General features: G+C 33.4%; 60 protein-coding genes and 1 tRNA gene (1 of these 61 cut by a window edge). 37 read left to right on the forward strand and 24 right to left on the reverse strand.

Going from position 1 to position 57,355, the window contains the following annotated elements:
* The 14 genes from AC6CH4_RS22750 to AC6CH4_RS22815 all read left to right on the forward strand — a co-directional run.
* A partial coding sequence (locus tag AC6CH4_RS22750; protein WP_498107085.1) for a hypothetical protein occupies positions 1-907 on the forward strand: 907 nt, incomplete at its 5' end.
* A gap of 3 nt (positions 908-910) precedes the next feature.
* The gene (locus AC6CH4_RS22755; RefSeq protein ID WP_498107087.1) at positions 911-1,360 is read left to right on the forward strand and encodes an Imm44 family immunity protein; all 450 of its coding nucleotides are present in this window, start codon (positions 911-913) and stop codon (positions 1,358-1,360) included.
* Positions 1,361-1,749: 389 nt separating this feature from the next.
* Positions 1,750-2,232, forward strand: a complete 483-nt coding sequence (locus AC6CH4_RS22760; protein WP_498107089.1) for a hypothetical protein — start codon at positions 1,750-1,752, stop codon at positions 2,230-2,232.
* 315 nt (positions 2,233-2,547) lie between these two features.
* Positions 2,548-3,021, forward strand: a complete 474-nt coding sequence (locus AC6CH4_RS22765) for a DUF695 domain-containing protein (protein WP_498107091.1) — start codon at positions 2,548-2,550, stop codon at positions 3,019-3,021.
* A 244-nt stretch (positions 3,022-3,265) separates the two neighbouring features.
* Positions 3,266-3,484: a hypothetical protein gene (locus AC6CH4_RS22770; protein WP_498107093.1), complete on the forward strand. Its 219-nt coding sequence runs from the start codon at positions 3,266-3,268 to the stop codon at positions 3,482-3,484.
* A 167-nt stretch (positions 3,485-3,651) separates the two neighbouring features.
* The gene (locus AC6CH4_RS22775) at positions 3,652-3,798 is read left to right on the forward strand and encodes a hypothetical protein (protein WP_498107095.1); all 147 of its coding nucleotides are present in this window, start codon (positions 3,652-3,654) and stop codon (positions 3,796-3,798) included.
* Positions 3,799-3,904: 106 nt separating this feature from the next.
* Positions 3,905-4,264 (forward strand): hypothetical protein, encoded by a 360-nt coding sequence (locus tag AC6CH4_RS22780; RefSeq protein WP_498107097.1) that lies wholly within the window; start codon positions 3,905-3,907, stop codon positions 4,262-4,264.
* A gap of 435 nt (positions 4,265-4,699) precedes the next feature.
* Positions 4,700-5,170, forward strand: a complete 471-nt coding sequence (locus AC6CH4_RS22785; protein WP_498107099.1) for an Imm44 family immunity protein — start codon at positions 4,700-4,702, stop codon at positions 5,168-5,170.
* Positions 5,167-5,424, forward strand: a complete 258-nt coding sequence (locus tag AC6CH4_RS22790) for a hypothetical protein (protein WP_498107101.1) — start codon at positions 5,167-5,169, stop codon at positions 5,422-5,424. Before AC6CH4_RS22785 ends, AC6CH4_RS22790 begins: the two co-directional genes overlap by 4 nt.
* Positions 5,425-5,813: 389 nt before the next feature.
* Positions 5,814-5,987: a hypothetical protein gene (locus AC6CH4_RS22795; RefSeq protein WP_498107103.1), complete on the forward strand. Its 174-nt coding sequence runs from the start codon at positions 5,814-5,816 to the stop codon at positions 5,985-5,987.
* A 200-nt stretch (positions 5,988-6,187) separates the two neighbouring features.
* On the forward strand, positions 6,188-7,708 hold the full coding sequence (locus AC6CH4_RS22800) for a putative toxin (protein WP_498107105.1): 1,521 nt from the start codon (positions 6,188-6,190) through the stop codon (positions 7,706-7,708).
* 10 nt (positions 7,709-7,718) lie between these two features.
* A complete protein-coding gene (locus tag AC6CH4_RS22805) occupies positions 7,719-8,417 on the forward strand; it encodes a HEAT repeat domain-containing protein (protein ID WP_498107107.1) in 699 nt (232 codons plus the stop codon).
* A 340-nt stretch (positions 8,418-8,757) separates the two neighbouring features.
* Positions 8,758-9,159 carry an SMI1/KNR4 family protein gene (locus AC6CH4_RS22810; protein WP_498107109.1) on the forward strand — a complete coding sequence of 134 codons (402 nt, stop codon included), beginning with the start codon at positions 8,758-8,760 and terminating at the stop codon, positions 9,157-9,159.
* 60 nt (positions 9,160-9,219) lie between these two features.
* Positions 9,220-9,366, forward strand: coding sequence for a hypothetical protein (locus tag AC6CH4_RS22815; RefSeq protein ID WP_498107111.1), 147 nt, complete (start codon positions 9,220-9,222; stop codon positions 9,364-9,366).
* 299 nt (positions 9,367-9,665) lie between these two features.
* Here the strand turns inward: AC6CH4_RS22815 and AC6CH4_RS22820 are convergent, their stop codons facing one another.
* Positions 9,666-10,052: a helix-turn-helix domain-containing protein gene (locus tag AC6CH4_RS22820; RefSeq protein WP_498107113.1), complete on the reverse strand. Its 387-nt coding sequence runs from the start codon at positions 10,050-10,052 to the stop codon at positions 9,666-9,668.
* A 170-nt stretch (positions 10,053-10,222) separates the two neighbouring features.
* Between AC6CH4_RS22820 and AC6CH4_RS22825 the strand changes: the two genes are divergently transcribed.
* The 4 genes from AC6CH4_RS22825 (at position 10,223) to AC6CH4_RS22840 (ending at position 13,319) form a co-directional block, all read left to right on the forward strand.
* The gene (locus AC6CH4_RS22825) at positions 10,223-11,059 is read left to right on the forward strand and encodes a hypothetical protein (RefSeq protein ID WP_498107115.1); all 837 of its coding nucleotides are present in this window, start codon (positions 10,223-10,225) and stop codon (positions 11,057-11,059) included.
* 16 nt (positions 11,060-11,075) lie between these two features.
* Positions 11,076-11,429 carry a hypothetical protein gene (locus AC6CH4_RS22830; RefSeq protein WP_498107117.1) on the forward strand — a complete coding sequence of 118 codons (354 nt, stop codon included), beginning with the start codon at positions 11,076-11,078 and terminating at the stop codon, positions 11,427-11,429.
* A 167-nt stretch (positions 11,430-11,596) separates the two neighbouring features.
* The gene (locus AC6CH4_RS22835; RefSeq protein WP_498107119.1) at positions 11,597-11,875 is read left to right on the forward strand and encodes a hypothetical protein; all 279 of its coding nucleotides are present in this window, start codon (positions 11,597-11,599) and stop codon (positions 11,873-11,875) included.
* Entirely contained in the window at positions 11,763-13,319 is a 1,557-nt protein-coding gene (locus AC6CH4_RS22840; protein WP_498107303.1) for a recombinase family protein, read from the forward strand. The genes AC6CH4_RS22835 and AC6CH4_RS22840 overlap by 113 nt, the downstream gene beginning before the upstream one ends.
* Here AC6CH4_RS22840 and AC6CH4_RS22845 read toward each other — a convergent pair.
* Positions 13,279-13,352: transfer RNA gene (locus AC6CH4_RS22845), tRNA-Met, on the reverse strand. The two genes, AC6CH4_RS22840 and AC6CH4_RS22845, sit on opposite strands and share 41 nt — an antisense overlap.
* A 153-nt stretch (positions 13,353-13,505) precedes the next feature.
* Between AC6CH4_RS22845 and AC6CH4_RS22850 the strand changes: the two genes are divergently transcribed.
* Both AC6CH4_RS22850 and AC6CH4_RS22855 read left to right on the forward strand, forming a co-directional pair.
* Positions 13,506-13,898: an START-like domain-containing protein gene (locus tag AC6CH4_RS22850; protein ID WP_026984135.1), complete on the forward strand. Its 393-nt coding sequence runs from the start codon at positions 13,506-13,508 to the stop codon at positions 13,896-13,898.
* Between the two features lie 55 nt (positions 13,899-13,953).
* On the forward strand, positions 13,954-14,793 hold the full coding sequence (locus AC6CH4_RS22855) for an aminotransferase class IV (protein WP_498107121.1): 840 nt from the start codon (positions 13,954-13,956) through the stop codon (positions 14,791-14,793).
* Here AC6CH4_RS22855 and AC6CH4_RS22860 read toward each other — a convergent pair.
* The 7 genes from AC6CH4_RS22860 to AC6CH4_RS22890 form a co-directional block, all read right to left on the reverse strand.
* A complete protein-coding gene (locus tag AC6CH4_RS22860) occupies positions 14,790-15,350 on the reverse strand; it encodes a YqgE/AlgH family protein (protein ID WP_026984133.1) in 561 nt (186 codons plus the stop codon). The two genes, AC6CH4_RS22855 and AC6CH4_RS22860, sit on opposite strands and share 4 nt — an antisense overlap.
* 128 nt (positions 15,351-15,478) lie before the next feature.
* Positions 15,479-15,751, reverse strand: a complete 273-nt coding sequence (locus tag AC6CH4_RS22865; protein WP_017498096.1) for an HU family DNA-binding protein — start codon at positions 15,749-15,751, stop codon at positions 15,479-15,481.
* 180 nt (positions 15,752-15,931) lie between these two features.
* Positions 15,932-16,879, reverse strand: coding sequence for a methionyl-tRNA formyltransferase (fmt, locus tag AC6CH4_RS22870; RefSeq protein WP_498107123.1), 948 nt, complete (start codon positions 16,877-16,879; stop codon positions 15,932-15,934).
* Positions 16,879-18,774: a RecQ family ATP-dependent DNA helicase gene (locus tag AC6CH4_RS22875; RefSeq protein ID WP_498107125.1), complete on the reverse strand. Its 1,896-nt coding sequence runs from the start codon at positions 18,772-18,774 to the stop codon at positions 16,879-16,881. The genes fmt and AC6CH4_RS22875 overlap by 1 nt, the downstream gene beginning before the upstream one ends.
* Positions 18,775-18,839: 65 nt before the next feature.
* Positions 18,840-19,373, reverse strand: a complete 534-nt coding sequence (locus AC6CH4_RS22880; RefSeq protein WP_498107127.1) for an AAA family ATPase — start codon at positions 19,371-19,373, stop codon at positions 18,840-18,842.
* A 619-nt stretch (positions 19,374-19,992) separates the two neighbouring features.
* Positions 19,993-20,658: a hypothetical protein gene (locus tag AC6CH4_RS22885; protein ID WP_498107129.1), complete on the reverse strand. Its 666-nt coding sequence runs from the start codon at positions 20,656-20,658 to the stop codon at positions 19,993-19,995.
* Positions 20,659-20,673: 15 nt separating this feature from the next.
* Complete coding sequence (locus AC6CH4_RS22890) at positions 20,674-21,591, reverse strand: alpha/beta hydrolase family protein (RefSeq protein ID WP_498107131.1); 918 nt, start codon at positions 21,589-21,591, stop codon at positions 20,674-20,676.
* A gap of 282 nt (positions 21,592-21,873) precedes the next feature.
* On the opposite strand from AC6CH4_RS22890, the gene AC6CH4_RS22895 reads away from it, so the two are divergent.
* From AC6CH4_RS22895 to AC6CH4_RS22910, 4 genes are all read left to right on the forward strand, one after another.
* On the forward strand, positions 21,874-22,170 hold the full coding sequence (locus AC6CH4_RS22895; RefSeq protein WP_498107133.1) for a DUF493 family protein: 297 nt from the start codon (positions 21,874-21,876) through the stop codon (positions 22,168-22,170).
* A 3-nt stretch (positions 22,171-22,173) separates the two neighbouring features.
* Positions 22,174-22,896 carry a DUF4290 domain-containing protein gene (locus AC6CH4_RS22900; protein ID WP_056195845.1) on the forward strand — a complete coding sequence of 241 codons (723 nt, stop codon included), beginning with the start codon at positions 22,174-22,176 and terminating at the stop codon, positions 22,894-22,896.
* A 93-nt stretch (positions 22,897-22,989) separates the two neighbouring features.
* Entirely contained in the window at positions 22,990-24,303 is a 1,314-nt protein-coding gene (gene murA, locus AC6CH4_RS22905) for a UDP-N-acetylglucosamine 1-carboxyvinyltransferase (RefSeq protein WP_498107135.1), read from the forward strand.
* Positions 24,304-24,316: 13 nt separating this feature from the next.
* Positions 24,317-25,192 carry a cation diffusion facilitator family transporter gene (locus AC6CH4_RS22910; RefSeq protein ID WP_498107137.1) on the forward strand — a complete coding sequence of 292 codons (876 nt, stop codon included), beginning with the start codon at positions 24,317-24,319 and terminating at the stop codon, positions 25,190-25,192.
* A gap of 147 nt (positions 25,193-25,339) precedes the next feature.
* On the opposite strand, the gene AC6CH4_RS22915 is transcribed toward AC6CH4_RS22910, so the two are convergent.
* The 3 genes from AC6CH4_RS22915 to AC6CH4_RS22925 all read right to left on the reverse strand — a co-directional run bounded on the left by AC6CH4_RS22915 (position 25,340) and on the right by AC6CH4_RS22925 (position 29,048).
* Entirely contained in the window at positions 25,340-27,829 is a 2,490-nt protein-coding gene (locus tag AC6CH4_RS22915) for a DUF5686 and carboxypeptidase regulatory-like domain-containing protein (protein ID WP_498107139.1), read from the reverse strand.
* A 112-nt stretch (positions 27,830-27,941) separates the two neighbouring features.
* Positions 27,942-28,355 carry a type II 3-dehydroquinate dehydratase gene (gene aroQ, locus AC6CH4_RS22920; protein ID WP_498107141.1) on the reverse strand — a complete coding sequence of 138 codons (414 nt, stop codon included), beginning with the start codon at positions 28,353-28,355 and terminating at the stop codon, positions 27,942-27,944.
* Between the two features lie 132 nt (positions 28,356-28,487).
* The gene (locus AC6CH4_RS22925; RefSeq protein ID WP_498107143.1) at positions 28,488-29,048 is read right to left on the reverse strand and encodes a porin family protein; all 561 of its coding nucleotides are present in this window, start codon (positions 29,046-29,048) and stop codon (positions 28,488-28,490) included.
* Between the two features lie 512 nt (positions 29,049-29,560).
* On the opposite strand from AC6CH4_RS22925, the gene AC6CH4_RS22930 reads away from it, so the two are divergent.
* The 4 genes from AC6CH4_RS22930 to AC6CH4_RS22945 all read left to right on the forward strand — a co-directional run bounded on the left by AC6CH4_RS22930 (position 29,561) and on the right by AC6CH4_RS22945 (position 33,492).
* Positions 29,561-30,070 carry a hypothetical protein gene (locus AC6CH4_RS22930; protein WP_498107145.1) on the forward strand — a complete coding sequence of 170 codons (510 nt, stop codon included), beginning with the start codon at positions 29,561-29,563 and terminating at the stop codon, positions 30,068-30,070.
* Between the two features lie 195 nt (positions 30,071-30,265).
* The gene (locus AC6CH4_RS22935) at positions 30,266-30,847 is read left to right on the forward strand and encodes a porin family protein (RefSeq protein WP_498107147.1); all 582 of its coding nucleotides are present in this window, start codon (positions 30,266-30,268) and stop codon (positions 30,845-30,847) included.
* 79 nt (positions 30,848-30,926) lie between these two features.
* Positions 30,927-31,823, forward strand: coding sequence for a site-specific tyrosine recombinase XerD (gene xerD, locus AC6CH4_RS22940; protein ID WP_498107149.1), 897 nt, complete (start codon positions 30,927-30,929; stop codon positions 31,821-31,823).
* A gap of 142 nt (positions 31,824-31,965) precedes the next feature.
* Entirely contained in the window at positions 31,966-33,492 is a 1,527-nt protein-coding gene (locus tag AC6CH4_RS22945) for a sensor histidine kinase (protein WP_498107151.1), read from the forward strand.
* Positions 33,493-33,566: 74 nt separating this feature from the next.
* On the opposite strand, the gene rny is transcribed toward AC6CH4_RS22945, so the two are convergent.
* The 3 genes from rny to AC6CH4_RS22960 form a co-directional block, all read right to left on the reverse strand.
* Positions 33,567-35,129, reverse strand: a complete 1,563-nt coding sequence (rny, locus tag AC6CH4_RS22950) for a ribonuclease Y (protein ID WP_498107153.1) — start codon at positions 35,127-35,129, stop codon at positions 33,567-33,569.
* Between the two features lie 207 nt (positions 35,130-35,336).
* The gene (locus AC6CH4_RS22955) at positions 35,337-35,630 is read right to left on the reverse strand and encodes a cell division protein ZapA (RefSeq protein WP_012022231.1); all 294 of its coding nucleotides are present in this window, start codon (positions 35,628-35,630) and stop codon (positions 35,337-35,339) included.
* Positions 35,631-35,636: 6 nt separating this feature from the next.
* Entirely contained in the window at positions 35,637-35,927 is a 291-nt protein-coding gene (locus tag AC6CH4_RS22960; protein ID WP_026984115.1) for a coiled-coil domain-containing protein, read from the reverse strand.
* 179 nt (positions 35,928-36,106) lie between these two features.
* Between AC6CH4_RS22960 and AC6CH4_RS22965 the strand changes: the two genes are divergently transcribed.
* The 3 genes from AC6CH4_RS22965 to AC6CH4_RS22975 all read left to right on the forward strand — a co-directional run bounded on the left by AC6CH4_RS22965 (position 36,107) and on the right by AC6CH4_RS22975 (position 41,142).
* The gene (locus AC6CH4_RS22965) at positions 36,107-37,789 is read left to right on the forward strand and encodes a M23 family metallopeptidase (RefSeq protein ID WP_498107155.1); all 1,683 of its coding nucleotides are present in this window, start codon (positions 36,107-36,109) and stop codon (positions 37,787-37,789) included.
* 11 nt (positions 37,790-37,800) lie between these two features.
* Positions 37,801-40,263: a TonB-dependent receptor plug domain-containing protein gene (locus AC6CH4_RS22970; protein WP_498107157.1), complete on the forward strand. Its 2,463-nt coding sequence runs from the start codon at positions 37,801-37,803 to the stop codon at positions 40,261-40,263.
* 156 nt (positions 40,264-40,419) lie between these two features.
* Positions 40,420-41,142, forward strand: a complete 723-nt coding sequence (locus tag AC6CH4_RS22975; RefSeq protein ID WP_498107159.1) for a hypothetical protein — start codon at positions 40,420-40,422, stop codon at positions 41,140-41,142.
* A 178-nt stretch (positions 41,143-41,320) separates the two neighbouring features.
* Here the strand turns inward: AC6CH4_RS22975 and AC6CH4_RS22980 are convergent, their stop codons facing one another.
* The 5 genes from AC6CH4_RS22980 to AC6CH4_RS23000 all read right to left on the reverse strand — a co-directional run bounded on the left by AC6CH4_RS22980 (position 41,321) and on the right by AC6CH4_RS23000 (position 47,331).
* Positions 41,321-42,022, reverse strand: coding sequence for a DUF2971 domain-containing protein (locus AC6CH4_RS22980; RefSeq protein ID WP_498107161.1), 702 nt, complete (start codon positions 42,020-42,022; stop codon positions 41,321-41,323).
* Positions 42,023-42,078: 56 nt separating this feature from the next.
* A complete protein-coding gene (locus AC6CH4_RS22985) occupies positions 42,079-43,908 on the reverse strand; it encodes an ABC transporter ATP-binding protein (RefSeq protein ID WP_498107163.1) in 1,830 nt (609 codons plus the stop codon).
* Positions 43,909-43,990: 82 nt separating this feature from the next.
* A complete protein-coding gene (locus AC6CH4_RS22990; protein WP_498107305.1) occupies positions 43,991-45,718 on the reverse strand; it encodes a phospho-sugar mutase in 1,728 nt (575 codons plus the stop codon).
* Between the two features lie 126 nt (positions 45,719-45,844).
* Positions 45,845-46,792, reverse strand: coding sequence for a glycosyltransferase family 2 protein (locus AC6CH4_RS22995; protein WP_072974458.1), 948 nt, complete (start codon positions 46,790-46,792; stop codon positions 45,845-45,847).
* Between the two features lie 8 nt (positions 46,793-46,800).
* A complete protein-coding gene (locus AC6CH4_RS23000) occupies positions 46,801-47,331 on the reverse strand; it encodes a DUF4199 domain-containing protein (protein WP_192187285.1) in 531 nt (176 codons plus the stop codon).
* Between the two features lie 248 nt (positions 47,332-47,579).
* Here AC6CH4_RS23000 and AC6CH4_RS23005 point away from each other — a divergent pair, with 248 nt between their 5' ends.
* The 3 genes from AC6CH4_RS23005 (at position 47,580) to AC6CH4_RS23015 (ending at position 51,057) form a co-directional block, all read left to right on the forward strand.
* Positions 47,580-47,834, forward strand: coding sequence for a type B 50S ribosomal protein L31 (locus AC6CH4_RS23005; protein ID WP_026984106.1), 255 nt, complete (start codon positions 47,580-47,582; stop codon positions 47,832-47,834).
* Between the two features lie 172 nt (positions 47,835-48,006).
* On the forward strand, positions 48,007-49,182 hold the full coding sequence (locus AC6CH4_RS23010; protein ID WP_498107165.1) for a GlmU family protein: 1,176 nt from the start codon (positions 48,007-48,009) through the stop codon (positions 49,180-49,182).
* Between the two features lie 240 nt (positions 49,183-49,422).
* Positions 49,423-51,057: an ABC-F family ATP-binding cassette domain-containing protein gene (locus tag AC6CH4_RS23015; RefSeq protein WP_056190727.1), complete on the forward strand. Its 1,635-nt coding sequence runs from the start codon at positions 49,423-49,425 to the stop codon at positions 51,055-51,057.
* A 75-nt stretch (positions 51,058-51,132) separates the two neighbouring features.
* Here the strand turns inward: AC6CH4_RS23015 and AC6CH4_RS23020 are convergent, their stop codons facing one another.
* Positions 51,133-51,438 (reverse strand): GNAT family N-acetyltransferase, encoded by a 306-nt coding sequence (locus AC6CH4_RS23020; RefSeq protein WP_241775680.1) that lies wholly within the window; start codon positions 51,436-51,438, stop codon positions 51,133-51,135.
* A 281-nt stretch (positions 51,439-51,719) separates the two neighbouring features.
* On the opposite strand from AC6CH4_RS23020, the gene AC6CH4_RS23025 reads away from it, so the two are divergent.
* Positions 51,720-52,379, forward strand: coding sequence for an alpha/beta hydrolase family protein (locus AC6CH4_RS23025; protein WP_498107167.1), 660 nt, complete (start codon positions 51,720-51,722; stop codon positions 52,377-52,379).
* A 265-nt stretch (positions 52,380-52,644) separates the two neighbouring features.
* Here AC6CH4_RS23025 and AC6CH4_RS23030 read toward each other — a convergent pair whose 3' ends face one another.
* Entirely contained in the window at positions 52,645-53,160 is a 516-nt protein-coding gene (locus tag AC6CH4_RS23030; protein ID WP_498107169.1) for a DUF2892 domain-containing protein, read from the reverse strand.
* Positions 53,161-53,326: 166 nt separating this feature from the next.
* Between AC6CH4_RS23030 and rpmH the strand changes: the two genes are divergently transcribed.
* Together rpmH and carB are read left to right on the forward strand one after the other, a co-directional pair.
* The gene (rpmH, locus tag AC6CH4_RS23035) at positions 53,327-53,488 is read left to right on the forward strand and encodes a 50S ribosomal protein L34 (RefSeq protein WP_008464848.1); all 162 of its coding nucleotides are present in this window, start codon (positions 53,327-53,329) and stop codon (positions 53,486-53,488) included.
* 149 nt (positions 53,489-53,637) lie between these two features.
* The gene (carB, locus tag AC6CH4_RS23040; protein ID WP_302093361.1) at positions 53,638-56,493 is read left to right on the forward strand and encodes a carbamoyl-phosphate synthase large subunit; all 2,856 of its coding nucleotides are present in this window, start codon (positions 53,638-53,640) and stop codon (positions 56,491-56,493) included.
* Between the two features lie 67 nt (positions 56,494-56,560).
* On the opposite strand, the gene AC6CH4_RS23045 is transcribed toward carB, so the two are convergent.
* Together AC6CH4_RS23045 and AC6CH4_RS23050 are read right to left on the reverse strand one after the other, a co-directional pair.
* Positions 56,561-57,106 carry a GFO_1091 family lipoprotein gene (locus AC6CH4_RS23045; protein WP_498107171.1) on the reverse strand — a complete coding sequence of 182 codons (546 nt, stop codon included), beginning with the start codon at positions 57,104-57,106 and terminating at the stop codon, positions 56,561-56,563.
* 2 nt (positions 57,107-57,108) lie between these two features.
* On the reverse strand, positions 57,109-57,355 hold the end of the coding sequence (locus tag AC6CH4_RS23050; RefSeq protein WP_026984096.1) for a GFO_1090 family protein. 281 nt of this gene lie beyond the right edge of the window; 247 of the gene's 528 nt are visible here — the last part of the coding sequence; the start codon falls outside the window, past its right edge — the gene reads right to left on this strand; it ends in the stop codon at positions 57,109-57,111.

Below are 57,355 nucleotides of genomic sequence, written 5' to 3' on the forward strand. Positions count from 1 at the left end.
TAAGTATACAGATCCTAGTGGAGAATTTTGGCATATTGTCATTGGCGCGGTAGTAGGTGGTGTTATAAACTGGGGAACTCATGGTTTTCAGTTTAATATGGAAGGCCTTAAAGCCTTTGGTATCGGAGCGGGAGCGGGTGCTTTGGCAACGGTAACAGGCGGGGCGGCTTTTGGACTGGCTGGCGGAGCCGCAGCAGGAGCAGGAGGTTTTGCTGCCGGAGCATTTGGAGCAGGGGTTGGTACGATGTATTCCTCCATGTTTTTAAGTCTGGGAAATAATGCTGCTTTTGGCGATCCTATAATCTCCGGAAGAGAGTTTATTACCGGAATTGGTTTGAGTGCAGTTACTGGAGGCGTATTTAATGGAATTTCAGCACATATAAACGGCAAGACTTTCTGGACTGGAAGCACTCCCAAAATAGCTGTACAGCCTATAACATTATCAAATACGGCTGGACTTGCAGAGGCAAAAGGAGGAGCGAAAATCGAAGCCAAATCAGACCTTAAAATTGCTAACTCTGCTAAAACCACAACTGCCCCGACAACCGAGGGTAATTTGTCAAATAATATTAACATTGATAATGGATATGTAGATACTCGTAAGATTGAAGGGTTTAATAAGATTGTCAATCAAGGGGCAACAAATCTGGATGAAGTTGTAGTACATGGAAATTCATTAAAAAGCCTAAAACCAACTTGGGGATATAAATTATTTAATAATGATGGAACTTTTTTGAAAAATGGGATTACAAATAAGACAGTTCCACAAACGAGATATACAAAAGATTTTATGTCCGATAAGTTTATGGTACCTGTTAAGCAATTCTCAAATAGACTTGAAGCTTGGCAATGGGAGTATCAGCAAAACATAATTCAAAGAGGGCCGTTAAACTTAAATATGCACTAAGATATGAATGATAATATTTTTGGTTGTTTTTTTAAAATAGGATTTGATCCAAATTTAAGCGAGGATGAAGCAATGTTAACAGCAAACACCTTTAGAAGATACATTTGGGGTGATAAAGGCATTAGTGATAATTTAAAAAAGTTAAAATATGGATATTATGGCAAGGATATAGTATTGGCTTTATTTGAATTTAATGTAAAACCAACGCTGATTGAATTACAACATTTAAAAGAAATAGGAAATTATAGGAAGAAAGAAAAATCTATAGGTATACCAATAATAGTAAACGATGAGAATTTTTTTAGCAAAAGCGAATCAGAACGGTATGATTTTTTGAAAAAATCTATTCTTCAAAAACTGGATTTACTTACGGAAGTAGTAAAGCGAAAAAAATTAGATACTAATGTGGAGTTATTAAAATCAGATTTAGTGAATATATTTAATTCATTATGAAAACTTTATTGATAGAGATTTATTTGGATAATCCCCCAGCTAGTCTGAGCATTATATAACATTGGGCTAGCGAGATGCCTCTGGCTCGTGCCCCAGACATTATATTTTGTAAAAATAGATGCAGTAAAATGTTTAGATATGGATTGAGAATGACTAATTCTTAATAAGCGATTTTGCTATCATCTATCTCTATTTGTAAAGGCTGAGTTCTTTTATGGACATAATAGAAAAAAAGCTCCATAGCATTCAAAGTTGGATTCTTAGAAATGTTGTCACAACTGAATATTTTCCTGATCGAGCTTAATTTTAATACCAAAGCTATAGCAGCAGAAAATTATGCGTCAGCTAAAAACTACATCCTGAAAAACAAAACAGAAATTTAATAAACTATGCTTAAATTGTATAAACTAACGGATAATCAACTTCACTATTGGGAAACTTGGGATAAAGACGAAAAAACTGTAATTGTGCATTGGGGTGTTGTTGGACAACGTGGACAAGACAAAGAAGTTAAAGGCGGACTTTTCATAAATTTAAGAAAGATTGTTCAGAAAGAAATTAACGAAAGGCTAAAAGATGGCTACACTGAATTTGACGAAGACAAAGTTTCTTTTTTAGAAATTGAATATAAGATTAACGGTTTTGGGACAGAGCAAGACCTTGAAAAACGACACAGACTTGAAAGTAAACTGGACGGAATATTAGGATGGGCAGGACTTGGTCACACAGACGGGGGAAGTATTGGAAGTGGGACAATGGAAATTGGCTGTATGGTAGTTGATTTTGAAATTGCAAAAAAAGTAATAGAAGTAAATTTAAGAAACACAGAATTTGTCGATTATACAAGAATTTACGAAATGGATAATGAATAAAAAGCCGAACTATAACCCCAGGCTGGTGCGAGCAGAAATAAGTCCAACGACTAGCGCGATGCCTCTGGCTCCCCACAAACGAGGGCAAAGAAGAACAATGTACACTGTACCGTTAAAGTTGACTCTAAGCTGCATTATTGGAAAAGGTAGTGAATACAACCGATGTAGAAATTTTTGATCATATTTTGTTTCGAGACATAAATGCTTATATTAGATCAAAAGGAGAATAACCAATAAAAATTTCAAATAACTGGCATGTATGAAAAATAAGTACATCAAACGAGATCTAAAAGAGGAAAATAAAAAAATACAGTAATGGAAATATTTAATAGCATATTTGGTAAAAAAACGAGAAATAATTCTAACGAAATAATTACAATAATCCCTGAAAATTGGAGTGTCTTAAGTGGAAAAAATGATAAAAATCCAATGTTAATAAGAAAAAATACAGGATTAGAAAAAATATCAGGAAATAAAAACTATTCTCTGAGCTGTGGAATCGCATTTAAACTACTATTTCCTGATCAAAATGGATTACCAAATATTGAAAACGAAACAGAATTAAATGATTTAGAAGATGACATTTTTGAAATGTATGAAACTGATTTAAATTCAATTGTTGCATTAATAATTGCAACTTCTGGATTTAGAGAATTTGTTTTATATTCACAAAATGTGGAAGAGTTTAATTTAAGACTAGAAAAATTAAAAGCTAAATATCCTAAATACGAATTAACAAGCTATAACAAAAACGATGAAAATTGGGAAACCTATAAGTCGTTTAAATAAAACAGCATTGCTAATAAAGTTTTTGGGTTCTCGGAGCGAAGTGCAAAATTTATTAGAAGTTTTTCAACTGAAATTGCGTTTTAACTAAACGTTTTGACTTCGAAAGCAGACCAGAACATAAAATCGGAAACATTTTTAGCATGCCTGCTTTTGGATTGGCTGGAGGAGCTGCCTCAGGAACAGGAGGTTGCTGCCGAGCATTCGGTGCCGGCTTGGGTACCTATATTCTTCCATGTTTTTGAGTTTGGCAAATAATCTTGCCTTTGGAGATCCTATAATATCCGGAAGAGATTTTATTACTGGAATTGCCTTTGGATCAATTACCGGAGGAATAATAAATGGAATTTCAGCAAATATAAACGATAAGACTTTCTGGTCAGGAAGTACTCCTAGAATCTCTGTACAGCCCATGACATTAAACAGCACGGCTGGGCTGGCAGAAACCAAAGGGGGGCTAAGATAGAAACCAAAACAGACCTTAAAATTGCGAACTCTGCTAAAACCACGACTGCCCCGACAACTGAAGGCAATTTATCAAAAAACATTAATATTGATAGTGGATATGTAGATACTCGTAAAATTGAAGGGTTTAATAAAATTGCTAATTCAAAAATAGAAGTTTATGAAACCTTGCAAGAAAAATTTGGAGATAGTTATAAATCCTTTATTGCTGCAAAAGGTGAATATATAGATATCAAATATGGTCAGAATTTAAATACTGCTTCTGAAGGCGTATGGACTAAAGTTTATGAAGCTGGTTTTTTAAATGGGAATTAAGGTAGAGGTTCATTACTTCTATAATAGTACAACATAGCAATATGGGAACCCATATATTCAATCTGGTAAATGGTCATCGAGCGTTTTGAAAATAAAATAGTAGTATATGAATATAGAAATTTTAGAAAATAAACTTGAGAATGTTAAAAATAAACAAATTTTTAACATTCTCAAGTTTATAATAGAAGCTATAAGAGATTATCCTGTTTATGAACTTGATGATACTGAATTATATTTTTGCACTGTGAAAAAGCTTTTAGATGTAGATGAAATAACTCTAGATGACATAGATAAATTTTTAAGGTATAACCGAGAAGTAATTGAAAATAAAATTTGGATTAATACTTCTTTATCTTCTTTATGTGAGGCTTTTGAATTGATGAAACTTAATGGTATTGCTTTTAGCGAAATTGTCGACATAATTAACAATTTAAACAAAGATAGACGCGAATCATTAGATTACTAGCGGGGAGGAATGTAACCAGTCAATAAATTTAATGTTAAAATTGCTACCACGTTAAACGACAACAGTCTAGACAACAGAGGGTAATTTAATAAAAAACATTAATATTGATAACGGTTATGTAGATACTAGTAAAATTGAAGGGTTTAATAAAATTGTAGATCAGGGAGTTAATATTCTGGATGCAGTTGTTGTCCATGGAAATTCATTAAAAAGTCTATAACCAACTTGGGGGTACAAATTATTTAACAATGATGGAACTTTTTTGAAAAATGGGATTACAAATAAACTAATTCCTGAAACGAGGTATTCTAGGACTTTTATGTCGGACAAAACAATGGATGCTTTTCCATTTCCTAATAGACTTGAAGCTTATCGATGGGAATACCAACAAAATTTAATTCAACGAGGTCCATTAAATCTAAATATGCATTAAAAATGATAAATAATAATGAAAATATACTAGGCTGCTATGTTTCGGTTACACAGGCATCTCCAAGCTCTGATCAACAAATAAAGGATTTAGCTACTGAACAAGGAAAATTGTTTAGAGAATATATATGGGGTGAAGAAGGCATTTGTAATGTTGCTAAACAGCTAAAGCATAAAAATTACGGAGAGGATGTAGTATTGGCTTTATTTCAATTCTATGTAAATCCTATACCAATTATGGAGCAAAATTTGAAAGAAGTAGAATCTTATCGAAAAAATGAAAAGTCAATTGGTATACCAATAATTGTAAACCATGAGAATTTCTTTAGTAAAAGCGAATCAGAGCGTTATGATTTTTTAAAAGTCTCTATTTTGCAAAAACTAGATTTGCTTGCAGAGGTAGTAAAAAAGAAAAAACTGGATACTAACATGGATTTGTTGAAATCTGATTTAAATTATATTTTCAAAGAAATATGAAAACGTTATTGATAGAAATTTATTTAAATGATATTATAGAAAAATCTGATTTAGAGCTTCGTCAAATTATCGTAGGTACAATAGAGCAAAGGGGTTTAGGAGAAGTTGTAGAAGAAACCTCTTCTCCCCTTATGTTGGAAATTGTTATTGAGGTACAAGAAAATAAAGGAATTAATGACGATTTAATAAGTTTACTATTGTCTTTAGGATTTGTTAATTTTAAAGTACAGGATATTTCGATAGATCAGGAATAATGGTAAGTATAAAGAGTCCTAATCCAAACGGTACAGTTGTAAATAGAATTTTGATGACACTGGAGCTATTTAAAAGTTAAATAATTTTACTGTTCTTGACAGTGTATGACATGAAAGTTTGCAAAGCGTCGGACTTATCAAAATAAATGGTTGCTTGTATTATGCCAAATTGTACCGTTTTTCAGCCAATAATTTACTATTTGATTAGGGATCCTTGGCTTTCCTTTAACAGGACCTTAAGACCTTTGGTATCGGAGCGGAAGCTGGTGCTTTGGCAACGGTAACAGGCGGGGCGGCTTTTGGACTGGCCGGTGGAGCTGCTGCAGATGCAGGAGGTTTTGCTGCGGGGCATTTAGAGCCGGTGTGGGTACGATGTATCTTCCATGTTTTTGAATTTAGCAAATAATGCTGCCTTTGGAGATCCTATAATATCCGGAAGAGATTTTATTGCTGGAATTGCTATTGCCTCATTAACAGGAGGAATAACAAACGGAATCTCAGTAATTATAAATGGCAAGACTTTCTGGTCAGGAAACACTCCTAAAATCTCTGTACAACCGTAACATTAAACAGCACGGCTGGGCTGGCAGAAACCAAAGGAGGGGCTAAGATAGAAACCAAAACAGACCTTAAAATTGCCAATACTGCTAAAACCACAACTGCCCCGACATCTGAAGCTAACTCAATAGCGGCACAAACATCCACTGGCCATGCTGCGTCTGTCCTGGGACTCAATATTACCTACAATGCGTTTAAAAGTCCGGTGACCATTGAGGAGAAAGGAAACGATGATAATTATATAGATAAAATAAGTTTTACCTATAACGAAGACAATTACCGTAGTGTCATGTTTTATGGCGGGACACAGAGCGAAAAAGAAAAGCGCCCTTTGCGAAAATTCTATTCTGGTGATGGCACCATGGAGATTAAGCAAAACATCGAAACAGGAAAAACAGAATTTTTGACCTACATTGGCGGTGACGGATACTCGGCGCCATTAGTATTAAAAAGCGATGGCACATCCCAAAATTATTTATATTTACACTGGGATTACCAGGGTTCGATCCTGGCTGTTACCGATGAGAAGGGAGCCGTTCTGGAAACGCGTCTTTTTGATGCCTGGGGAGCGATTGTAGAAGTGCGGGATGGTGCTGGTAAAACCCTGAGCGGTCTTACTATTCTTGACAGGGGCTACACGGGGCATGAACATTTGCAGAGCGTAGGGCTTATCAACATGAATGGCCGTTTATATGACCCCAAACTGCATCGTTTTTTGCAGCCGGATAACTTTGTACAGGAACCCTTTAATGCCCAAAATTATAACAGGTATGGGTATGTTTTAAATAATCCATTTAAGTACACCGATTATAGTGGTGAATGGGCTGGATGGGCTGATTTGTTTGCAGCAGCTATAGGAGGCTTGGTTAATTGGGGAACTCATGGTTTTCAATTTAATGGAAAAGGTCTTTCTTACTTTGGTACTGGAGCAGCTGCCGGAGTGGCAACCTTGTATGGCGGACCTTATGCTGGTGCGGCTGTGCTTGGTGTAGGAAACAGTGTCATTGATCAGGTATCGACAACTGGAAGGATAGAACTAGGGCAGCTTATAGGTGATACCGCAATAAGTGTAGGAACTACCTACCTTGGAGGCCAACTCACACAAGGATTATCGCCCTATATAGATAATACTGTTGGTCAGGTCGTCAAAAATTCAATATTAAAAGAATCCATTAGCCAGGGTGTAACAAACTCTGTTGGAGGTTTTGTTTTGGGTACGACAATTGCCGGAGCAAGCGGCGCCTCTGTTAATGATGCCCTAAGCAGTGGCTGGACACAGGCAAAAATTGGTTTTGCCATGGGGTCAGTGAATGGGTTTATTAGTGGTTATGTTGCTGTAAAGGCAAAAACGGTGGCTAACCCGAATAATGCTACACAAACACAGGCAGAGTCGACAGCTCCAAAAAATATGGAAGCTGTCAGAGCAGCAGGAGTCGCAGGCGAGAATGCGGCGGGGATAGATCCAAATGTACAAAAAACACCTATTACAGTTAATGGAAATACTAGAATCCCTGATGCTTTGGATCATCGAACTCAAATTTTAACAGAAGTAAAAAATGTAAAACAGCAAAGTTTTACTAGACAATTAAGAGATTTTCATCAATATTCTATAGATAATGGATATAAAATGCATTTGTATCTACCTATCAATACACCTGTTACAGGTCCATTGCAACAGCAATTTAATAACGGAACAATAATTCGAATCAATCTCAATTTAAAATAAAATCAAAGTTATGACAGAATTAGAAAAATTGCAAAAAAGGTTTGCTGAATTAGTAAATAGACCTAGAACAGAAGCTGAAACAGAAGAACTAGAATTGCTATCTGAGAAAATGAAACTGGAATGGGCTAAATTTGAGATTGAATTAGTATTGGAATTGAAAGAGAAAGGGAATTCTATTATGTCTGTCTGGGACTTAGTGAATACCAAAACGACATATCCTGCTGGAACGGTAGATATTTTAATCAAGCACATGGCTATAGATTATCATGATACTATAAAAGAGGGTATAGTAAGGGCATTAATCGTTAAAGAAGCCAAAGGTATTGCAGTACCCTCCTTAATAAAACAATATGAAAGAACACCTGAGAGTAAATTTAATTTTCGATGGATAATTGGTTATGCAATCGGAGTATTAATAACTAAAGAATATGTTGATTGGGTTATTGCCACAGTTCTGGACAAAAGTAACGGAGGGAGTCGTAGCGGTATGTTAGTTCCTCTTGTAAAGGTGAAAACAGAGAAGGCAGAGGCTGTTTTGTTACAAGTACTGGATGAAGAAAACCCTGGTCCAGGTATGGTTTATCAAGCCATGGAGGGTTTAGGCAAATTAAAGTCTTATCTGGCAAAAGAGAAGCTAAGCACTTTTTTAAATCATCCTAACAAAGAATATCGGAAAAACGCTCAAAAGGCATTGCAGAAAATTGGATAATGGAATTCACTTCTGGCTGAGCCACCAATTACAAATATAGTATCAATGGAAAATCCATTGATTGGTCTGGTTATCCAGAAGGAGAGTTGAAACCTACAGGAAGTTTGAAAATATTAGAAGGAGATGAATATTCAACTTCAAGAAATTCTGCAAATTTAATTAATACATCATTAAGACGTTCCAATCCAGAGTTTTTTAAAGGACTTGAGATTCATGAGATACAACCAGTAAATTTAATGGGAGTCCTACAGATTTTTTAAATAAATTGTTTCTAACTCCGCAAGAGCATCGAGTATTTAACTCTTTTTGGCTTAAGCAACAATATAAAAATAGATAGATTATGGACAATGAAATAGAAAGAATTATTCAAAAATTGAATAGAAATATAAAAACAAGTTTAAAGGAGTATGAAAGCTTTATTAAATCACTCAATTTTGATGTTGATAAAGATTTTATAGAATTTTATAAATTATATGATGGAGGAGAAGGATTTCTCGGATCAGATAATTATTTACAATTGTGGACAATAAATGATATTGTTGCTTTAAATCCTTATTATGTAGATATGAAAGAGTGCGAAAAATTATATTTCTTCGGATCGGATGGTTCTAATCTTGGTTTCGCTTTCAATATAGAAAATCATGAAATTGTATGTATTGATTTTTTAGAAATATCATTAATAGATCCAAAATATATTTCAGACACTTTTTTTGGTTTTTTAAAGAAAATGAATAATGATTAAAATATATACAAATAATTTTGCTCTTTATTAGTTTTAATGCTGGAGCCAGTTTAAATGTTGATGGTAAAGTTGGTGATGTTGCTTTTGGTGCAAGTTTTAGATTTGGATACAATTCTGGAACCAGTTACGGTTGCACCGGTTTTTTCGGCTTATCCAACTATTTCTGAAAATCCAAATATAGTTTTATTGGCATTAAATGTTATTTAAAACAAAATCAACAGTCTCTTTTTTATGGTCAGGAGAAGTTGAAAAAGAATTCAGATAAAAATCCTTATTTTCATCTGTAATATGAATGATTTCAGTAAAACCTTTAGTAATTAAACTTCCTTTTAGGTTTAATATTTAAGCTCATTAGTTCTGTCAATTTCCTTTTTCATTCTGAGTTTTATAGGTTTATCCATTGTATCAGTTTTTTAGCAATGTTATGCTTTAAAATAATAATGCTCTAAAACAAGAAAGAGACTCATAAAGAGCCTCTTTTTTGGAATTAATATATCTTTTAAAGGTTATTTTCCGTTTAATAATTTTTCCAAATACTCTACTTTTTCTTTTTCGGCTTTTAATAAACGTTCGTATAATTCAAGAATTTTATCTAATGGATTAATTGAGCATAAATAATTATTGTTATTTGAACTACTATCAGTAAATGTGTTGTTAATAATATTAAACACTGCTTCTTCATTAAATTGTTTAATTCCTTCTGAAGTCACATTTAATGCATTAGAAATTTTTTCTAAAAGAGCTTCCTCTATTGTCTCGCTTCCTTCAATATTAGAAACAGACTGTTGGCTTACACCAATAGCAATTGCTAAAGCTTCCTGCTTCATTCCTCTAAGTTCTCTGATTCGGCTTATATTTCTTCCAATATGTTTTGGTTTTGTATCTGTGTTCATAGTTCAAAGATATTTAAAATTCCTTAAATTTTTATGTTTTGGTAAAATACAATCCTCATTTGTATTATACAATTCCCTTTAGTTCGGTACGGTACAATCAATTGTTTACTTGCTGTGTATTAAACAAAAATACAATTTTTCAGACAAGTATTAATTAAAAAAGTAAAATTATGAAAACAATTGACAGTGCAGGATTGCAATTAATCACGAGCGTTATTATCGAAAGAATCTCAACAAGCGGTATTTACTGCTTTGGAGAAAAAAAGAAAACTCAGGCAGTTCAGAATCCATTTCAGGAATCTTTGTCCAAATACAAAGAGCACACACATTTTTATTTATTGGTCATTACTAATGAAATTATTGAAAATGCTTCATGTGATATAGCCGATACAATTAAGACAAAAACAGACGGACGTTATACTGTTACTCTATTTCTTCATAAAACTACGTCAGTAAGATTTTTAGCACCCCATAAAATGTTTTTCTTTCATGAAGTATTAACTAAAAGCCAGATGGTTTATAAACATGTCAATGTTCCTCCGAATATTGCCTTTGATGAAATACCTATACGCAATCTGGAATCCATGCGCTCACATTGGAATAACCGCAAAAGAATTGCTGAGGTTTATCTTGAAAGTGAAAATCAGATTGACGGGCATGATACGGAACTTATTCAGGAAGCAATGATGCACACTGCTGTTGAGCAATTATGTTTAGGGTTGATTGATATTTTTCTTGGGTATAATCCCAATCATTTCTCTATTGCATATTTATTTGACCTGTGTGAAATTTTCACAGACTTAACTTCTGAGATATTTCCCCGAAATACACAGGAAGATAAAAAGCTATTTGATCTTATAAAAGCACATCCAAGCAAACTACGTTGGGCTAACCTAAAAACTATTAACTTTCTTCATGCAGAATTGTTAAAGAAAAGATGTAATCTCTTTCAACAGAAAGCAGTTGAGCTGGGAGAAACAGAGCTAAAACGCTTGGAAAGTTTATAACTCAAAACCTAAAGCTATGGAAACAGAAGAAAAAGAATTACAGGAAGCTTTTTTTGAGCATATTGGTAAAATTCGGTATTTCAACAAACTTAAAGAAGTTGAAGGAAAAGACAATCAGTTTACTGTTGATGTGAAGGTGTCTGGTTTTACCGAACTGAATTTAATGGTTTGTGATATACTTAAAGTTTGTGTACTGGCACTAGAGAATGAACCTCCTTATGTCTCATCTTTGATTCTCAATCCTGAGATAAATGTTTTAGGGCTTCTTGAACTGGCGCTTCAGTTAATGCCAGACGAGCTTGAACTTCTTGACGAACTTCATCAGGCACATCTGAAAATAAAAATGCTAAAGAGTGAAGAGGTATCATAGGTATATTTTGCGTATGTAAAAGAGAAAATTACCATCTATCTTTATTGTTTTTCGCATCAAATTTTGACAAGGATAAAATGAAAAGTACAATTTAACTTTATGATAGTGAATGGATGTTGAACAAAAAGACCGATATCGGTCTTTTTTTAATGGAAAGGATTTGTAAAATGGGAAATGAAGATGAGAATGAAAGAGGGAAATTAACGGCAAAGCAAGCATTAAAAATGCTAAAGGATGAGAATTTAGAGGTAACTCTGGAACAAGGCGATAAAATATTAGAATTTTTACGAATGCTTGCCAGAATTACAGTTTCAAATTATTTAAACAAAAAAGATGAAAAAGATTGCGGATTTATACGTGAGAGTGAGTACAGACGAGCAGGCAGACAGAGGTTATTCACAAAGAAACCAAGAAGAGGTTTTAAGAAAATATTGTCAAATCAATGACATTGTAATAAGGGATGTTATTTATGAAGATCATTCCGCTAAAACATTTATTAGGCCCCAATGGAATAAGCTACTAGATAAATTGAGAAAAAATAAAAACAAAACAGATTTGGTTTTATTTACAAAATGGGATCGTTTTAGCAGAAATGCAGGTGATGCATATCAAATGATAAATGTACTAAGAAAACTTGGCGTCGAGCCACAAGGAATTGAACAGCCTTTGGATTTATCTATTCCTGAAAATAAGATGATGCTTGCTTTTTATTTAGCGGCACCAGAAGTTGAGAATGATAGAAGGGCTTTAAATACATTTCATGGAATGAGAAGAGCGAGAAAAGAAGGACGATATATGGGGCTTGCTCCATCAGGGTATATTAATAGAATTCGTGAGGATGGTACAAAATATATTGCTTTCGACGAACCAGAAGCTTCCATTATTAAATGGGCATTTGTAGAACTTGCAAAAGGAGTGTTTAATACGGAGCAGATATTTTATAAAGCAAAAAAAAGAGGTCTGAAATGTTCAAGGAATAATTTTTGGAGGTTGATCCGTAATCCAGTTTACTGCGGGAAAATTGCGGTGCCAAAATATAAAGATGAAGAAGCTAGATGTGTAGCTGGGCAACATAAGGCTTTAATTACAGAAGCTCTTTTTAATGAAGTTCAAGAGGTGCTTGACGGAAGAGGAAGAAACTTTCGTCCTAAGATTGTTACGAAGGAACCCTTTCCTTTGAGAGGATTTTTTATGTGCCCTGAATGTAATAAGATTCTAACAGGAAGTATTTCCAAAGGAAGAAATAGTTATTATGCTTATTATCATTGTTCTGCTGGATGTAAGTTTAGGATTAATGCAGATAATGCGAATGCAGTTTTTATGGACAATCTTAAAATGTATATTCCAATTACCGAAATAGGTAATGTGTATAATAAATTAATTATTGAAGCATACAAAGAGAGTGATAAAACGAATGCGGATTATAAACTAAAGATAGTTGAAGAAATAAATGATTATAAAAAGAGGATCGCCTATATCAGAGATTTATTGTCAAAAAAACAAATAGAAGTGTCAGATTACACCGAAATGAACTCAAATTATAAAAATGAAATCATCAAACTGGAGCAAAAATTATCAAACTTAAATGAAAGTGGTCAGGATGTAAAGGATTTATTGAGTAGAGGTGTATTAAAGCTTCTTGAGCTTAATCAATGCTTTAAAGACGGGGGATGGATAGGGTGTCGGGAACTAATTGGTTCGATATTTCCAGAAAATTTCACTATCGTTAAAAACACGTTTCGAACCGCTCGAGTAAATGAAGTTTTGGAGCTAATCTATGTGATTAACAGTGTGTTATTTGAAAATAAAAACGGGATAAAGGAAGATTTTACTTCTTTATCCCGTCAAGTAGCGAGGACGGGAGTTGAACCCGTGACCTCAGGGTTATGAATCCTGCGCTCTAACCAACTGAGCTACCTCGCCAAGATTGCAAGCGAACCGTGTTCCTCATTGCGGGTGCAAATATAAAAATATTATTAGAGCTTACAAGCATAAAATGAAGAAAAAAAAATATTTTTAAAAATGCATTGTTTTTGGACATATATTCTTATATTTCGAAAAAATTAAAAGTAGCACATGGATCCAAAAATACGTTACGAAATCGAGTTTCCTATAAATTCTTCGCCGCAATTATTATATCAATATATATCAACACCTTCAGGTTTGTCAGAATGGTTTGCAGACAATGTAAATTCAAGAGGCGAATTCTTTACCTTCATCTGGAATGACTCGCAGGAAAAAGCGCGTTTGGCTTCTAAAAAAACGGGAGAAAAAGTCAAATTCAAATGGGTTGACGAAAGCAGTAAGGATACTGAGTATTTTTTTGAATTGCATATTTTAGTTGATGAATTAACTAAAGATGTATCATTAATGGTAGTTGATTTCGCTGAAAAAGAAGAAGTAGGAGAAGCTAAACAATTGTGGGAGAATCAGATTTCAGACCTGAAACATCTTATAGGTTCTGTTTAGTAAAAGTCTATTTTATACCTTATATTTGCCCTGAACAAAATTCAGGGCTTTTTTTATGATCAATTTTAATGGAAACATAGCAGCGGAAAACGATAATGTATTAACTCAAAATCGCGCTTTTTTGTATGGTGATGGTGTTTTTGAAACACTGAAAATAATCAATAACAAAATTCTGTTTCTGGAAGATCATTATTTCCGATTAATGGCTTCGATGCGTGTAGTTAGAATGGAAATTCCAATGAACTTTACAATGGAGTTCTTCGAAGAACAAGTTTTAAAATTAGTTCAGGAAAAAGAAATTTTCGCTTCTGCCAGAGCCCGAATTACTGTTTTTAGAAACGATGGCGGTTTATATTTGCCAAAAACTAATGAAGTCTCCTATTTAATTCATGCAATCCCGCTTGATAATACTTCTTATACATTAAATACGGCTGAATATGAAGTCGATTTGTATAAAGATTTCTACGTGACCAAACAATTATTATCGTCGATTAAAACGACGAATAAAATGATAAACGTGACTGGAAGTATTTTTGCTCACGAAAATGGTTTGGCAAATTGTCTTTTAGTAAACGACACGAAAAATGTGGTTGAAGGTTTACAGGGTAATTTATTTATGCTGATAGGTAAAAAACTAATAACACCTCCAATTTCTGAAGGATGTCTGAATGGAATAATGCGTAAACAAATTTTAGCTTTAGCTAAGAAGCTTGAAGACATAGAAGTACTGGAAGAAATAATTTCGCCATTTGATCTTCAAAAAGCTGACGAATTATTTCTCACGAATGTAATCACAGGAATACAACCGATAACCAAATATCGGAAAAAGGAGTTTACAAATGATCTGGCGCATTTATTAGTGCAAAAACTAAATGAATCCATTTCTGAAAATTAATTCAGATACGGATTCTCTGGTGCATTTGACCATATAAGGTAATCACCGCCAAGCTCAATAATTTGCTCTTTCCAGAAATGTGTGGTAGACTTACCAATAATTTTGTTTTTATAACTATTATCAGTAATGATCCAGGAGTTTCCCTGCATTTCACTCTCGAGCTGATTTTCGTCCCAACCGGTATATCCTAAGAAAAAACGAATATTATTTTTGCTAATAGATCCGTCGTTTATTAAGTCTTTAGTAGATTCGAAATCACCTCCCCAATAAATTCCATTAGAAATCTCAACACTATTCGGGATTAACTCTGGAATATTGTGAATGAAATAAAGGTTGTCTTGTTCTACAGGGCCTCCGTTATATATCTTGAAAGTGGCGTCAATTTCAGGTATTAGATCATTAATAGTGTATTTTAATGGTTTATTAATGATAAAACCTATTGATCCTTCTTTGTTATGGTCTGCTAATAAAATTACCGATCTATTAAATGATAAATCTCCAATTATAGAAGGTTCGGCAATAAGCAGGTGTCCTTTTTTTAATTTTTCTGAAATCATACGGCTACAATTTTTATTAAATTTAGTCATAAAATTTTTAAAAACCCAAATAAAATCGATAAACCGCACAAAAAAACCCTCCATGGGAGGGTTTTAATTATATTATAAGTTTAGAGAACTTTTCTTACTTAGTTCACTGCACCTTCTAATTCAGCTCCAGCTTTGAATTTTACAACATTCTTAGCAGCGATTTGAATAGTTTTTCCTGTTTGAGGGTTTCTACCGTCTCTAGCAGCTCTAGCAGATACTGACCAAGATCCAAAACCTACTAATGAAACTCTACCACCTTTTTTCAAAGTAGCTCCTACGTTTCCTAAAAATGATTCTAAAGCCAATTTTGCCGCAGCTTTTGTGATTCCTGCATCAGCAGCGATAGCATCGATTAATTCTGATTTGTTCATAATAATTAGTTATTAATTGTTGGTTAAAAAAAATTGTTAATACACAAATTTAGTAGGAAATCCGTTCCTTGCAAGTGTTTTCTTTAATTTTAGCAAAAATTGTTGATAACTTGCTTTTTTTGTTCATAACGCAAGTTGTTCATCGATCAAAAACAGGTAGAAACCCCTGTTTTACTGACGTTAATATACCTTTGCAGTATCAGAAAAAGTTATCCCATTTAGCAATTCTGCCACCTGCATTCTCTTTTTTCCGGGTAATTGCAAACTTAATAGCTGTAAAAAGCCGTCCTGAACCGCAACTTTGATTTCTTTTTTGCTACAAATCAAACTTCCAACTTCGTAAGAATGTGCTTCTGAAACCAATTTTGCTTCATATATTTTAATAGCTTGCTCTTCCTCTTTATCTTTCAAAAAACACCACGAAGCTGGATACGGACTTAAACCGCGAATCAAATTATTGATTTCTGCCCCGGATTTTGTCCAGTCAATCTTGCAGTTTTCTTTGTTTAATTTGTAAGCAGTTTTAATTTCTTCGTTATCTTCCTGAATCGTTGTGGTTACATTTCCGTTTTCGATCACTTTTAAAGTGTTAATAACAGTTTCGCTTCCTAATAACATTAATCGATCATGTAATTGTCCGGCACTTTCTTCTGGTTCAATTGCAATTTCCGAATTTAAAATCATTGCTCCGGTGTCAATTTTATCATCGATGAAGAAAGTGGTAACACCGGTTTTGGTCTCTCCATTAATAATGGCCCAGTTAATTGGTGCTGCACCACGATAATTTGGCAATAAAGATGCATGAAGATTGAATGTTCCTAAGCCTGGCATTTCCCAAACTACTTTTGGTAACATTCTAAAAGCAACCACAATTTGTAGATTAGCATTCAGAGCTTTTAACTCTGCTAAAAATGCTTCGTCTTTTAAACTCGTTGGCTGTAGTAAAGTAAGGTTGTTCGCCAGTGCGTATTCTTTTACTGCCGAATATTTTATTTTTTGTCCGCGTCCTGCTGGTTTATCCGCAGCCGTAATAACGCCAACAACATCGTAATTGTTTTTAATAATGGTATCCAAAATGCCGACAGCAAATTCCGGAGTTCCCATGAATATAATTCTCAATTTTTCCATTATGATTTTAAAGTGTATTTATTATTCGCTTGTATGGTAATATGATTGTTTTCTAATAATTCCTGAAGTACCAAAATAATATCGTTTGCATCCAGTTTTATTTGAGTCTGAATTTCTCTCGAAGTTAAAGCGGCCGACTTTAATAAATGCAGAATTTTATCAGCAATCGAATCGGCTTCAGTAATTTTTCCTTTTTGAGTAATACAATAGGAGCAGACACCACAGTTCTCCGTTGTTTCTTCTCCAAAATAATCCAAAACCAATCGATTTTTGCAGGTTTTGTTTTCCTTTATGTAATATAAGACTGACATCAACTGTTCTTTTTTCAGCTGATTTTGTTTTTCGAGATATTTAGAAACTCGATTAATGGTTAAATCATCTTCACGAACTTCATTAAATAAAATAGTCGCGTCATTGTTTTTTGATTTGTATTCGATGATTTCCTTTTCTCTAAGTTTTTCCAAAACAGCCGAAACTTGTTCTTCTGTATGATGCGATTTTTTTGCAATTAACGAAAGATTAAAAGGTGTTTTCATTTCGTAAACTCCGGGATAAGTTCTTAAAATCGCCAAAATGATTTCTTCGTCATTCGGATTTAGACTCATATACCGAATCACTTCTTTTGATTCGATTAAAAACTGCATCGTAATCTTCTCTGAAAATTCCTGAGACATCGTAATAATTCCCTGTTGATTCAGAAATTGTAATGCATTATACGTTTTTAAAGTAGGGAAGTCGTATTTATTACAAAAATGATTTAGTTTAAAAGAGAAAGAATCGTCTAAACCTTCACCGTAAGCAATCTGAAAATAATTGCAAAGTTTAACATACATGGTTTTCAAAAACTTTTTATCAGGTAAAACACTTAAAAATTGTTGTTCTGTCTGATTCGCATCTGCATTATTAAAAAGCAATACCGAAAAAGCTTTTTCGCCATTTCGTCCCGCTCTCCCGGATTCCTGATAATAATTTTCCAGATTTTCAGGTAGCTGTGTATGAATAACTGTTTTTACATTGTCTTTGTCAATTCCCATTCCAAACGCATTCGTCGCCACAATAACCTGCGCTTGCTCAGACATCCACAATTGCATGTTTTTGTCTTTTTCTTTTGCCGAAAGTCCACCGTGATAATAAGTCGCTTTAAATCCTAACGATTGAAGTTGCGTCGACATATTTAAACACGATTTTCGATTTCGTACATATATAATAGAAGGCTGTGGATTTTTCTTTAGTATTTGTTCGGTGCGATACAATTTGTCTTCGATTTCAAAAACCATGTACGCGATATTTTTTCTTTCAAAAGATTGTTGGAAAAAATTAGGGTCTTTCAATCCTAATTCGGTTTTAATATCCTCAATAACTCTCGGAGTCGCGGTAGCGGTCAAGGCTAAAAATGGAATCTTCGGAAAATATTTTTTAAGTTCTGAAATCTTCAAATAAGCCGGACGAAAATCGTGTCCCCATTGCGAAACACAATGTGCTTCATCAATAGCAATTAAATTTATAGGAAGATCTTTGATACGTTCTAAAATCCAGTCTGATTGTAAGCGCTCTGGCGAAAGGTATAAAAACTTGTAATTTCCGTGTTGGCAATTGTCGAGAAGATCAATGATTTCTTCCGTATGAATTCCGCCTGTAAGTGCAATCGCTTTAATATCCCGCTTTTGCAAATTAGCCACCTGATCTTTCATCAGGGCAATTAAAGGTGAAACTACCAAACAAATACCTTCCTGCATCATGGCCGGAACCTGAAAACAAATCGATTTTCCTCCACCCGTTGGTAAAAGGGCAAAAGTATCCTGACCATCCAAAACCGAGTCAATAATCTCCTTTTGCAACGGTCTAAAACTGTCGTGTTTCCAGTATTTTAAAAGAATTTCTTGCGCTTCTGGCATTGGTCTTGTTTTAAAGTTAAAAAATTTAGAAATCAGTTTCTAGTTTTGCAACTTTAACCAAATGCCTAAATTTTATCTAAGATATAAAGAATTCTGTTCTCCACCGTATCTTTAGGCACTTCAATTAAATCGTAACCGTATTTCTTGTACGTTTCAACAAGGTGCTTTTGTATCGTTAAGGCCTGTTCGAAATTCTCGTAACGCTCGGTGTCGCTTTCGTAAATTTCCTCCCAAGGCGGTAAAATAAATGTTTTTGAATATTTAAAATCTTCGCAGGCTTTTTTAAAATGCGTCGGATATTCATCGCCAATATAATCCATGTAAGCGACAACATCCGGAATTCCGCGATCGATAAAAACTACATTGTCCGGTTCTTTAAGGGCATTTTCGAATTGTTTAATTCTGCCTTCCAACAACATTTCGCTAAACAATAAAGGTTGTTCCAGGAACAATTGTTCGATCCCGCGCTCTTGTGCTTCGAGTGTAACTTGTCTTGAAATTTCAGGGTAACAGCAGTAGCCACGAGCTACCAATTCGTTGATCAGAGTAGATTTTCCCGTTCCCGGGCCACCAATTAGAACTATGATTTCTTTTTGCACTTTCTTAAAATAAAGCGCAAATTTACCTAAACTTATTGGTATTTAAAAAGATTATTTTACCTGAAGCGGATGATTTCGCAATTTTGGAGATATGGGTTCCTGCTTTCGGCTTTATCTTTTATGGTCTCGTTCCTAAAAAACGAGACCATAAAAGGATACCACCTCAATCAGGGCTAGCTAGGAAATATGGTTTTGTTTTTGGAAAGATTTACAATATTGCGTTCTCCTGCAAGGTTTCAAAACCTTGTAGGTATTTAAAAGACTGGAATAGAAAAAAACAAATCTCTAAAATGTTATTAGGCTGGACTGAAGTCCCACTCTACAAAACAAAAGGTTCCTCCAGAACTAATAAAAAGAGCCGAAGGTTCTAAGAATATTGTAGGGCTGGACTTCAGCCAGTTTAAGTCAAAATATATGAAATTTAGTTAGTCCCAGCGGGACATTATGTTTATAGAAAAAATTATAGGTCATTTCATAAAACCCCTTCGGGGTGACATGTTTGAAATCGATATATTGCTCCGCCAGAGCTTTTAAATGACAAACATGAAAATTAGCTATAAACATTTTGCTCCGCTGGAGCTTTTTGATATTGAATGATCATTCTTTTTAAGCAACGGATTTATGATTGATTTATCTTCCTTTTTTTGTGTTTGAAGACAAGTTTTAAATCAGAATATAAATAGACTCCAATAATACCTAATGTTGGAATTGCTAAAAAAAATCTTCCTTCTGGAATAATAAGAAAGATATTTAATAATATTAATGCAAAGCAAAATGGATATGTAAATAATCTGGTTGCTATTTTGCTTTTACTCCATTCATTTTCTGGTTCATCTTGTAATTCAATACCAAGTTTTTTGTAAAAATCGTTTAATTGCTCCTGTTTTTCATATTGATATATTTTATTACTGACTAAATAACAAATAAAAGTTAAGAGTAGAAAAATAATTGATACTGTTAAAAAACGCTTAAGCTCGAAATCGGTGCAAGTGTCTGAAATTAAAGGAAAGAAGTAAATGCATGGAAATAATAATCTTAAAAGTTGAGCAAAAGGATTTAATTTATCTGTTATTTTTATGAGTTCGTTTTCGGAGTTAAATTCAAAAGTATAAACAGGATAAAATGCTCCTGTCATAATTACTTTCTGCCAAATCTTAATTGTGTTATCTTGGATTTCACCATGTAATTTATAGTCTTTTTTAGATGCATAAACAAAATGATTCCAAAGAGTGTCAGCTTTTTTAGCTTTTACTAATTTTTGAATATCTGATCGCGTTAATTCCATATTGAAAATAAAAATTTATTCACAAAACAAATACTTCCCAGAATCAACCCCTTTTTTCTTAGAAGGCACAATTAAATGCGATTCGAATTTCTTTCCCTTCAAAACATCATTCACAAAATCCAGAACATATTGTTTTCCATCATGAAAAAGATAACCTGAAAATTCATGTCCGCCACCGCAAAAAGTTATGAGTTCTATGTCTTTATGTAAATCAATCATATGATTGTAAACCGCATAAGATCCAAAAAGGATTAACCAACCCGAAGCATTTGTCGGACAAGAACGATGCGAACCTGCAGCGTACGGGACCGTGCTGTCGTTATTTCCATGCGCCAATAACATCGGCAGTGCCTTTTCTTTTGTGATTAAATTGATATCCTGAATCGCACCTGAGCCTCCAATGAAACCAACATATTTAAAGTTTTCGGGTAAATTACTTTTGTATAAATTCATGAGTTTATAATCCCAAAATGAAGCGTGAAAACCAATTTCCGCACCTGCACTAATTCCGGAAATAAAAATTTTTGAAGTATCAAGATTGTATTTATTGGCGTTTTCAATCAAAAATGAAGTCGCTTGCCACATATCGCTCACGCCAATTTGGATTGCTTTTATTTTTTCGGTCAAAGTCCCTTTGCAACCAAAATCTTTTCCTTTCATATATAAACTGTATGAAATGCTGGCAACTGCGTAACCGTTTTTTGCCATAAACATCCCAAATTCTTTCTCACTCGTACGTTCTCCGCCAGAAAATCCTCCACCAAAAGCAAAAATCACTAACGGAATTTTTTCATTAGATTTTTTCTCAGGTAAATACAAATCTAAATCCAGTTTAATGGTATCGTTCTGGAAATAAGTCATTGTCTTGATTTCCTGAGCTTTTATTGAATTACATATTAGTACGATAAAAAATAGAAGAATTTGGTTTTTCATAGTAATGTGTTTTTAATTTCGCAAAGTCGCCAAGCCGCCAAGTCAAATTTGGAAAACTTAAAAATAAAACTTTGCGACTCTGCTCCCGATAGCTATCGGGATTGCGAGAGATTTTTAAGGCAAAGTTTTTCAAATATAAGAGGAATTTTACAAAGAAATATTGTCGCAAAGCTTTTTTCTCTGCACCTTTGAACCTTTGTAACTTTGAGCCTTTTTTCTAAAAGAAAAAATCTAAAAAATCTGAAATCAAAACCGTATATTTGCGTTTATTTTTAATTACGAATGGAGAACGATAAAGAAAAAAACACCGCCGAATTTTACGAAAGATTAAAGGTTGAGTTAGATAATTCAAATACTTGGCCAGCAGAATATTTGTACAAATTTATAATGCCTTCAGTGGGTGATAATGTTGAGCGAGTTGAAAAAGCGTTTGACAATATGGGCGCGGTTATCAAAACAACAAAATCTAAAACCGGTAAATTTACCAGTGTTTCTATAGATGTTACAATGCATAGCGCTGATGAAGTGATTAGCAAATACAAAGAAGTATCTACAATAGAAGGTATAGTTTCATTATAACTTATGGTCGAAAAATATAAAAAAGAAGTCGCAAATGACGTTGTTTTTAACTTAGAATATAATTCTGAAAGACAACGTTTACTTATTCCTGAATATGGTCGTCATCTGCAAAAACTGATTGATCAGGCTACTATTATTGAAGATGCCGAGACGCGCAATAAAGCCGCGAAATATATCATTCAGGTGATGGGAAGTCTGAATCCGCATTTGCGTGATGTTCCTGATTTTCAACATAAATTATGGGATCAGCTTTTTATTATGTCTGATTTTAAATTAGATGTAGAATCGCCATATCCAATTCCATCAAGAGATGTATTGCAGTTAAAACCAGATGTTTTACAATATCCTCAAAACTTTCCTAAATACAGATTTTATGGGAACAACATCAAATATATGATTGATGTTGCCAATAAATGGGAAGATGGGGAAATGAAAAATGCATTGGTTTTAGTGATCGCCAATCACATGAAAAAATCATACTTAAGCTGGAACAAAGACACGGTAAAAGATGATGTGATTTTTGAACATTTATTTGAATTGTCAGGCGGAAAAATTAACTTGTTGCAAAGTACAGAAGAGCTTTTAAATACTACTGATTTATTGCGTACCAACAAACGTATGTCGAATAAAATTACACCACCAGGCCAACCAAAAATCCAAAGCAACAAAAACAATAAAGGCCCGGGGAAACCAAAACCTTTTCAAAAAAACAATAATCAGAAATAAAAAAAAGGTGCTAAGCTACTAAGATGCTAAGCTACTAAGATTTTTAGCTCAGAACCTTAGAACCTCAGAACCTCAGAACCTTAAAAAAAGAATATGGGAATTTTTAAAATCGAAGGAGGAATTCCTTTAAAAGGAGAAATCACTCCGCAAGGAGCAAAAAATGAGGCATTACAAATTTTATGTGCCGTGCTTCTAACAGGAGATAAAGTAACAATTAATAATATTCCCGATATTATTGACATCAATAAATTAATCACTTTGTTGGGTAATTTAGGGGTTAAAATTCAACGCAATGGACCGGGTTCGATTACGTTTCAGGCCGATGAGGTTAATGTTGGATATTTAGAAACTGAAGCTTTCAAAAAAGAAGGCGGAGCGCTTCGTGGCTCTATTATGATTGTTGGACCGCTTTTAGCTCGTTTCGGAAAAGGATATATTCCAAAACCAGGTGGAGATAAAATAGGCCGCCGTAGATTAGATACACACTTTGAAGGTTTTATTAATCTTGGAGCAAAATTCAGATATAACAGAGAAGATCACTTTTATGGAGTAGAAACTCCCGAAGAAGGATTGAAAGGAACAGATATGTTACTTGACGAGGCCTCTGTAACCGGAACAGCAAATATTGTTATGGCTGCTGTTTTAGCAAAAGGACAAACTACAGTTTATAACGCTGCTTGCGAACCTTATTTGCAACAATTGTGTAAAATGTTGAACTCTATGGGAGCTAAAATTACCGGAGTTGGTTCAAACTTATTGACTATCGAAGGTGTTGAAAGTCTTGGAGGTTGTGAGCACAGAATTCTTCCAGATATGATTGAAATCGGTTCCTGGATTGGTCTTGCAGCTATGACAAAAAGCGAAATCACGATAAAAAATGTAAGTTGGGAAAACTTAGGTTTGATTCCGAATACCTTTAGAAAATTAGGAATTACGATCGAAAAACGTGGTGATGATATTTACATTCCTGCTCACAAAGATGGGTACGAAGTAAAAACAGATATAGATGGTTCTATTTTAACTATTGCTGATGCACCTTGGCCAGGATTTACGCCTGACTTGTTGAGCATCGTTTTGGTTGTGGCTACGCAAGCAAAAGGAGATGTTTTAATTCACCAAAAAATGTTTGAAAGCCGTTTGTTTTTCGTGGATAAATTAATCGATATGGGAGCAAAAATTATGTTATGTGATCCGCACAGAGCGGTGGTTATGGGACATAATTTCGAATCTCAACTAAAAGCGACTACAATGTCATCTCCGGATATTCGTGCCGGAATCTCATTGTTAATTGCAGCTCTTTCTGCAAAAGGTACAAGTACAATTCAAAATATAGAACAAATTGACCGTGGATACGAGCGTATCGATGAGCGTTTGAGAGCTATTGGTGCTAAAATCGTAAGAGAATAGATAAAAGTCTCAAATGACAAACGAACAAAAAGCTATAAAAGCTACTATTTTTAGTATAGCTGGAAACACCTGCTTGGCCATTTTAAAAGGGCTAGCAGGTTTTTTTGGCAATTCTTACGCCTTGATTGCAGATGCGATTGAGTCGACTGCAGACATATTTTCATCTTTTTTAGTTTTAGTTGGCATAAAATATTCGAATAAACCGGCAGATGAAAATCATCCGTATGGACATGGTCGCGCAGAACCTTTATTTACATTTTTGGTTGTTGGGTTTTTAATTACTTCGGCAACAATTATTGCTTACGAAAGTATCGGCAATATTCAGACTTCACATGATTTACCAAAATCCTGGACATTGTATGTTTTAGGGGCTATAATTATCTGGAAAGAATATTCGTTTCGTGTAGTGATGAAAAGAAGCAAACAAACCAATAGTTCGTCATTAGCGGCAGATGCCTGGCATCATCGCAGTGATGCAATTACTTCGGTAGCGGCGTTTATCGGAATTTCGATCGCGCTGTTTATGGGAAAAGGTTACGAATCAGCAGATGATTGGGCGGCACTTTTTGCTGCTTTTTTTATCTTATACAACAGTTACAAGATTTTCAGACCCGCACTTGGCGAAATCATGGATGAAAATTTAAATGATGATTTGGTTGAAGAAATTCGTGTTAAGGCCTTAACGGTTAAAGGTATTTTAGGAACAGAAAAATGTTTTATTCGTAAAGCCGGAATGAAATACCACGTCGATCTTCATGCTATTGTATCGGCACAAATTTCAGTGAAGGAAGGACATGATCTTTCGCATAAACTACAGGATACTTTAAAAGAAAAAATCCCTCAATTGGGTAACGTTTTGATTCATATTGAACCGGATGATTATCATTGAGAAGAGGTTCTGAGGTACTAAGGTTCTAAGTTGCTGAGGTTTTCTTTGAAACGTAAAAATAGAATCCGTTTATTCTTTTTAAAAAGAATAAACGGATTCTATTTTGCGATATAGTTTTGTCACTTCTGTGACAAAAATGCGTTAAATCTAATCCAACACATTCAAAATTTTTAGCCCAAAAACAATCCCGTTTTGCTGAACCCCGCCTTGATAGGAATGAACATAATCAACTCTGAATAATTTAAATTTGCCAAAACCTAAATTGTCTAATCCAACTGTGAATTCAGAATAAGGTTTTCTATCTGGAATTGCCAGCGAATGAAATCCAATATTCATCGTTGATTTTAATAAATTCAATAGTGGAATTTTATTCATTATAAAACCGGTATCATTATGTTCCAAATGCATTTCAAAGTAACTGTCATTTGTGCTATTAGCGTAATATGGCATTAAGTTAAAGACATTCAAATAACGATCGCTTGTTCCAATGTGGGTCTGATTTCCATTAAAATGTCTGTAATCTATAAAAGCGATATTTTCAGCATTAAAGAACTTTCCGGCTCTGAAATTCATTCCCAAAAGACCTTTGTTTCCTAGCGATAAATCATATTGAACAAAAGCACCAATTCTTTCAAATTCATATTTTTTCTCACTCGCAGCAAAAGCTTTTTCTAAAACTAAAAATACTGTTGGATATTTTTCATCTTTAATATTATATCTTCCGTCAGGTCTTGAAATATATTTGTTTCCGAAATTTATTCTGGCAGTCAAAGCCGTTTTAAACAAATGATGCTGATCAAAAGCGGCAGCTGTAAAGTCGTCTGGAGCTAATGGATTGTTTGATGAATAAATATCATCTTTTTTAAAGAAAGAATAATCCGTAGTATTAAAAAGCGGTTTTCGTTGTTCGTAAGCCACTTTTGCATTCAAATTTATTCCGTTTGCAACATCTTGAGAATAGTTGATTTGAGCAAATTCTAAATTGTACAACTTCATATAGTTGTCTTTAAAAAATAAAGAACTTATAGAATTGACAAACTTACTAATAGGCTCGGCACCATTAAATTGCGCTGTTTTTGTTCCTCCGGAACCCCAAATTGTAGCGTAATTGATAGTGTTGAATCTATGACTGAATTCTCCGGTAACACGAAAACGTTCGTCTGAAAATCCGTAATTAAAAGTGGTACTTATAGAAGTGCTTTTTCCTTCTTCTTCATTCCATTTTCTAAAAGAGAAACCCGAATCAAAATTAAATCCCTGAACGGTATTAAAACTTAATGAAGTCAGGTTTAGTAGACCTTTATAATCAAAAGAATATTTTTTGAAGGTGTTTTTATAATCGTAACCCATTAAAACATCCCAAACTTTAAATTTGTTATTTTTGGCATCAACTGAATCGGTGTATTTTCTAGATTTACGAATTGTCAGTAAACTGTCTTTTTTGGTGTAATCGGCACTTTCTTCAATAGTCAACGGAATTGGGCGAATCTCATTCCAAAAAGCATCATCTTTTTTATTGGCATTCGCTTCAAAAGCAACAATTTCATTTCCAAAAGTTTTCTTTTCAAATGAATCCGGAAATTCATAATTAGAATAAACATAATTGAATTTCCCGGAGAATTTAATTCCAAAAATGCCCGCATTAAACGAAAGTGTCTGTGCATTTTTAGACCAGATTTTATTCTTCGAATTATAACTGAAACTCTGTTTTAAAGTCATAATTTCAGTAAATTCATTTTTCATTCGGTAGCCTTTAATGTCTAAATCTATCGCATAAATGGCAAAACTATCATCAACTATATAAATATAACCTTCAAAAACGGGCTCTTTATCTCGTTTTGGTATAACTTTAATTTTATTGATTTGCTGATTGTTGTCGTCAAAGAAAGTTCCTTCCAATTTGTATTTGTAGTAATTGAAAGCATTATCGGCAATAGGAGAGATGAGTTTAACGTCGAAGTCTAAATTATTTTCGTAAAAATCATAAGTTGATAAACTGGCCGTGTTATAGCTGTAGCCTTTATTGTTTCCGGAGATTTTAGAAGCGATGATTTTCTCCTTTAATTTGTTCGGTTTTTCAAAAGAAATTTTCGAAATGGTTTCTGATAAATATAAAATTCCAGTTCCTGTAGAATCTAAATTGGACGCCATATCTTCGCCAAGATCGACTTTTTGACCAAGGATTTTTTTAGGAAGATCTTTAACTTTAAACATTCCTTTTGAATAGAAATCTGCAGTGTAGCGTGAGGTTTTTTCGGAATTTTCTTTTTTATTGGCAATCGCGCTTTTTATAATGGCGTTGGCAGGATTGTTTTTAGGATCAATGATCACTTCATTTAGTGCAAAACTTTCTTCCTGAAGTTTTATATCTAAAATTACCGTTTTTAAATTTGAAGAGACTGCTGTTTTTTGGGTTTTAAAACCTAGGTACTGAAACGTAATTTTGTTTTTGCCAATTTCTTTTACGTTGAGTTGATAATTTCCCTGCTCGTTTGATGTGGTACTAGTATAAGTATTTTCCTCAAGAACAGAAACAAAAGGCAAAGGATTTCCTTTTTCATCCGTTATAGTTCCTTTGATTTGTGCAAAGTTGGAAATCGAAAAAAATAAAAAGGCAAATAAAGTATAGTTTCTCATGAAAGTTTTTTCTCTCACAAAAATAGAATAAGTTAAAAGCGAGCTTATTAATAATTTGTTAAATTGTATTTTCAGGCTAAGTGTCCCCGAAATTTCGCGAGAAGCCTCTTTTTTACAAAAATGACTGAATCGCTAATTCATAGCTTTTTAATCCAAAACCTAAAATAACTCCTTTTGCATTTCCAGATAAATACGATTGGTGTCTGAAGCTTTCGCGTGCATAAGTATTGGAGATGTGAACTTCGATAACCGGAGTTGTAATCGCTTTCATAGCATCGCCTATACCAATAGAAGTGTGTGTGTAAGCACCTGCATTCAAAATGATTCCGTCAAAAGTAAAACCAACTTCCTGAATTTTTCCAATCAATTCGCCTTCAATATTACTTTGATAGTATGAAAGTTCAACGTTTGGAAATTTATGTTCCAATCTTTCAAAATAATCTTCAAAAGTTTGGCTTCCGTAAACTTCCGGTTCTCTTTTTCCTAAAAGATTCAAATTGGGTCCGTTGATGATGCAAATTTTCATAAGTAATTTAAGTTTTATTAAGTGATTTGAATTCATTTTACATTTTACAGAAAACATTTCACAACAGTGTAAAAATAAAAAAACCGTTCTAATTAATAGAACGGTTTTTATAAAACTATGTGATATTCTTTTTTAGAACATGAATCCAGCTGAAATTTGTACAGTTGAATTTTTTACGTCTGCATTTTTAGAAGCTTCTGTTAATCCTAAACCGTAACGTCCCTGAACGAAGAAGTTTTTTGTAATTTTAAATCCAACTCCTGCATTTAGTCCAAATTCAAATGTTTCTGCATCTTCTACATCGAAGTCATTTTTTTCGCTTAATAGAAAAGAAGCTTGTGGTCCTACTTCTAAACTAAATGAATCAGTTAGATAAAATTTAGCCATTACCGGAATAGATAAATAACCAAGTTCATTTTTAAATTCGTCAACTGCATTTTTGTAAGTTGCTCCCTGAGTAGAATATAAAAGCTCTGGTTGAACTGAAAATTTGTCTAATAACTTAATTTCTGCAACAAGACCTGCATGGTAGCTTGTGATACCATCTTTGTCAAATGCTACACCTTGCATGGATGCATCTCCTGTTTGACTTGCGAAATTTACCCCTGCTTTAACACCGATTTGTAGTAATTGGGCTTGTATTGTAGCTGATGTTGCGATGAACAGTACAGCTGCTAAAAGTATCTTTTTCATAAAATTGTTTTTAAAAATTGGTATTATTTTAAATGTTATCTATTAGTCAAAACTACAGAATTAAGAATTTATTGTTTTATGTTTTACATTAAATAATTAATAAAATTCTCATGATTATTTAAAATGACTATTTAATAACCTCTTTTTAAGAGTGTTATTCTTATATATTATAGTTGTGTTAAATTTTTATTTATTAAGAATTAGATTTCATTTTTTTTTAAATTATTTAAGATTTATCTGGTGTATTTTTAACCTATATTTTGCTGTATTAAACCTAAATTGTAAAAAAAATAACAATTTTTGAGTTATAAGTTATTCCTGATTTTTACGTTTTTCTGTTGAATGAAAAGTGTGAAATTGACCTTTTCCAGTATTTTTAATGGCTGTGGCGTGGTTTATATTCCGTAAGATTTTAGCTCTATTTACTGCTTTATTTGTTAAAACGCAAATGATTTTTTATTAAGTATAATTTTATATTTGACCATATTAATTATAACCAAAAAAAAATAAAAATGAAGAAAATTATTTTATCTGCAATCGCAGTTATGGCATTTGGATTTGCAAATGCTCAGGATGGTCACTTTAAAGTTGGAGCACATGTTGGTTTGCCATTAGGCGATATTAAGGATGCTGCTTCTGTGAATTTAGGTGTCGATGCTGCTTACCTTTGGAACGTAGCGGATAAGTTTACTGCGGGTGTAACCACTGGTTATACAAGGTATTTTGCTAAAAGCCAAACTTATAATTTCGGAATGGGAGAAGTTGAATTAAAAGCAGACGATGCAGGTTTTATTCCAGTTGCAGGAACAGCACAATATTCAATTACAGATAATTTATTTGTAGGAGCAGATTTAGGATATGCTATTTATGTTGGTAGTGGTGACGGAGCAGACGGAGGGTTTTTATACCAACCAAAATTTGGTTACCAAAACGAAAAAATAGAATTATATGCTGCATATAAGGGAATCTCTAACGAAGGAACTTTTTCTTCAATAAACTTAGGATTCAATTATAAATTTTAAGCTATTAAAATCAAATATTTTAACCTTCTAAATCTTGGAAGGTTTTTTTATCTCTCTACAATATTCAGTGGAAGATTTAAATTTTTCCAAAAAGTATAAATTGAATTGTTTAATAATTTATTAATCAAAAGATTAAATTTTATTAAGTATATTTTTATATTTGACATATTAATTTTAACTCAAAATCAAATAAAAATGAAAAAATTTTTTTTAGTTGCGATTGCAGTAATGACATTTGGATTTGCAAATGCTCAACAAACAAGGTTTGGAATAAAAGGAGGTCTTAATATTTCTAATGTGGTTGGCGGAGATGTCGATAATACAAAATCTCTAGTAGGTTTTCATATCGGAGGTTTAGCAGAGATTCACGTCGTTGAGAAATTTTTTATACAACCGGAGCTTTTGTTTTCGACTCAAGGTGCTAAATTTGACGGTGCTTTTGGAAATGATGCTGATTTTAAACTTAATTATTTAAATATTCCGGTATTGGCTAAATACTATATTATAGAAAATAAATTTAGTGTTGAAGCTGGTCCGCAATTAGGTCTTTTATTATCGGCTAAAACGGATGGTGAAGATGTTAAGGATTTTACCAGATCAGTAGATTTTGGTTTTAACCTAGGAGCTGGATATAATTTTACTGATAATTTTTCAGCCGGGCTTCGTTATACTATTGGTTTATCTCCTCTGTCTGATAACGATATTGATGATGCAGATGATTATTATGACAGTGCTAAAAATAGTAACCTTGCGTTGTATTTGGCTTATAAATTCTAATACCTTTTCTAATAGATATTAAAACCTTCCTAAATTCAGGGAGGTTTTTTTATGCCTAAAAATCACTTACTTTGTAAATATGAATTGGAACAAATACATTAAAGATTATCAATCGTATTTGCGAATCGAAAGAGGTTTGTCTAAGAATACTATCGAAAATTATGGTTTCGATATTGAGCGGCTTTGCCTTTTTTTAGAAGTGAATAAAATAGAAGTTTCTCCATTGAAAATTACTGATGAAACGGTACAGCAATTCATTTACGCAGTTTCAAAAGAAGTAAATCCACGTTCTCAGGCACGTATTATTTCCGGATTAAAAAGTTTTTTTAATTATTTAGTCTTTGAAGATTATAGAGTTGATAATCCTTTGGAATTAATTGAAACTCCAAAAACAGGCCGTAAATTACCGGATACTTTGGCGGTTCAGGAAATTGATGCGTTGATTGCAGCAATCGATTTAAGTTCGAATGAAGGTGAACGAAATCGTGCTATGCTGGAAACTTTGTATGGTTGCGGGCTTCGGGTTTCAGAACTCGTTTCTCTCAAAATTTCTGATTTGTTTTTTGATGAAGGATTTATAAAAATAACCGGAAAAGGAAATAAGGAGCGTTTTGTTCCGATTGGGAAATTGACACAAAAGTACATACAGATTTATCAGAATGAAATTCGAGGTGATGTAACCATTAAAAAAGGCTGTGAAGACACTCTGTTTTTGAATCGAAGAGGAAATCAATTAACACGTGCAATGATTTTTACTATTATAAAAGATTTGGTTGTAAAAATTGGTTTGAAGAAAAATATTAGCCCGCATACTTTGCGTCATTCTTTTGCAACCCATTTACTAGAAAATGGTGCCGATTTAAGATCCATTCAATTAATGCTTGGTCACGAATCAATTACAACTACAGAAATTTATGTACATTTAGATAGAAGTTTTTTAAAAGAAGTCATGCATTCGTTTCATCCCAGAAAATAATTTTTTTTGAAGCGATACTTTTTTATCTTAAAAAATTAATATCTTGTATGATAATTTCTATTAAATGCAGATATTATCGACGAACTGCATCTTTTTGATCTAGAAAATGATTTAATCATTCAAATTACATAAAAAGTGTTATATGGTTTTTGATTTATATGAGAATGAGGATTGTCTGGAAGTTAATAATTTTTATAAAAAATTGTTGGCCGAAATGCCCGATTTACTTTTTCAGTTTATAATAGACAAAGACAATAATTACTCTTTTCCACTTGTCAGTAAATCTGCTGATGATATTTTTGAGATTTCTGCTAGAGAGTTTACAAATGATATTAAACTCATTATATACGACAGAATTTTTCCTTCTGACAGGGAGCTTTTTTTTCAATCTTTAGTTAATGCGCGTAAACAAGTAAAACCCTGGGAAGTAGAATTCAGAGCAGTTTTGCCAAAGAAAGGTTTGCGTTGGTTTAAGATCTCATCTAAAACCGAAAAGTCTTCTGCTGACAGTGATAGTATTAGCTTTTTTGGACATGTTTCCGATATCACTGAATTAAAGGATAAGGAAGAAAAATTGCGTATTTCTGAAGAGCGATTTCAGTTTGCCCTTGATGCCTCAACAGTTGGTATTTGGGATTGGGATATGGTTACTAATAGTGTTTTCTATTCTTCATTATCACTTAAAATTCTGGAATTAGAATCAACAGATATTTTTGATGATCCTGAGCGTTGGGATAAAATTGTCCATCCCGATGATCTTCCAAAATATTACTCCGATATTCAGGAACACTTTGATAATAAAATACCTTATTACGAAAATTACCATCGTGTAATGACTTCAAGCGGTAATTATAAATGGATTCTGGATCGCGGAAAAGTAATTATGCGTGATGAAAACGGAAAACCGTTACGTGTGTTAGGAACGCATACAGATGTTTCTTTGCAGAAAGAAAAAGAGTTAGAGATTATAAAAACGATGAAATTATATAGTGACCAAAATAGTCGTTTGCTCAATTTTTCGCATATTGTTTCGCACAATTTAAATACTCAGGCGGGAAACATAAAATCTATTTTGGACTTTATTGATGCCGATGTAGATAAGCAAACTGTTAGCGAAATGTTATTGCATTTAAGAACGGTTTCTAATGATTTGAATGATACTATTTCGAATTTAACTCAAATTGTAAAAACACAAAGCAATATTAATATTGCTGTTGTTCCTTTGAAACTTTGTGAGTATATAGAAAAAACAATAACAACGATAAAAGGATATGATAAGCAGAAGAATGTTACAGTTGTGAATAATGTCCCGAATTATTTAACTATTAATTTTAACCCTGCGTATCTGGAAAGTGTTTTGTTGAATTTTACCACAAATGCTATTAAATATGCTCATCCGGATCGGGATCCTATTGTTGTTTTTGATTTTGCCATTGAACCTGAAGGTCAAAAATCATTAAAAATTACAGATAATGGTTTGGGTATTGATTTGGCCGTGCATGGCGATTTATTATTTGGTATGTATAAAACCTTTCATAAACATGAAGAAGCACGTGGAATTGGCTTGTATATTACCAGAAATCAAATAGAAGCCATGAAAGGAAGTATTTCTGTTGAAAGTGAAGTAGGAGTGGGAACGAGTTTTAAGATTATATTTGGTGATCTTTAAGGGTTGAAATTTAATATAAAAATGCAAAGGCTATCTTTTTGAGATAGCCTTTGCATTTTTATAAAGATAGGAGATTACTTCGCAATATTAACTGCTCTGGTTTCTCTAATTACTGTTACTTTAACCTGACCTGGATAAGTCATCTCAGTCTGGATTTTTTGTGAAATCTCGAAAGATAAGTTAGCTGCATTGTCATCAGAAACTTTTTCACTCTCTACGATTACGCGAAGCTCTCTACCAGCCTGAATTGCATAAGCATTTTTTACACCAGTAAATCCGTAAGCTACTTCTTCAAGATCTTTCAAACGTTGGATATAAGAATCTAAAACCTGGCGTCTTGCTCCTGGTCTTGCTCCTGAAATAGCATCACAAACCTGAATAATAGGTGATAACAATGATTTCATTTCAATCTCATCGTGGTGAGCTCCAATTGCGTTGCAAACTTCTTCTTTTTCACCATATTTCTCAGCCCATTGCATACCCAATAAAGCGTGTGGTAAATCACTTTCAGTATCTGGTACTTTTCCAATATCGTGAAGTAAACCAGCTCTTTTTGCTAATTTTACGTTTAAGCCTAATTCGGCTGCCATGATACCACAAAGTTTAGAAACTTCTCTTGAGTGTTGTAATAAGTTTTGTCCGTAAGAAGAACGGTATTTCATTCTACCAACTACTTTTATTAATTCAGGATGTAATCCATGAATTCCTAAGTCGATTACAGTACGTTTACCAACTTCAATAATTTCGTCGTCGATTTGTTTAGCTGTTTTAGCAACAACCTCTTCAATTCTTGCCGGGTGAATACGTCCGTCAGTTACTAATTTGTGTAGTGACAAACGAGCAATTTCTCTACGAACCGGATCAAAACAAGAAAGGATAATAGCTTCCGGTGTATCATCAACAATGATTTCAACTCCGGTTGCAGCTTCAAGAGCTCTAATGTTACGACCTTCACGTCCAATGATTCTACCTTTTACATCATCAGATTCAATATTAAATACAGAAACGCAATTTTCTACTGCTTCTTCTGTTCCAACTCGCTGAATAGTATTGATGATAATTTTCTTAGCTTCTTGTTGCGCAGTAAGTTTTGCCTCCTCAATAGTGTCCTGAATATGAGACATAGCTTTGCTCTTAGCTTCAGCTTTTAGACCTTCCACTAATTGTTCTTTTGCTTCTTCAGCAGAAAGTCCTGAAATTACTTCCAGCTGTTGTAGTTGGCTTTTATGTAGTTTGTCAACTTCAGCTTGTTTTTTGTCTAAAACCTCAATTTTGTTATCGTATTCTAAAGTTTTAGCTTCGAAATCATCATTTACTTTTTTAGCTTTTGAAAGCTCATTTGATATTTGTGATTCTTTATCGCGAACTCTTTTTTCTACTTCAGCAACTTTTTTGTCTCTGGCCAAAATAACTTGTTCGTGTTCTGCTTTCAATTCGATAAAGCGTTCTTTTGCCTGAAGGATTTTATCTTTTTTAATATTTTCTGCTTCTAAATTAGCATCTTTTAAAATGGAAGATGCTTCTTTTTTTGCGTTTTTTATGAGATTAGAAATATTACTTTTTTCGATAATTTTAGCTATTCCAAAACCTGCTGCAATACCTATAATACCTGAAATAATGATCGTTATGATGTCCATGTTTGTTTAAATTTATATATAAAAAAGCCTACATTAATTGCTTGAATAAACTCGTAAAGACAAGTTTTGAGCTAACTCACTGTTCAAGTTTCCAAGCCGAAGCATGGCATACTATAGTAGCGACGATTTGCTCATTCTAAATTGTTAGTGTTGAGTTTACCAATTGTGAACTAATGTAGGCAGTATCTTAGTTTCTGTAAAGAACGTTTAATTTTCGAGATATTGATCTAATAGCGAATTTAATCTTTTAATTCTTTCGATGGTTTCTTCGCCATCGATTGCGTTATCAATTTGTTTTTGTTCAACCTGTGATGCAAATTGCAATGCACACATAGCCAATACATCTTGTTTGTCACGAACCGCGTAACTTTCTTCGAATTGCTTAATCATAGCATCAATTTTTTTAGAAGCACTTCTAAGTCCTTCTTCCTGAGCGGGTTCAACCGTTAATGGGTAAACGCGGTCTGCAATTGATATTTTAATTCTAAGCTTTCCGTCCATGTTTTTCTAATCTGATAGTTGCGCTATACAGTAATCAATTTCGCGAATTAATGAATTTATTTTAAGCTTTGTCTCTCTCTTGTTATTGTCGCTGCCGAGCAACGAATTGGCTATTTTAAGTGTGTCATATTGCTTTTTCAAAGCCTCCATTTCTTCAGATTGTTTCTGGATGATTTGCGCAGCTTTGGCTAATTGTAATCGTAATTCCTGATTGTTTTTCTCCAGGCCTTTTGATTTTTCAAAAAGCTTTTCGACTTTATATTCAAGAGTATCAATTATTTCGGCAATTACACTCATTATAAATCCTATTCATTACTTAATCATACAAAGTTAGTATTCCTTTTTATTAATGCAATTTTTTATCGATTTTTTTGCATTAAAAATAGACAAATAAATGAAATTCAATCAATTGTATTTTTGTCTTATTCTGATCGGTTTTCGCCTGTTATTTTTTTATCTTAGCAAAAATGTTGCTTATGAGATTTTCAGTACTTACCCTGTTATTTTGCCAGTTTATTTTTGCTCAGGCTCAATATCCTAAAGATTATTTTGATCCGCCACTAGACATTCCGATGCAGCTATCGGGTAATTTTGGTGAGTTGAGGCCGAATCATTTTCACGCGGGTTTCGATCTAAAAACCAATCAAAGGGAAGGATTGAATGTTTATGCAGTAGCAGATGGATATGTATCAAGGATAAAAATTTCTACTTTTGGTAATGGTAAGTGCATTTATATAACACATCCAAATGGCTTTACTTCGGTATACGGGCATTTGCAAACTACACTTGGTGAGATTCAGCATTATGTTAATCAAACACATTACAAAGAAAAAGCATTCGAAATTGAAATGTTTCCAAAACCTGGGGAATTACCTGTTACAAAAGGACAGTTAATTGCGCTTTCTGGTAATACAGGTTCGTCTGAAGGACCCCATTTGCATTTTGAAATTAGAGATACAAAAACGGAGTTTGTGATTAATCCGATGTTTTTTGGATTTGATAAAAATATAAAAGACACTAAAAAACCAACTATTTCGAGTTTATATGTTTATCCAATGGATAATACAACAGTTAACCAATCCAAACAGCCTTTGTTGTTGTATGTTTCCCTTCAAAAAGACGGAACCTATTTGGCAAGTAAAGTAAAAGCAAATGGAAAAATTGGCTTCGGAATTAATACGGTTGATTTCGATGATGTCTCGGGAAATAAAAATGGAGTTTTTAACGTATCGACTCTCGTTAACGGAAATCAAAATTACAATTACCAGTTCAACACCTATTCGTTTGATGAAATGCGTTATGTAAATGCGTTGATTGATTATGCTAAATATAAAAAATCAGGACAGCGTGTACAGAAGCTTTTCATGAAAACACCTTTTGCGTTGAGTATTATAAAAACGGATTCGCTTCGTGGAATTATTCCGGTCGAGCCGAATTTGGCCTCCACCTATCGAATTGAAGTTTCAGATTATTTTGGAAATTTAAGTACAATTACGGTTCCAATTGAGTATGATATCGAAACACCGGTTATAAATGCAGAGCCAATAGCCTCTAAATATTTCATAAAGGTCAATAAAGATTATAATTTTGAAAAAGATAATATGTCGGTGTTTTTTCCGGCAGGAACCTTTTATGATGATTTTAATCTGAATTTCGATGTAAGGAATAACAAAATCTATATTCATGATGATGTTGTTCCGGTTCATTCTAATTTCACAATTACAATAAAAGACAGTACCTATTCAGAGGCATTACGGGATAAAGTTTTTATTGGAAGAAACGGCAGTTATAACGCAACAACTAGGAAAAATGATGTTTTTACAGCTAAATCTAAAATTTTAGGACAATTTGGTTTGGTGCTCGATACAATCGCTCCAATTATTAAAATTGCAAAACCAATTCAGGATAAATGGATCAGCGATATGAAAGCAATTCAATTTACAATAAGTGATAGTCAATCTGGAATTAAATCGTACAATGGATATTTAAACGGAAACTGGGTTTTGTTTGAATATGACAACAAAACCAGAAAAATAACGCACAAGTTTGATGATGCCTTGTTAGCTGAAGGAGCAAATGATTTAAAAATTGAAGTGATTGATAATGTGGGTAATTCTGCTATCTTTGAAACTCATTTTTTTAGAAGTCAACAAAAATAAAACCACAACATTTGAGCCATCGTAAGTTAATATTTGTTTTCCTTTTTCTATGCAGCTGTGTTTCATTTGCTCAGAATGCGCATGTAAAAGGTATTATTTTAGATCAGGAAAACCGTCCTGTTTCAGATGTAAATATTGCAGGTTTAGGAAATGTGGCGCAGTCAGATTCAAATGGTTTTTTTGAAATTGAAATCCCTTCGCATAAAAAAATCTCCTTGATTTTTACTCATATTTCTTTAAAAATGATGAGTCTTACAGTGAGTTTAAAACCAAATGAAGTTTTCGTTTTTAATCCGGTAATGAGTAATTCTGAAGAGCAAATGGGAGAAGTATTTGTATCTTCTAAAAATAAAAAACGAGTTCAGGGAATTACGACAATAGATGTTGCGACAATCAAAAAGATTCCCGGAGCAAATGTAGGAATCGAAAATATTTTGAAAACATTGCCAGGAGTAAATTCTAATAATGAATTAAGTACGCAATATGCAGTTCGGGGTGGAAATTATGATGAAAATTTAGTCTATGTCAATGAAGTCGAAGTCTATCGTCCCTTTTTAATTCGTTCTGGACAACAAGAAGGATTAAGTTTTACAAATACCGATTTGGTTCAGAATGTCGATTTTTCGGCAGGAGGATTTGAAGCTAAATTTGGAGATAAATTATCCTCTGTTTTAGATATTACCTACCGAAAACCAACACAATTTGGTGCTGCTTTTGAAGCCAGTTTATTGGGCGCAAGTGCCGCAGTTGATTTGGTTTCTAAAAATAAAAAATGGTCTGCAGTAACCGGAGTTCGTTATCGAAATAATAGTTTGCTTGTCAATAGTCAGGATACGGAAACGAATTATACACCAACTTTTGCTGATATTCAAACGAACATTACCTATGATATTTCTAAAAAATGGCAAATGAGTTTTTTAGGAAATATTTCTCAGAATAAATATTTATATCAACCTTTAACCAGAGAAACGAGATTCGGAACAATAGACCAGCCAATGGAGCTGAATGTTTATTATGAAGGACAAGAGAAAGATCAATATGATACTTATTTTGGAGCGCTGAAAACTACTTATAAAGTTTCTCCGGATTTCACTTTAAAGCTAATAGGCTCCTTGTTCCACACAACAGAAAAGGAACATTTTGATATTTTGGCACAATATCGTTTAGGAAATGTTACGGAGGACGGGGAACCTGATGCAATTGATTTTACACGTGGAATTGGTTCTCAGCTTAATCATGCGCGAAATGATTTGGACGCTTTAATTGCGAATATTGAAATTAAAGGTTTTAAGGAATGGAAAAAAAATGACAGTCAGTTAGAATTTGGTTTAAAATATACCAGAGAATCCATTCGTGATAGGGTTGTAGAGTGGGAAGTAATTGATTCGGCGGGATTTTCTATAAATCCTCCTTTGGTTATTTTGCCAAAAAATAATCAGCCTTATCAACCGTATACAGGACCACTTTTGCCATATCAGGATGTTCGTGCAATAAATTTTAATACTATAAACAGAATTGCAGGTTATGCACAATGGAATCAGAAAACAGAAATCGGTTCTAATCAGGTTTGGTATCATGTTGGTGCTCGTTTTCAGAGCTGGGATGTTTCTGGTGCTGCTGTTGAAGGTAAAAATCAAATTGTTTTTAGTCCGCGTGCTCAGTTTGCGATTAAACCAGATTGGGATGTGGATATGGTTTTCAGACTTTCCGGAGGAATATATCATCAGCCACCTTTTTATAGAGAACTTCGTGATATAAATGGAATTGTAAATCCGAATGTGAAAGCTCAGGAATCAATACATATCGTTTTGAGTAATGATTATAATTTCAAGATATGGAATCGCCCTTTTAAATGGGTTACAGAACTCTATTATAAATCACTTTCTGATGTAAATGTCTATTCAATAGACAATGTCCGAATTCGATATATAGCCAATAACAATGCAAAAGCATATGCTCAAGGTTTAGATTTTAGACTGAACGGAGAATTTGTTCCGGGAACTGAATCCTGGGTTAGTTTTGGTTATTTGAAAACAGAGGAAAACTACGAAAACAAAGGCTATATTGCCAGACCAACAGACCAACGTTTGAAATTTGCCATGTTATTTCAGGATTATATGCCGAATATTCCAAGTGTGAAATTGTATCTGAATTTGGTTTACAATACCGGTTTGCCAGGCGGCGCACCGGCTTATTCAGATCCGTATTTGTATCAAAACAGATTAAACGATTACAGAAGGGCAGATGTTGGTTTTGCTAAAGTTTTTGTTGATGCCAGTACCAAAACTGCTAAAGCAAATTGGTTAAAAGGTTTTAAAGAATTATCTGTTGGATTTGAGATTTTTAATCTTTTCAATAATCAAAATGCAATTACTAATACCTGGGTTCGGGATGTGTATTCAAAAAATGAGTATGCGATTCCGAATTACATGACTTCAAGAGTTTTTAATGTGAAAATTAATGCGAGGTTGTAAGGGAATAAATGAAGTTAAAAATGAACTTCGGCAATAAGAAAAGAGTTTCTTGCGTTTTAGAAATTATAGGATATATTGCCATTTTGAGAAAATTCAATAACAATAAATAATACAATCAAAAATACTATATTTGATATTCCAATATAATTCGCATAAATGAAAAACTATCTAAAATATATCGCCTTAGTAATCATCGGAACAGTAGTGAGTTGTAAAGACGATGCTCAGAAGCCAAAAGTGATTTATGATGCTTCAAATAAGGCAAAAGTGTTAACTAAAACAGATTCTACCCAGATAGAAGTGGCAGATTTGCCAATTCAGATGGAAGGAACGAATTATTTAATTCATCCTGTTGGAGATTTGAGAGTTTTTGAAAGAGGAACAAAAGCACGTTACGGATCATCGAGTGTAAATGATGTTAGTTTTACTATTTCAAACCTGGGCGAATTTGAAATTACAGGTTATTTACAAAACCTGAAATTTCAAAAAATTGACTCAGATTCTATTCGTCCTCTTTCTGATAAACCAATTTTAATTTTAACGGCTACTTATTTAAAAGCAGTTGCAGATCGTACTCTGAACAAAATTATGGTGTACACTCTAACTGATTCTGATACCAATAAAGATGGAAAAATTGACACAGGTGATATTAAAACATTGTATTTAAGTGATATTAGCGGAGAAAATTTCACTAAGGTTTCACCGGATCTTCAGGAATTAGTAGATTGGAGTCTGATCGAATCTAAAAATCGTATTTATTTCAGAACTATTGAAGATACCAACCAAAATGGTCAATTCGATAAAAACGATGTCTTGCATTATAACTACATTGATTTGGCCGCTAAAAAATGGGAAATTAAAAATTATAAACCGATCTAAGGTACTGAGATACTAAGATTCTAAGGTTTTAAATCTTTGTGCATAAAAGCCAGTTAAAAATTAATTTTTAACTGGCTTTCTTTTATCGTAGAGTTGAAAAGTATTTTTTTTAATATTATAATTGTAGCTTAAAAAAGCTCAGCATCTTAGTATCTTAGAACCTTAGCAGCTTTAAAATCTAAATCAAAATATCGCTTTCTAAATCAGATTTTTCAATTTCAAACCCAAATCCTAATCGTTCTACCAATTCAATAACGAGTTTTTTATACCAGTTTTCCGATTTTGGATGAATGTATATCTTTTCGATCAATTGATTGATATCAACATTGATTTTTAATCCGTCATTCAGTTTTATGGTGCTTTTTGAGGTGTCTGTAATAATACGAACTTCACGCTCGTATTGAAAACTTTTTCGCTTAAACAAAAACGGGAAAAATAAATCATCAAACGGAATGTATTCTTTTTTATAGTCGATATAATTTACTTCGCCAATATACTGATCAAAGTTATTTTCCGGTTTCAATGCTTTCTGTAATCTTCCAATTGTCGATTGAATCGCTAATCCTTCACTGTTTTGAGTGAAAATCTGCCACATGGCAAACGATTCATATTCGTTAATATGCCAGCTGCTTATAGCGACTTGCTCACGTTGTGTTTTATAGTATTTTAAAAAGTCGGGATTATCAATGGCAAGTTTCTTGATTTCTTCAAAAGTAGGTTCGCTAAATGTACCTTCATACTGATCTTCGAACTTGTCAGAACGAGACATGAATAATTTCTTAGATAATAATAAATCAAGAAATTTAGACAAGTCTAAGTATTTCCAAACAATTGTATCCGGATCATCTGGAAGTTTTATGTTCGGATTATTGAGATACATATTTGTTTTTTAAGGTTCAAAGGAGTAAAGTCGTAAAGGCTCATAGCAAGATTGACTTATGACTCGAAAGACTGCATCGTCACCAATTTGTTATAAGTGCCGTTATGTGCAATTAGTTCGTCGTGGGTTCCTTGTTCAACTATTTTTCCTTTTTGCATTACGACAATGACATCGGCTTTTTGAATAGTTGAAAGTCTATGTGCAATTACAATTGAAGTTCTGTTTTGCATCATGTTTTCAAGTGCAACCTGAACAAATTTTTCACTTTCCGTATCCAATGCTGATGTTGCTTCATCCAAAATCATAATTGGTGGGTTTTTCAATACTGCTCTGGCAATAGATAGACGTTGTTTTTGTCCACCCGAAAGTTTGTTTCCGCTATCGCCAATATTGGTGTAAATTCCTAAAGGCAATTCTTTTACAAATTCAAAAGCGTTGGCGATTTTCAATGCTTCAATAATTTCATCATCAGTAGCGTCTAATTTTCCTAACGCAATATTAGCCTTGATAGTATCATTAAATAAAATACTGTCTTGTGTAACTAGTCCCATCAAACTGCGAAGTGACTGTAAATTCATGTCTTTGATGTTGATTCCGTCAATCGAAATTGTTCCGTCATTCACATCATAAAAACGGGTTAGTAAGTTTGCAATGGTACTTTTTCCACTTCCTGATTGTCCAACAAGTGCAACAGTCTGCCCTTTTTTAATTTCAAGTGAAAAGTCTTTTAAAACCGTTTCGTCTTCATATTTAAAGTTAATATTCTGAACTGTTATAGTGTTATCGAAAGTTGTTTTTTCAACTGCATTATCTTTTGAAGTAATAGTGTTTTCCTGTTCCAAAATTTCAAGAACACGTTCGGCGGCGGCATTTCCTCTTTTTACTCCGTAGGATGCTTTAGAAATTGCTTTTGCAGGTGTTAGAATGTTATAAGCTAATCCCATATAGGCAATAAATGAAGGGCCGCTCAGCGTTTTGTCGATCAAAACCATTTGTCCTCCATACCATAATAAAATTGCAATAACAGTAATTCCCATAAACTCACTCGCAGGAGAAGCTAAATTCTGGCGATTGCCAATGCTGTTAGATAAAGTAAAAAAGCGTTCAGTTGAATTTTGAAAAACTGTATTAAAGTAGTTTTCAGAATTATATCCTTTTACGACTTTCAATCCGCCAATAGTTTCTTCAATAGTAGATAAAAAAGTACCTTGTTCTTGCTGTGCTTTAGTCGATTGTTTTTTAAGTTGTTTTCCAATTAATGAAATAATATAACCGGATACAGGAATAAAAATAAAAACGAACAACGTTAGTTTGGTGCTAATAATTAGCATTGTTGTTATGGTAAAAGCTATTGTCAATGGTTCTTTTACAATAAGTTCCAATATGGCTAAAAATGAGTTTTGAACCTCATTTACATCGGCAGAAATTCTGGAAATAACATCTCCTTTTCTTTTCTCAGAATAAAAAGCCAAAGGAAGTTCCAGTGTTTTTTTATACAACGCATTTCGCATATCTTTTAAAACACCATTTCGCAAAAAGGTGATGAAAAACATGGCTAAATAATCTGCTAAGTTTTTTAATAAGAATATAGAAATTATAATCGCTACCATTATAGATAGAATGTAGCCAGGATCGTGATTGCCTTTTGTTGTGGTGATGTAATAGCTTAAATAATCCTCTCCATATTGCTGGAGTTTTAAAATTCCTTGATATACGGGTTTTACCTTTCTAGCCTTTGTTTGGTCAAATAATACCTGAAGCATTGGTATTAAAGCAACAAACGAAAGTGTGCTGAAAAGTGCATACAAAACATTAAAAAAGATGTTTAGGAATGCGTATTTTTTATACGGATATATAAAAGGAACTATTTTTTTGAAATTACTCATTATAGGTTGTTATTTTACCATTAAAACCCGACAGTTTTTAAACAATGTCGGGTTTATTTTTAAAAAGTATTTTTTATTCTGTTTATTTCAACTGCATTCCTGCAATGATATTCTCTATTTTCTGATCTAAGAAACTCTCAGCAGCATCAAAATCCTGAACTGATTCTAATTCTGCATTTACACTAATGTAGAATTTAATTTTTGGCTCAGTTCCACTTGGTCTTGCACAAATTTTAGAACCGTCTTCAGTATAATAAATCAATACATTTGATTTTGGTATATCCATTGTTGATTCTTCACCAGTCAATAGATTTAATGCAATTGATGAGTCATAATCTTCAACCATAATTACACGTTGTCCGTTGATTTCTTTCAAAGGATTTTGACGTAAATCAATCATCATCTGATTAATTTCCTGTAAACCTTCCATTCCTTTTTTGGTCAATGAAACCAAATATTCTTTGTAAAAACCATGTTCTACATAAAGTTGTAAAAGTTCTTTATAAACAGAACTTCCTGCAGATTTTGCCTGAGCAGCAACTTCACATATTAGTAATGTAGCAGCAACTGCATCTTTATCTCTTACAGCATCGCCAACCATAAAACCAAAGCTTTCTTCGCCACCTCCAATAAATTGAAGTTCCGGGAAATCTTTAATCATTTTGGCAATCCATTTAAAACCTGTTAAACCCACTTTGCATTCAACACCATAACTTGTCGCTAATTCCATTATCATTGGAGTCGAAACGATTGTAGAACCAACGAATTGTTTTCCGTTAATTTTTCCGGCTTTTTTCCATTGTTTTAGCAAGAAGGAAGTCATTAAAACCATGGATTGATTTCCGTTAAGCAAAATCATTTTTCCGTCGTTATTTCTAACGGCAACACCTAAACGGTCGCAATCAGGATCAGTTCCAACAACGATATCTGAGTTTGTTTTATCAGCCAAAGCCAAAGCCATTGTCAAAGCTTCAGGTTCTTCCGGATTTGGGGATTTTACCGTTGGGAAATCTCCATCAGGGATAGCTTGTTCTGGTACAATATGTACATTTTTGTAACCAGCCTGTGATAATGTATCAGGAACAGATTTTATAGAAGTTCCGTGTAATGAGGTAAATACAATCTGTAAATTGTCTTTCGCCTCGGCCGGAGTATTAAAACTGGCATTTTCTATAGATGATTTTATAAAAGCTTTGTCAATTTCAGTATCAATATATTCAATCAGACTTTCGTTTGCGTTGAATTTAATTTTATCGTAACCTAGGTTTTCGATTACTTTTATAATTGCAGCATCTTCCGGCGGAACAATTTGTCCACCATCTTGCCAATAGACTTTGTATCCATTGTATTCCGGTGGATTATGTGAAGCTGTAAGAACAATTCCACATTGACAGCCTAAATATTTAAGTGCAAAAGACAATTCCGGAGTCGGTCGTAAATCTGAGAATAAATAAACCTGGATTCCGTTTGCAGAGAAAACATCAGCTACAACTTTAGCCAGCGTATTACTATTATGACGACAATCATAAGCAATAACAACCTTTAAAGGCTGATTTGGAAAAACTTCATGTAAGTAATCAGATAAACCCTGAGTGTTTTTTCCAAGTGTATATTTGTTAATTCTGTTGTTTCCAACGCCCATAACACCACGCATTCCGCCAGTTCCAAATTCAAGATTTTTATAGAAACTCTCTTCAAGTTCTTTAGGCGATGTGGTCATTAATTCTTTAACGGCCGCTTGTGTTTCTTTGTCAAATGTTGGGGTCAGCCATTCGTTTACAGCATTTAAAATATTTGGTGCTATATTCATCATTCGTATCTTTTTATATTTAAATAATAATTTTAAGGAGCTATTTAATGCTGTCATTCCAGTCTTTAGTGTCCGCCGTGGCGGACACTAAAGAATTTTTCCTCCCGTCAGGGCTAGGGGTTTGTATTAAAAATTAACCTCTCGGGCAACTTTATAACGTGCTTCATTGCTTTTGGTTCTCAAAATAATTTCTCCTAAAAATCCGGCCAAAAATAGTTGAGTTCCTATTATCATTGATGTTATTGATAAATAGAAATGAGGTCTTTCAGTAATTAAACGGCTGGTTTTGTGGATAAATAATTTATCGATTCCTAAGTATAAAGCTAATAAAAATCCAATCATAAACATAATGGATCCTAATAAACCAAATAAGTGCATTGGTCTTTTTCCGAATCTTGATAAAAACCAAATCGTAATCAAATCAAGAAAACCGTTGATAAAACGATCCATGCCAAATTTGGTTTCACCATATTTTCTGGCCTGGTGAATTACAACTTTTTCGCCAATTTTATTAAAGCCGGCATTTTTTGCCAAAACGGGAATATATCGGTGCATTTCGCCAGATACTTCGATGTTTTTTACAACTGTATTTTTGTATGCTTTTAAGCCACAATTAAAATCATTCAATTCAACTCCTGAAGTTTTTCTGGCAGCCCAATTAAATAATTTTGAAGGAAGGTTTTTTGCCACGACAGAATCGTAACGTTTCTTTTTCCAACCTGAAACCAAATCAAATTTTTCTTTGGTAATCATTTCATATAACCCTGGAATCTCGTCCGGACTGTCTTGCAAATCGGCGTCCATTGTAATAATGACATCACCTTTTGCTTTTGCGAAACCAGCGTGCAAAGCCTGTGATTTTCCAAAATTCTTCATGAAACGAATTCCTTTTACATTTGGGTTTTCGTTTGAAAAACTTTCAATAATATTCCAAGAATCATCTGTACTACCATCATCTACAAAAATGATTTCATAAGAGTAATTGTTAGATTGCATCACTTTAATAATCCACGAATAGAGTTCTTGCAGTGATTCCTCCTCGTTTAGAAGCGGTATAAGTATAGATAAATTCATTTATTTTTTTATTCTTGTGTAGTTTTGCTTTTAAAAAATGCCGCGAAAATTAAACCGAAAATTGCACTTATTACGATCGCAAAAACAGATCCTTTTATTAATTCTAAAGTAGAATATGGATTGCTTAGCTTCATTTTTGCAATAGTTTCATTAATAACTGAAGCTGGTGATCCAAATTTTTGCATCATTCCTACAGTATATTTAATCATTAACTCACTTAAAGTGTCTTTCGCACCCGGGTCAATAACATTAAATAGAATAATATTAAAAAGAGTAGAAATCAGAATCCCGATTACTGCAGCAATAAAATAAGTAGTAAAAGCTTCTTTAAAGCTAAAAACGCCATTTAATTCTTTCTTTGTTTTAGAAAGTAAAATGATAGAAATAGTTAAGCTGATAGCGATTCCTATTAATCCCATCCACCATGCCGTGAACAAATTTAAATCAACCGCATAGATAGTTGCAGTTATTAAAGCAGATGCAATTCCAATCATTACACCGTAAGTAATCCCGTTCTTTTTTATAACTTCATTAATCATATTTCTATATGTTTTAAAATTAATCCACAAATATAGCAATTCCCAATATAATCGCAGATAAAAAAAGCTTTTTGAATTTCATTAAAAAAAATGAGCTAAATGTTTGTTTATTAAAAAAGAATTGTAAATTTGCACACTCAAAAATAATTAAATTTTTAAACAAAAAAGAGTATCCTTTGTTTACACCTTTTTCTAACCATGGAAAAGCTTCAAAATAAAAATGCTCTAAACAATAAATAAAAGAAAAGATGAAAAAAGGAATTCACCCAGAAAATTACAGATTAGTTGCATTTAAAGACATGTCAAATGACGAAGTTTTTATCACTAAATCTACTGCAGATACAAGAGAAACAATTGAAGTTGACGGAGTTGAGTATCCAGTTGTAAAAATGGAGATTTCTAGAACATCTCACCCTTTTTATACTGGTAAATCTAAACTTATCGATACTGCAGGACGTATTGATAAATTTAAAACTAAATACGCAAAACACGTTAAAAACTAATAACTGTTTTTATTCATATAAAAGCCTTCCAATTGGAAGGCTTTTTTTATGCGATATTATCACTTTGGTATTGATTTAGTAAAAGTCTGATTTATTTAAACAAATAAAATATTTGTAACTTTGGCCTCGATAACCAAATCAAGATTTTAACAAGTATCAAATATTTTTATTTATGAATTACATTCTTTTTGACGGTCCCGTTCGGAATGCTTTATTACCTTTTACTTTTACAAGGCCTGTGGCTGATATTCTAATTGGAATCATGACGATACGTCAAAAATGGGAAGCACGTTTGGGGTCAACAATTACAACAATTACTGAAGATTATTTATCTGCCAAATTTCCGATGGTGGAAATGGAAGAAAATATCATGATAAATGCAGCGTATTTACCAAATGATAAGCTTGCTGAAATGGTTTCTGACTTAAGAGAAAATCAGGCAATCTTTAAAGGTGACGATGTAATTGCTTTCTTTGCAACTGAAAATCAGGAAGAAGTTGATTTCGATTCGTATGAAATCATTCAATATAACGAAGATTGTTTAACAGTCGAACATACATGGGATATTTTCTCGAAAAATGACGCAGCCATTCGTGCCGATTTTAATTTCTTAACAGAAGACAGAAAATCACAGCCAATTCCAAAGAGTGTAAATGTAATAGCGCCTGAAAATATTTTTATTGAAGAAGGAGCAAAATTAGAGTTTGTAACGCTAAATGCTTCGAATGGTCCTATATATATAGGTAAGAATGCCGAAATTATGGAAGGAACTGTAATTCGTGGTCCTTTTGCTTTATGTGAAAATGCGCAGGTAAAATTGAATGCTAAAGTTTATGGTGCAACTACGGTTGGTCCTGGATCAAGAATTGGAGGAGAAGTTAAAAATTCGGTTCTTTTTGCTAATTCAAATAAAGGGCATGACGGATTTTTAGGTGATTCTGTTTTGGGTGAATGGTGTAATATTGGTGCGGACAGTAATAATTCGAACCTGAAAAATAACTACGAAGAAGTAAAATTATGGAGTTATGAGACAGAAGGTTTTGCTAAAACCGGACTTCAGTTTTGTGGTTTAATGATGGGAGATCATAGTAAATGCGGAATCAATACCATGTTTAATACCGGAACTGTAGTGGGAGTGAGCGCTAATATTTTTGGAAGTGGTTTTCCGCGTAATTTTGTTCCGAGTTTTTCCTGGGGCGGTGCTGCCGGATTCACAACTTATGTAACCAAAAAAGCTTTTGAAACGGCTAAACTTGTTATGGGGCGCAGAAATATTGAGTTCGATGAAATAGAATCCGGAATCTTGGAGCATATTTTTGAAGAAACGAAAAAATGGAGAAAAGACTAATTAGATAATTAGTCAATTAGATAATTTTAGCAAACCCGACAGGTTTTAAAACCTGTCGGGTTTTGTTTTATTGGGAATTTAAGGAATTATCTAATTTTCAAATTGGCACATTTTCTAATTCAAAAATTATCTAATTATCTAATTGGCACATTATCTAATTAAAATCTATCTTTGCACCTTCAAAAAAATACTTGCTGAGAAATCTAAAAATCTAAGCAGTCTAAAAATCTAAAAATCTAAATGATTACAGTTAACGATATTTCGGTTCAGTTTGGTGGAACTACATTATTTAGCGATGTTTCTTTTGCTATAAATGAAAATGATAAAATTGCCCTTATGGGTAAAAATGGTGCGGGAAAATCGACACTTTTAAAAATAATTGCAGGTCAAAGCAAACCTTCTACCGGAAGTATTTCGACTCCGAAAGATGCTGTTGTGGCATATTTGCCTCAGCATTTATTGACTAAAGATGGCTCTACTGTAATGGAAGAAGCTTCGAAAGCTTTTGGTGAGATTTTTAAAATGAAAGCTGAAATCGACGAAATCAACGAGCAATTAACAGTTCGTACGGATTATGAAAGTGATGCTTATATGAAATTGATCGAAAGAGTTTCTGACTTAAGTGAAAAGTTTTATGCTATTGAAGAAGTAAATTACGAAGCTGAAGTTGAGAAAATTTTAGTTGGTCTAGGGTTTGAACGTGAGGACTTTACACGCCAGACTTCTGAATTTTCAGGAGGATGGAGAATGCGTATTGAATTAGCTAAAATTCTTTTGCAAAAACCGGATTTGATTTTGCTGGATGAGCCAACGAATCACATGGATATTGAAAGTATTCAGTGGTTAGAAGAGTTTTTAATTAATTCGGCAAAAGCAGTTGTGGTAATTTCGCACGATAGAGCGTTCGTAGACAATATTACGAATCGTACTATTGAAGTTACAATGGGAAGAATTTACGATTACAAAGCGAAATATTCTCATTATTTAGAATTGAGAAAAGATCGTCGTATACACCAGCAAAAAGCATACGATGAACAGCAAAGAATGATTGCGGATAACAGGGCTTTTATTGATCGTTTTAAAGGAACGTTCTCTAAAACAGATGCGGTTCAGTCACGCGTTAAGATGTTGGAGAAATTGGTTATTGTTCAGGTTGATGAAGTAGATAATTCGGCTTTAAAATTAAAATTCCCTCCTGCGGCGCGTTCGGGACAATATCCTGTTGTGGTAAAAGATTTGTCTAAATCTTACGGAGATCATGTAGTTTTTAAAGATGCCAATATTGTTATTGAAAGAGGACAAAAAGTAGCTTTTGTAGGTAAAAATGGTGAAGGTAAATCGACTATGATCAAAGCGATTATGAAAGAAATTGGTATCGATGAAGGAAGTGTAGATATTGGTCATAATTCACAAATTGGATATTTTGCCCAAAATCAGGCTTCATTGTTAGATGAAAATGCTACTATTTTTGAAACTATTGATAATATTGCTGTTGGTGATGTAAGAACACAGATCAAAAATATTTTAGGAGCTTTTATGTTTCAGGGTGATGATATTACCAAGAAAGTAAAAGTACTTTCCGGTGGAGAGAAAACGCGTTTGGCAATGATAAAATTATTACTGGAGCCAGTTAACTTATTGATTCTTGATGAACCTTCGAATCACTTAGATATGAAAACCAAGGATATTATTAAAGATGCGTTACGTGATTTCGACGGAACTTTGATATTGGTTTCTCACGATCGTGATTTTCTTGACGGATTAGCAACTAAAGTTTTTGAATTTGGAAACAAAAGAGTGAAAGAACATTTTGAAGATGTTGCCGGTTTCTTAGCGCATAAAAAAATGGATTCTATGAGAGAGATCGAAAAATAATTTTCTCAATATATATATAAACGAAAAAGCACAAGGATTAACTTGTGCTTTTTTATTTTGTGAGAAATCGTGAAATTAAAGTCTAATTCCAGGAGGGAGTAATTCTTTGTACTTTGGGTTCTTTTTAATAAAAAGTGCAATTTTTGGATGAATAGGCATTAGTTTGAATTTCTTTTCGATGACAATTTCCATGATACTTTTAAGCAATGTATTAATCAGTTCCTGATTTTCAAAACCTTCCGGAGTATTGATTTTAGTTAGGAAAATTTTCTTTTCCTGAAATGAATACTCAACAGAAATTAGTCCTTCCGGGGTTATGGTTTCAAATTGTCTTGCGAAAGTGTTGTCTTTGATTTCCATAATTGTTTCAATAGGTTCCATAATTTTACATGTTTTTAGTAGGTTAAAAATGTTTATATAGATTAGGGTTTTAATTCGTTCAAACTTGTTTTGGTGAAGATTGAACACGAATCATTTGGCATACAAAGGTAATCATTTGATTTTCAATATGAAATTATTTTTTTAAGTGCTTGCTTAATTCTCTTTTTGTGATTTTATTTGTTTTAATATCTAATTATGGTGTGAGATTTGCTGTGCATATTAGTAAAAAAAGTAAATTTAACTTGAAATTGAAACTGTAATTAAAATTCCTTTTCTACCAAATGAGTAAAATTCCTGTATATTTTATGCCTGGCTTGGCTGCAAGCTCAAGCATTTTTGAAAGAATTAAATTAGATGAATCTGTTTTTGAAACATGTTTGCTGGAGTGGGAGATCCCACAACCTAAGGAATCATTGTCTGATTATGCAGTACGAATCACCAAGAACATCAAACATGAAAACCCCGTTTTAATTGGCGTTTCCTTTGGTGGAATTCTGGTTCAGGAAATGGCAAAACATATTCAGGTTCGGAAAATAATTATTATTTCGAGTGTAAGAAGTAATGCGGAATTTCCAAGAAGAATGAAAATCGGAAAAACTACAAAAGCGTATAAGCTAATCCCGATGAAGCTGATTCTGAATATAGAAAATCTTGCAAAATATTCTTTTGGAGAAAAAATCAACAAACGTATTAAGCTGTATGAGAAGTTTCTGGCTATGCGTGATCTTAATTACCTGCAGTGGGCTGTAGAAAATGTTATTTTATGGGACAGAGATCAAAGAGATGAAAATGTTATCCATATCCATGGAGATAAGGATGATGTTTTTCCGATAAAATATATTAAGAGTTGTATTATTGTAAAAGGAGGGACCCATGTTATGATTCTCAGTAAATACAAATGGCTGAATGAGAATTTGCCGTCTATTATATTGGAAGATTAAAGGTTTAAATCCCAATTTTTAAATTGCTTTGCCTGTTCGCTAGCACTCGAGTCCAAATTCCAATATACGACAACTTTGTCATCCTGAGGAACGAAGGATCACACAAGTAGCTCCGCATGCTAAATCACCAATCTTTGTCGAGTTTCTAGTGTGGTCCTTCGTTCCTCAGGATGACAAGATTGCGAAAAATAAAAAACGATAAAAAAATCCCAAATTCCAATTATATAGGAATTTGGGATTTTAAATTATTGTAATTTAAAGAAGTTTAGATTTTCTTCATTTGATCTTTCATCATGGTGATTTGCTCTTTCAGCATGCCTTGTTTGTCTAATTTCTTAGCTTCATTCAATAAATTAGTCGCTTCAAGCTTTCTTCTGCGTGACATTGCAACTCCGGCAAGGTTTAGTTTTGCTACGGCTAAATCCATATCCATTGATAGTCCAAGTTCGATTGCTTTCTTGAAATGTTTCTCAGCCTGGTTGATATTGGTCTGAGATAACATAATTCCGTGTAGGTAATTAAAATATCCTTGTTGTTTTCTAACTAATGCAGCTTCCGGGTTTTTGATGTATGCCAGCCAATTTTTAGCACCTTCGAAGTCTTGTTTTCTTAATTTAAGGAAGGCTAAAAGGATAAATTCGTTTTTAAAATAAAGAAAAATTGGAATTGCAGTCAATAATATAAGGAAAATACCATTCCCGATATTACTCTCTGTAAATTGCCAAACGCCAGCAACTACAAGAAGTCCGGCTAAAATAAGCTTAATATTTTTGTTAAACATAATAGATGTATATTTGAGATTGCAAATATAGTAAAATGAATTAAAAATATTTTTATTAAAGTACTTGCCAGAAAAAAAAGTCTTTGTATATTTGCACTCGGTTTTAGAATAACGTTATTGTAAAACAGAAAAGAGATATTAGATACCATTTTAAAGATACAAAGCAATGAGCAAAAGAACGTTTCAACCATCGAAAAGAAAAAGAAGAAATAAGCACGGATTTATGGACAGAATGGCTTCTGCGAATGGAAGAAAAGTTCTGGCGCGTAGAAGAGCAAAAGGAAGACATAAATTAACTGTTTCTAGCGAGCCTAGACACAAAAAATAATGTTTGTATAAACATACATAAGGCGATTACTTTTTTAGTATCGCCTTTTTTTATACCTTGTCGGTAAAAAAAGCTGCAACGTTCTAGTTTAGAATACACTACGAATGTTTTTTTTTAAGTACTTTATATAACTACACAATACAAATACAATGCCTAAAGACACATCAATAAAATCAGTTTTAATAATAGGATCAGGACCTATTGTTATTGGTCAAGCTTGCGAATTCGATTATGCAGGATCTCAATCTGCACGTTCTATTCGTGAAGAAGGAATTGAAGTTATCTTGATAAACTCCAATCCAGCGACTATTATGACCGACCCAACAATGGCCGATCATGTATATTTGAAACCATTAACTACAAAATCGATTATTGAAATTCTGAAGGAGCATCCACAAATTGATGCAGTTTTGCCAACAATGGGTGGACAAACGGCTTTGAATTTATGTTTGGAAGCTGATGAAAAGGGAATTTGGCAGGATTTCGGAGTAAGATTAATTGGTGTTGATGTAAATGCTATTAATATTACTGAGGACAGAGAGCAATTTAAACAATTGCTTCAAAAAATCAATGTACCTACTGCACCGGCAAAAACAGCTACCTCTTTCCTTGAAGGAAAAGAAATTGCTCAGGAATTTGGGTTTCCGTTAGTAATTCGTCCTTCGTTTACACTAGGAGGAACCGGAGCAGCTTTTGTTCACAGCAAAGAAGAATTTGACGAAAAACTAACCTACGGATTAGAAATGTCACCAATTCACGAAGTGCTAATTGACAAAGCTCTATTAGGATGGAAAGAATATGAATTGGAGCTTTTGAGAGATAAAAATGATAATGTTGTGATTATTTGTTCGATCGAAAATATGGATCCAATGGGAATTCATACCGGAGATTCGATTACAGTTGCACCGGCAATGACATTATCTGATACTACTTTCCAAAAATTACGTGACTATGCTATCTTAATGATGCGTAGTATCGGAAATTTTGCTGGAGGCTGTAACGTACAATTCGCAGTTTCACCAGACGAAAAAGAAGATATCGTAGCAATCGAGATTAATCCTCGTGTGTCACGTTCATCTGCTTTAGCATCAAAAGCGACTGGATACCCAATTGCTAAAATTGCTTCTAAACTGGCTTTAGGATACAACTTAGATGAATTGCAAAACCAAATTACAAAATCGACTTCGGCTCTTTTTGAACCGACACTGGATTATGTAATCGTTAAAATACCACGTTGGAACTTCGATAAATTTGAAGGTGCTGACAGAACTTTAGGACTTCAGATGAAATCTGTTGGTGAAGTAATGGGAATTGGTCGTTCGTTCCAGGAAGCTTTACACAAAGCAACACAGTCATTAGAAATTAAAAGAAATGGTTTAGGTGCTGACGGAAAAGGATATACCAATTACGAGCAAATTATTGAGAAACTGACTTTTGCAAGCTGGGATCGTGTTTTTGTAATTTATGATGCAATTGCAATGGGAATTCCGTTGAGCCGTATTCATGAAATCACAAAAATCGATATGTGGTTCTTAAAACAATACGAAGAACTTTATACTTTAGAAAAAGAAATTTCGAACTATAAAATTTCGAATCTTCCAAAAGAACTTTTGCTTGAAGCGAAACAAAAAGGTTTTGCCGACAGACAAATCGCTCACATGATGAATTGTCTGGAAAGTGAAGTTCACACTTTACGTATGGACCAAAACATCAACCGTGTTTTTAAACTGGTTGATACTTGTGCGGCTGAATTTAAAGCACAAACTCCATATTACTACTCAACTTTCGAAGCTGAAATTGAAAAAGCAAACGGCGAACGTTATGTAGATAACGAAAGCATTGTTACAGATAAAAAGAAAATCATTGTTTTAGGTTCAGGACCAAACAGAATTGGACAAGGAATTGAGTTTGATTACTCTTGTGTACACGGAGTTTTGGCAGCAAAAGAATGCGGTTACGAAACAATCATGATCAACTGTAATCCGGAAACAGTTTCGACTGATTTTGATACAGCAGATAAATTATACTTCGAGCCAGTTTTCTGGGAGCATATTTATGATATCATTCAGCATGAAAAACCAGAGGGTGTTATTGTTCAGTTAGGTGGGCAAACCGCTTTAAAATTAGCTGAAAAATTATCTAAATACGGAGTAAAAATCATCGGAACTAGTTTTGATGCACTTGACTTAGCGGAAGACAGAGGACGTTTCTCAGATTTATTGAGAGAATTACATATTCCGTTCCCACAATTCGGAATTGCTGAAACAGCTGACGAAGCTTCTGCCTTAGCAGACACTTTAGACTTCCCATTATTGATTCGTCCTTCTTATGTATTAGGAGGTCAGGGAATGAAAATCGTTATCAACAAAAAAGAATTAGAAGAGCACGTAATCAATTTATTGAAAACGATTCCAGGAAATAAATTGCTTTTAGATCATTATTTGGCCGGAGCAATCGAAGCGGAAGCAGATGCGATTTGTGATGCTGATGGTAATGTTTACATCATCGGAATTATGGAGCATATCGAGCCTTGCGGAGTTCACTCTGGAGATAGTAATGCTACTTTGCCTCCTTTCAACTTAGGAGAATTCGTAATGCAACAGATAAAAGACCATACATATAAAATTGCGAGAGCTTTAAAAACAGTAGGTTTAATCAACATTCAGTTTGCAATAAAAGATGATACAGTTTATATTATTGAAGCAAATCCTAGAGCTTCAAGAACAGTACCGTTTATTGCAAAAGCATACGGAGAGCCTTATGTGAACTACGCTACAAAAGTAATGTTAGGGCACAATAAAGTAACAGACTTCGATTTTAATCCACAATTAAAAGGATATGCAATCAAACAACCAGTTTTTTCTTTCAGCAAATTCCAAAATGTCAACAAAGCATTAGGACCTGAAATGAAATCGACCGGAGAAAGTATCTTGTTTATTGATGACTTAAAAGATGATCAATTCTACGAGTTATACTCAAGAAGAAAAATGTATTTGAGTAAATAATTTCTCAATTCTAGATATAAAAAAAGCTCCAATTATTTGGAGCTTTTTTTGTTTAAAGTAAGATGTATTATTTATTAGTAGTAATCAATTGCTGCAAAGGTTTTAATTGTTCCATGTCAATTTTTGACTTTTGCAAAACAGACATTAACGTCATAATGTTATTCGGGTTCATGTTTTTTCCTAAAACGCGAACTACTGCAAAACCATTTTCTTTTCTGTTGGCAAAAACGACAAACTCTTCGATGTTTTCATCAGAGCCAACATAACTTATAGAAGCACCGTCTTTACCAGAACCAACCTTCATTAATTCCTGATATTTTGGATCTTTTAGAATTGCTTTTACTTTTGCTCTTTCCGTTTCAAATTGAGCCTGATTTTTATCGTTTGCTTTAAAAGCTAAAATGTTCATTTTGTCAAACGATTTTAAAGCTTCATTTTGTTCTGTTGACAACTTTGCTTTGTCTAAGTTTAAAATATTAGACGAAACATCAACAGCGATAAAATCTTTATTGTCGGTATTCTGTACAAAATATTTTTGCAATGATGGTTCAGAATTACAACTTGCTAAAGTTAATAATGCTAAAAGGACTGTGGTAAAGATGCTGGTTCTCATGATTATTTTTTGCCTTTAGAGGCTTTTTTTAAGTCAGAACCACCAGGAAGTTGCATCTTGTCTGTTAGTACTGAGATTTCATTGATATCAAAATTACCTGTTAAAGATAATAAAACCGTTTCGTCTCCTTTAGCTCCGTCAACGTACATCAATAATTCTCTTACCTGAGAGTCTGTTGCTCCTGATTTTACTGATATTTTTACATTTCTTCCTCCATCGTTAATTCTCATTAACTCTTCTAAGCCGGCT

It is taken from the genome of Flavobacterium sp. GQ95, from assembly GCF_059758655.1.

What these genes read in the sequence shown, in the direction of transcription:
- AC6CH4_RS22840 (WP_498107303.1), top strand. Translation starts at nt 11,763, where the DNA reads ATGAAAAAGATTGCGGATTTATACGTGAGAGTGAGTACAGACGAGCAG.
- AC6CH4_RS22930 (WP_498107145.1), top strand. Translation starts at nt 29,561, where the DNA reads ATGAAGAAAATTATTTTATCTGCAATCGCAGTTATGGCATTTGGATTT.
- AC6CH4_RS22785 (WP_498107099.1), top strand. Translation starts at nt 4,700, where the DNA reads ATGATAAATAATAATGAAAATATACTAGGCTGCTATGTTTCGGTTACA.
- AC6CH4_RS22805 (WP_498107107.1), top strand. Translation starts at nt 7,719, where the DNA reads ATGACAGAATTAGAAAAATTGCAAAAAAGGTTTGCTGAATTAGTAAAT.
- AC6CH4_RS22895 (WP_498107133.1), top strand. Translation starts at nt 21,874, where the DNA reads ATGGAGAACGATAAAGAAAAAAACACCGCCGAATTTTACGAAAGATTA.
- AC6CH4_RS22855 (WP_498107121.1), top strand. Translation starts at nt 13,954, where the DNA reads ATGATCAATTTTAATGGAAACATAGCAGCGGAAAACGATAATGTATTA.
- AC6CH4_RS22985 (WP_498107163.1), bottom strand. Translation starts at nt 43,908, where the DNA reads ATGAGTAATTTCAAAAAAATAGTTCCTTTTATATATCCGTATAAAAAA.
- xerD (WP_498107149.1), top strand. Translation starts at nt 30,927, where the DNA reads ATGAATTGGAACAAATACATTAAAGATTATCAATCGTATTTGCGAATC.
- AC6CH4_RS23030 (WP_498107169.1), bottom strand. Translation starts at nt 53,160, where the DNA reads ATGTTTAACAAAAATATTAAGCTTATTTTAGCCGGACTTCTTGTAGTT.
- AC6CH4_RS22755 (WP_498107087.1), top strand. Translation starts at nt 911, where the DNA reads ATGAATGATAATATTTTTGGTTGTTTTTTTAAAATAGGATTTGATCCA.
- AC6CH4_RS22875 (WP_498107125.1), bottom strand. Translation starts at nt 18,774, where the DNA reads ATGCCAGAAGCGCAAGAAATTCTTTTAAAATACTGGAAACACGACAGT.
- AC6CH4_RS22885 (WP_498107129.1), bottom strand. Translation starts at nt 20,658, where the DNA reads ATGGAATTAACGCGATCAGATATTCAAAAATTAGTAAAAGCTAAAAAA.
- AC6CH4_RS23005 (WP_026984106.1), top strand. Translation starts at nt 47,580, where the DNA reads ATGAAAAAAGGAATTCACCCAGAAAATTACAGATTAGTTGCATTTAAA.
- aroQ (WP_498107141.1), bottom strand. Translation starts at nt 28,355, where the DNA reads ATGAAAATTTGCATCATCAACGGACCCAATTTGAATCTTTTAGGAAAA.
- AC6CH4_RS22960 (WP_026984115.1), bottom strand. Translation starts at nt 35,927, where the DNA reads ATGAGTGTAATTGCCGAAATAATTGATACTCTTGAATATAAAGTCGAA.
- AC6CH4_RS22915 (WP_498107139.1), bottom strand. Translation starts at nt 27,829, where the DNA reads ATGAGAAACTATACTTTATTTGCCTTTTTATTTTTTTCGATTTCCAAC.
- AC6CH4_RS22815 (WP_498107111.1), top strand. Translation starts at nt 9,220, where the DNA reads ATGGTAAAGTTGGTGATGTTGCTTTTGGTGCAAGTTTTAGATTTGGAT.
- AC6CH4_RS22990 (WP_498107305.1), bottom strand. Translation starts at nt 45,718, where the DNA reads ATGAATATAGCACCAAATATTTTAAATGCTGTAAACGAATGGCTGACC.
- rpmH (WP_008464848.1), top strand. Translation starts at nt 53,327, where the DNA reads ATGAGCAAAAGAACGTTTCAACCATCGAAAAGAAAAAGAAGAAATAAG.
- rny (WP_498107153.1), bottom strand. Translation starts at nt 35,129, where the DNA reads ATGGACATCATAACGATCATTATTTCAGGTATTATAGGTATTGCAGCA.
- murA (WP_498107135.1), top strand. Translation starts at nt 22,990, where the DNA reads ATGGGAATTTTTAAAATCGAAGGAGGAATTCCTTTAAAAGGAGAAATC.
- AC6CH4_RS22910 (WP_498107137.1), top strand. Translation starts at nt 24,317, where the DNA reads ATGACAAACGAACAAAAAGCTATAAAAGCTACTATTTTTAGTATAGCT.
- fmt (WP_498107123.1), bottom strand. Translation starts at nt 16,879, where the DNA reads ATGGAAAAATTGAGAATTATATTCATGGGAACTCCGGAATTTGCTGTC.
- AC6CH4_RS22965 (WP_498107155.1), top strand. Translation starts at nt 36,107, where the DNA reads ATGAGATTTTCAGTACTTACCCTGTTATTTTGCCAGTTTATTTTTGCT.
- AC6CH4_RS22890 (WP_498107131.1), bottom strand. Translation starts at nt 21,591, where the DNA reads ATGAAAAACCAAATTCTTCTATTTTTTATCGTACTAATATGTAATTCA.
- AC6CH4_RS22765 (WP_498107091.1), top strand. Translation starts at nt 2,548, where the DNA reads ATGGAAATATTTAATAGCATATTTGGTAAAAAAACGAGAAATAATTCT.
- AC6CH4_RS22980 (WP_498107161.1), bottom strand. Translation starts at nt 42,022, where the DNA reads ATGTATCTCAATAATCCGAACATAAAACTTCCAGATGATCCGGATACA.
- AC6CH4_RS22925 (WP_498107143.1), bottom strand. Translation starts at nt 29,048, where the DNA reads ATGAAAAAGATACTTTTAGCAGCTGTACTGTTCATCGCAACATCAGCT.
- AC6CH4_RS22850 (WP_026984135.1), top strand. Translation starts at nt 13,506, where the DNA reads ATGGATCCAAAAATACGTTACGAAATCGAGTTTCCTATAAATTCTTCG.
- AC6CH4_RS22865 (WP_017498096.1), bottom strand. Translation starts at nt 15,751, where the DNA reads ATGAACAAATCAGAATTAATCGATGCTATCGCTGCTGATGCAGGAATC.
- AC6CH4_RS22790 (WP_498107101.1), top strand. Translation starts at nt 5,167, where the DNA reads ATGAAAACGTTATTGATAGAAATTTATTTAAATGATATTATAGAAAAA.
- AC6CH4_RS22995 (WP_072974458.1), bottom strand. Translation starts at nt 46,792, where the DNA reads ATGAATTTATCTATACTTATACCGCTTCTAAACGAGGAGGAATCACTG.
- AC6CH4_RS23025 (WP_498107167.1), top strand. Translation starts at nt 51,720, where the DNA reads ATGAGTAAAATTCCTGTATATTTTATGCCTGGCTTGGCTGCAAGCTCA.
- AC6CH4_RS22830 (WP_498107117.1), top strand. Translation starts at nt 11,076, where the DNA reads ATGGAAACAGAAGAAAAAGAATTACAGGAAGCTTTTTTTGAGCATATT.
- AC6CH4_RS23000 (WP_192187285.1), bottom strand. Translation starts at nt 47,331, where the DNA reads ATGATTAATGAAGTTATAAAAAAGAACGGGATTACTTACGGTGTAATG.
- AC6CH4_RS22935 (WP_498107147.1), top strand. Translation starts at nt 30,266, where the DNA reads ATGAAAAAATTTTTTTTAGTTGCGATTGCAGTAATGACATTTGGATTT.
- AC6CH4_RS22975 (WP_498107159.1), top strand. Translation starts at nt 40,420, where the DNA reads ATGAAAAACTATCTAAAATATATCGCCTTAGTAATCATCGGAACAGTA.
- AC6CH4_RS22945 (WP_498107151.1), top strand. Translation starts at nt 31,966, where the DNA reads ATGGTTTTTGATTTATATGAGAATGAGGATTGTCTGGAAGTTAATAAT.
- carB (WP_302093361.1), top strand. Translation starts at nt 53,638, where the DNA reads ATGCCTAAAGACACATCAATAAAATCAGTTTTAATAATAGGATCAGGA.
- AC6CH4_RS22820 (WP_498107113.1), bottom strand. Translation starts at nt 10,052, where the DNA reads ATGAACACAGATACAAAACCAAAACATATTGGAAGAAATATAAGCCGA.
- AC6CH4_RS23045 (WP_498107171.1), bottom strand. Translation starts at nt 57,106, where the DNA reads ATGAGAACCAGCATCTTTACCACAGTCCTTTTAGCATTATTAACTTTA.
- AC6CH4_RS22780 (WP_498107097.1), top strand. Translation starts at nt 3,905, where the DNA reads ATGAATATAGAAATTTTAGAAAATAAACTTGAGAATGTTAAAAATAAA.
- AC6CH4_RS23020 (WP_241775680.1), bottom strand. Translation starts at nt 51,438, where the DNA reads ATGGAACCTATTGAAACAATTATGGAAATCAAAGACAACACTTTCGCA.
- AC6CH4_RS22810 (WP_498107109.1), top strand. Translation starts at nt 8,758, where the DNA reads ATGGACAATGAAATAGAAAGAATTATTCAAAAATTGAATAGAAATATA.
- AC6CH4_RS23015 (WP_056190727.1), top strand. Translation starts at nt 49,423, where the DNA reads ATGATTACAGTTAACGATATTTCGGTTCAGTTTGGTGGAACTACATTA.
- AC6CH4_RS22860 (WP_026984133.1), bottom strand. Translation starts at nt 15,350, where the DNA reads ATGATTTCAGAAAAATTAAAAAAAGGACACCTGCTTATTGCCGAACCT.
- AC6CH4_RS22760 (WP_498107089.1), top strand. Translation starts at nt 1,750, where the DNA reads ATGCTTAAATTGTATAAACTAACGGATAATCAACTTCACTATTGGGAA.
- AC6CH4_RS22900 (WP_056195845.1), top strand. Translation starts at nt 22,174, where the DNA reads ATGGTCGAAAAATATAAAAAAGAAGTCGCAAATGACGTTGTTTTTAAC.
- AC6CH4_RS23010 (WP_498107165.1), top strand. Translation starts at nt 48,007, where the DNA reads ATGAATTACATTCTTTTTGACGGTCCCGTTCGGAATGCTTTATTACCT.
- AC6CH4_RS22835 (WP_498107119.1), top strand. Translation starts at nt 11,597, where the DNA reads ATGGGAAATGAAGATGAGAATGAAAGAGGGAAATTAACGGCAAAGCAA.
- AC6CH4_RS22825 (WP_498107115.1), top strand. Translation starts at nt 10,223, where the DNA reads ATGAAAACAATTGACAGTGCAGGATTGCAATTAATCACGAGCGTTATT.
- AC6CH4_RS22955 (WP_012022231.1), bottom strand. Translation starts at nt 35,630, where the DNA reads ATGGACGGAAAGCTTAGAATTAAAATATCAATTGCAGACCGCGTTTAC.